The organism is Klebsiella sp. 2-CIP_Kleb. (genome assembly GCF_050378715.1).
Classification (GTDB): domain Bacteria; phylum Pseudomonadota; class Gammaproteobacteria; order Enterobacterales; family Enterobacteriaceae; genus Klebsiella; species Klebsiella quasipneumoniae.
The window spans coordinates 391,932-447,702 of sequence record NZ_JBNRLG010000001.1 but is presented as its reverse complement, the minus strand read 5'-3'; the positions used below and the strand labels follow the sequence as shown (position 1 = coordinate 447,702).

The 55,771-nt window shown below is 58.9% G+C and carries 54 protein-coding genes, 3 pseudogenes and 1 riboswitch (2 of these 58 only partly in view); of the genes and pseudogenes, 27 read left to right on the top strand and 30 right to left on the bottom strand.

From position 1 onward, the window contains the following. The 4 genes in view from ACQUTP_RS02215 to ACQUTP_RS02200 are tightly spaced (at most 24 nt apart) and all read right to left on the bottom strand, a layout consistent with a single transcriptional unit that may run on beyond the window. Positions 1–45: the start of an ABC transporter substrate-binding protein gene (locus ACQUTP_RS02215; protein ID WP_306738499.1), read on the bottom strand. It extends 891 nt beyond the left edge of the window; only the first 45 of its 936 coding nucleotides appear in the window; its start codon is at positions 43–45; its stop codon lies beyond the left edge, outside the window. Between the two features lie 24 nt (positions 46–69). Beyond that, positions 70–810: an ABC transporter permease gene (locus ACQUTP_RS02210; RefSeq protein ID WP_053810354.1), complete on the bottom strand. Its 741-nt coding sequence runs from the start codon at positions 808–810 to the stop codon at positions 70–72. Next, positions 807–1,535 (bottom strand): ABC transporter ATP-binding protein, encoded by a 729-nt coding sequence (locus ACQUTP_RS02205; protein WP_428902340.1) that lies wholly within the window; start codon positions 1,533–1,535, stop codon positions 807–809. Before ACQUTP_RS02205 ends, ACQUTP_RS02210 begins: the two co-directional genes overlap by 4 nt. Beyond that, complete coding sequence (locus ACQUTP_RS02200; protein WP_080846736.1) at positions 1,532–2,227, bottom strand: TenA family protein; 696 nt, start codon at positions 2,225–2,227, stop codon at positions 1,532–1,534. Before ACQUTP_RS02200 ends, ACQUTP_RS02205 begins: the two co-directional genes overlap by 4 nt. Before the next feature lie 68 nt (positions 2,228–2,295). Beyond that, positions 2,296–2,397: riboswitch (TPP riboswitch) on the bottom strand. A 220-nt stretch (positions 2,398–2,617) separates the two neighbouring features. Here ACQUTP_RS02200 and ACQUTP_RS02195 point away from each other — a divergent pair. The 3 genes from ACQUTP_RS02195 (at position 2,618) to ACQUTP_RS02185 (ending at position 5,874) form a co-directional block, all read left to right on the top strand. Continuing rightward, positions 2,618–3,739 carry a BamA/TamA family outer membrane protein gene (locus ACQUTP_RS02195; protein WP_048324287.1) on the top strand — a complete coding sequence of 374 codons (1,122 nt, stop codon included), beginning with the start codon at positions 2,618–2,620 and terminating at the stop codon, positions 3,737–3,739. An 18-nt stretch (positions 3,740–3,757) separates the two neighbouring features. Then, positions 3,758–4,702, top strand: a complete 945-nt coding sequence (locus ACQUTP_RS02190; protein WP_428902339.1) for a hypothetical protein — start codon at positions 3,758–3,760, stop codon at positions 4,700–4,702. Between the two features lie 65 nt (positions 4,703–4,767). Further along, on the top strand, positions 4,768–5,874 hold the full coding sequence (locus tag ACQUTP_RS02185; RefSeq protein WP_004202562.1) for a DUF4056 domain-containing protein: 1,107 nt from the start codon (positions 4,768–4,770) through the stop codon (positions 5,872–5,874). 36 nt (positions 5,875–5,910) lie between these two features. Here ACQUTP_RS02185 and ACQUTP_RS02180 read toward each other — a convergent pair whose 3' ends face one another. The 3 genes from ACQUTP_RS02180 to ACQUTP_RS02170 all read right to left on the bottom strand — a co-directional run bounded on the left by ACQUTP_RS02180 (position 5,911) and on the right by ACQUTP_RS02170 (position 9,251). Continuing rightward, on the bottom strand, positions 5,911–7,083 hold the full coding sequence (locus ACQUTP_RS02180; RefSeq protein ID WP_043519608.1) for a Gfo/Idh/MocA family protein: 1,173 nt from the start codon (positions 7,081–7,083) through the stop codon (positions 5,911–5,913). 13 nt (positions 7,084–7,096) lie between these two features. Then, positions 7,097–8,020 (bottom strand): TIM barrel protein, encoded by a 924-nt coding sequence (locus ACQUTP_RS02175; RefSeq protein ID WP_049003889.1) that lies wholly within the window; start codon positions 8,018–8,020, stop codon positions 7,097–7,099. 190 nt (positions 8,021–8,210) lie between these two features. Continuing rightward, on the bottom strand, positions 8,211–9,251 hold the full coding sequence (locus ACQUTP_RS02170) for a LacI family DNA-binding transcriptional regulator (RefSeq protein WP_285755966.1): 1,041 nt from the start codon (positions 9,249–9,251) through the stop codon (positions 8,211–8,213). A gap of 397 nt (positions 9,252–9,648) precedes the next feature. Here ACQUTP_RS02170 and ACQUTP_RS02165 point away from each other — a divergent pair, with 397 nt between their 5' ends. Together ACQUTP_RS02165 and ACQUTP_RS02160 are read left to right on the top strand one after the other, a co-directional pair. Further along, complete coding sequence (locus tag ACQUTP_RS02165; RefSeq protein ID WP_285755968.1) at positions 9,649–10,899, top strand: sensor domain-containing diguanylate cyclase; 1,251 nt, start codon at positions 9,649–9,651, stop codon at positions 10,897–10,899. 121 nt (positions 10,900–11,020) lie between these two features. Next, positions 11,021–11,962 (top strand): hypothetical protein, encoded by a 942-nt coding sequence (locus tag ACQUTP_RS02160; RefSeq protein ID WP_064149999.1) that lies wholly within the window; start codon positions 11,021–11,023, stop codon positions 11,960–11,962. 130 nt (positions 11,963–12,092) lie between these two features. Here the strand turns inward: ACQUTP_RS02160 and guaD are convergent, their stop codons facing one another. Then, positions 12,093–13,403: a guanine deaminase gene (guaD, locus tag ACQUTP_RS02155; protein ID WP_080935689.1), complete on the bottom strand. Its 1,311-nt coding sequence runs from the start codon at positions 13,401–13,403 to the stop codon at positions 12,093–12,095. Between the two features lie 101 nt (positions 13,404–13,504). Further along, positions 13,505–15,001 (bottom strand): NCS1 family nucleobase:cation symporter-1, encoded by a 1,497-nt coding sequence (locus tag ACQUTP_RS02150; RefSeq protein WP_428902338.1) that lies wholly within the window; start codon positions 14,999–15,001, stop codon positions 13,505–13,507. Between the two features lie 144 nt (positions 15,002–15,145). On the opposite strand from ACQUTP_RS02150, the gene ACQUTP_RS02145 reads away from it, so the two are divergent. The 3 genes and pseudogenes from ACQUTP_RS02145 (at position 15,146) to puuE (ending at position 17,550) form a co-directional block, all read left to right on the top strand. Next, entirely contained in the window at positions 15,146–15,862 is a 717-nt protein-coding gene (locus ACQUTP_RS02145) for a GntR family transcriptional regulator (RefSeq protein WP_002905523.1), read from the top strand. Continuing rightward, positions 15,862–16,733, top strand: a pseudogene (gene hpxA, locus ACQUTP_RS02140) (allantoin racemase). The gene ACQUTP_RS02145 and the pseudogene hpxA overlap by 1 nt, the downstream one beginning before the upstream one ends. Further along, positions 16,651–17,550, top strand: coding sequence for an allantoinase PuuE (gene puuE / locus ACQUTP_RS02135; protein WP_227694713.1), 900 nt, complete (start codon positions 16,651–16,653; stop codon positions 17,548–17,550). The pseudogene hpxA and the gene puuE overlap by 83 nt, the downstream one beginning before the upstream one ends. A gap of 101 nt (positions 17,551–17,651) precedes the next feature. Here puuE and ACQUTP_RS02130 read toward each other — a convergent pair whose 3' ends face one another. Further along, positions 17,652–18,443, bottom strand: a complete 792-nt coding sequence (locus ACQUTP_RS02130; protein ID WP_192079834.1) for a sulfite exporter TauE/SafE family protein — start codon at positions 18,441–18,443, stop codon at positions 17,652–17,654. Between the two features lie 109 nt (positions 18,444–18,552). On the opposite strand from ACQUTP_RS02130, the gene ACQUTP_RS02125 reads away from it, so the two are divergent. From ACQUTP_RS02125 to ACQUTP_RS02110, 4 genes and pseudogenes are all read left to right on the top strand, one after another. Further along, positions 18,553–19,320 (top strand): AraC family transcriptional regulator, encoded by a 768-nt coding sequence (locus ACQUTP_RS02125; protein ID WP_285755971.1) that lies wholly within the window; start codon positions 18,553–18,555, stop codon positions 19,318–19,320. Between the two features lie 193 nt (positions 19,321–19,513). Then, complete coding sequence (locus ACQUTP_RS02120; RefSeq protein ID WP_004202530.1) at positions 19,514–19,738, top strand: hypothetical protein; 225 nt, start codon at positions 19,514–19,516, stop codon at positions 19,736–19,738. Positions 19,739–19,881: 143 nt separating this feature from the next. Next, complete coding sequence (locus ACQUTP_RS02115) at positions 19,882–20,502, top strand: histidine phosphatase family protein (RefSeq protein ID WP_004151880.1); 621 nt, start codon at positions 19,882–19,884, stop codon at positions 20,500–20,502. Then, a pseudogene (locus tag ACQUTP_RS02110) lies at positions 20,496–20,779 on the top strand (LysE family translocator); the annotation flags it as partial. The gene ACQUTP_RS02115 and the pseudogene ACQUTP_RS02110, both read left to right, overlap by 7 nt. A 342-nt stretch (positions 20,780–21,121) precedes the next feature. Here the strand turns inward: ACQUTP_RS02110 and ACQUTP_RS02105 are convergent. The 3 genes from ACQUTP_RS02105 to ACQUTP_RS02095 all read right to left on the bottom strand — a co-directional run bounded on the left by ACQUTP_RS02105 (position 21,122) and on the right by ACQUTP_RS02095 (position 24,636). Continuing rightward, positions 21,122–22,465, bottom strand: coding sequence for an MFS transporter (locus ACQUTP_RS02105; protein WP_004202526.1), 1,344 nt, complete (start codon positions 22,463–22,465; stop codon positions 21,122–21,124). A gap of 85 nt (positions 22,466–22,550) precedes the next feature. Beyond that, a complete protein-coding gene (locus ACQUTP_RS02100) occupies positions 22,551–23,396 on the bottom strand; it encodes a fumarylacetoacetate hydrolase family protein (protein WP_080846730.1) in 846 nt (281 codons plus the stop codon). A 76-nt stretch (positions 23,397–23,472) separates the two neighbouring features. Next, a complete protein-coding gene (locus ACQUTP_RS02095) occupies positions 23,473–24,636 on the bottom strand; it encodes a mandelate racemase/muconate lactonizing enzyme family protein (RefSeq protein ID WP_004202520.1) in 1,164 nt (387 codons plus the stop codon). 182 nt (positions 24,637–24,818) lie between these two features. Between ACQUTP_RS02095 and ACQUTP_RS02090 the strand changes: the two genes are divergently transcribed. Continuing rightward, complete coding sequence (locus ACQUTP_RS02090; protein WP_004202518.1) at positions 24,819–25,745, top strand: LysR family transcriptional regulator; 927 nt, start codon at positions 24,819–24,821, stop codon at positions 25,743–25,745. 214 nt (positions 25,746–25,959) lie between these two features. On the opposite strand, the gene ACQUTP_RS02085 is transcribed toward ACQUTP_RS02090, so the two are convergent. Then, positions 25,960–26,685 (bottom strand): type 1 glutamine amidotransferase, encoded by a 726-nt coding sequence (locus ACQUTP_RS02085; RefSeq protein WP_285755974.1) that lies wholly within the window; start codon positions 26,683–26,685, stop codon positions 25,960–25,962. A 119-nt stretch (positions 26,686–26,804) separates the two neighbouring features. Between ACQUTP_RS02085 and ACQUTP_RS02080 the strand changes: the two genes are divergently transcribed. Continuing rightward, complete coding sequence (locus tag ACQUTP_RS02080) at positions 26,805–27,578, top strand: AraC family transcriptional regulator (protein WP_100051121.1); 774 nt, start codon at positions 26,805–26,807, stop codon at positions 27,576–27,578. A gap of 461 nt (positions 27,579–28,039) precedes the next feature. Here ACQUTP_RS02080 and ACQUTP_RS02075 read toward each other — a convergent pair whose 3' ends face one another. The 3 genes from ACQUTP_RS02075 to ACQUTP_RS02065 all read right to left on the bottom strand — a co-directional run bounded on the left by ACQUTP_RS02075 (position 28,040) and on the right by ACQUTP_RS02065 (position 30,687). Further along, positions 28,040–28,939, bottom strand: a complete 900-nt coding sequence (locus tag ACQUTP_RS02075; RefSeq protein WP_071592580.1) for a hypothetical protein — start codon at positions 28,937–28,939, stop codon at positions 28,040–28,042. A gap of 204 nt (positions 28,940–29,143) precedes the next feature. Beyond that, complete coding sequence (locus tag ACQUTP_RS02070; RefSeq protein WP_165455295.1) at positions 29,144–29,500, bottom strand: ASCH domain-containing protein; 357 nt, start codon at positions 29,498–29,500, stop codon at positions 29,144–29,146. A 251-nt stretch (positions 29,501–29,751) separates the two neighbouring features. After that, complete coding sequence (locus ACQUTP_RS02065; RefSeq protein ID WP_004205807.1) at positions 29,752–30,687, bottom strand: LysR family transcriptional regulator; 936 nt, start codon at positions 30,685–30,687, stop codon at positions 29,752–29,754. Between the two features lie 98 nt (positions 30,688–30,785). Between ACQUTP_RS02065 and ACQUTP_RS02060 the strand changes: the two genes are divergently transcribed. Continuing rightward, entirely contained in the window at positions 30,786–31,220 is a 435-nt protein-coding gene (locus tag ACQUTP_RS02060) for a DMT family transporter (protein WP_065904294.1), read from the top strand. 9 nt (positions 31,221–31,229) lie between these two features. Then, positions 31,230–31,721, top strand: a complete 492-nt coding sequence (locus ACQUTP_RS02055; RefSeq protein WP_094334027.1) for a DMT family transporter — start codon at positions 31,230–31,232, stop codon at positions 31,719–31,721. Positions 31,722–31,724: 3 nt separating this feature from the next. On the opposite strand, the gene fabF is transcribed toward ACQUTP_RS02055, so the two are convergent. From fabF to ACQUTP_RS02035, 4 genes are read right to left on the bottom strand one after another with little or no spacing between them, the layout of a single operon-like run. Beyond that, positions 31,725–32,999 (bottom strand): beta-ketoacyl-ACP synthase II, encoded by a 1,275-nt coding sequence (fabF, locus tag ACQUTP_RS02050; protein ID WP_048324267.1) that lies wholly within the window; start codon positions 32,997–32,999, stop codon positions 31,725–31,727. A 19-nt stretch (positions 33,000–33,018) separates the two neighbouring features. Then, the gene (locus ACQUTP_RS02045) at positions 33,019–34,581 is read right to left on the bottom strand and encodes a DHA2 family efflux MFS transporter permease subunit (RefSeq protein WP_276417143.1); all 1,563 of its coding nucleotides are present in this window, start codon (positions 34,579–34,581) and stop codon (positions 33,019–33,021) included. After that, positions 34,578–35,618, bottom strand: coding sequence for an HlyD family secretion protein (locus ACQUTP_RS02040; RefSeq protein ID WP_004205823.1), 1,041 nt, complete (start codon positions 35,616–35,618; stop codon positions 34,578–34,580). The genes ACQUTP_RS02045 and ACQUTP_RS02040 overlap by 4 nt, the downstream gene beginning before the upstream one ends. Continuing rightward, on the bottom strand, positions 35,602–36,159 hold the full coding sequence (locus tag ACQUTP_RS02035) for a winged helix-turn-helix transcriptional regulator (protein ID WP_032426151.1): 558 nt from the start codon (positions 36,157–36,159) through the stop codon (positions 35,602–35,604). Before ACQUTP_RS02035 ends, ACQUTP_RS02040 begins: the two co-directional genes overlap by 17 nt. Before the next feature lie 307 nt (positions 36,160–36,466). Here ACQUTP_RS02035 and asd point away from each other — a divergent pair, with 307 nt between their 5' ends. Beyond that, positions 36,467–37,585, top strand: coding sequence for an aspartate-semialdehyde dehydrogenase (asd, locus tag ACQUTP_RS02030; protein WP_276417142.1), 1,119 nt, complete (start codon positions 36,467–36,469; stop codon positions 37,583–37,585). A gap of 37 nt (positions 37,586–37,622) precedes the next feature. On the opposite strand, the gene ACQUTP_RS02025 is transcribed toward asd, so the two are convergent. The 5 genes from ACQUTP_RS02025 to hpxW all read right to left on the bottom strand — a co-directional run bounded on the left by ACQUTP_RS02025 (position 37,623) and on the right by hpxW (position 41,691). Beyond that, positions 37,623–38,045, bottom strand: a complete 423-nt coding sequence (locus tag ACQUTP_RS02025; RefSeq protein ID WP_002905423.1) for a GNAT family N-acetyltransferase — start codon at positions 38,043–38,045, stop codon at positions 37,623–37,625. Positions 38,046–38,131: 86 nt separating this feature from the next. Continuing rightward, entirely contained in the window at positions 38,132–38,518 is a 387-nt protein-coding gene (gene hpxZ / locus ACQUTP_RS02020; protein WP_002905421.1) for an oxalurate catabolism protein HpxZ, read from the bottom strand. After that, on the bottom strand, positions 38,515–39,912 hold the full coding sequence (locus tag ACQUTP_RS02015; RefSeq protein ID WP_285755979.1) for an AtzE family amidohydrolase: 1,398 nt from the start codon (positions 39,910–39,912) through the stop codon (positions 38,515–38,517). The genes hpxZ and ACQUTP_RS02015 overlap by 4 nt, the downstream gene beginning before the upstream one ends. Further along, entirely contained in the window at positions 39,909–40,094 is a 186-nt protein-coding gene (gene hpxX, locus ACQUTP_RS02010; RefSeq protein WP_002905357.1) for an oxalurate catabolism protein HpxX, read from the bottom strand. Before hpxX ends, ACQUTP_RS02015 begins: the two co-directional genes overlap by 4 nt. A 10-nt stretch (positions 40,095–40,104) precedes the next feature. Beyond that, positions 40,105–41,691 carry an oxamate amidohydrolase gene (gene hpxW / locus ACQUTP_RS02005; protein ID WP_135712055.1) on the bottom strand — a complete coding sequence of 529 codons (1,587 nt, stop codon included), beginning with the start codon at positions 41,689–41,691 and terminating at the stop codon, positions 40,105–40,107. A 179-nt stretch (positions 41,692–41,870) separates the two neighbouring features. On the opposite strand from hpxW, the gene hpxU reads away from it, so the two are divergent. The 7 genes from hpxU to hpxK all read left to right on the top strand — a co-directional run bounded on the left by hpxU (position 41,871) and on the right by hpxK (position 48,272). Next, complete coding sequence (hpxU, locus tag ACQUTP_RS02000; RefSeq protein ID WP_004176115.1) at positions 41,871–42,710, top strand: MurR/RpiR family transcriptional regulator HpxU; 840 nt, start codon at positions 41,871–41,873, stop codon at positions 42,708–42,710. Positions 42,711–42,924: 214 nt separating this feature from the next. Continuing rightward, entirely contained in the window at positions 42,925–43,710 is a 786-nt protein-coding gene (locus ACQUTP_RS01995; RefSeq protein ID WP_012968181.1) for a transporter substrate-binding domain-containing protein, read from the top strand. A 9-nt stretch (positions 43,711–43,719) separates the two neighbouring features. Beyond that, positions 43,720–44,385, top strand: a complete 666-nt coding sequence (locus ACQUTP_RS01990) for an amino acid ABC transporter permease (RefSeq protein ID WP_002905296.1) — start codon at positions 43,720–43,722, stop codon at positions 44,383–44,385. After that, the gene (locus ACQUTP_RS01985; RefSeq protein ID WP_002905295.1) at positions 44,385–45,041 is read left to right on the top strand and encodes an amino acid ABC transporter permease; all 657 of its coding nucleotides are present in this window, start codon (positions 44,385–44,387) and stop codon (positions 45,039–45,041) included. Before ACQUTP_RS01990 ends, ACQUTP_RS01985 begins: the two co-directional genes overlap by 1 nt. Then, positions 45,022–45,759 carry an amino acid ABC transporter ATP-binding protein gene (locus ACQUTP_RS01980; RefSeq protein WP_002905293.1) on the top strand — a complete coding sequence of 246 codons (738 nt, stop codon included), beginning with the start codon at positions 45,022–45,024 and terminating at the stop codon, positions 45,757–45,759. The genes ACQUTP_RS01985 and ACQUTP_RS01980 overlap by 20 nt, the downstream gene beginning before the upstream one ends. Positions 45,760–45,774: 15 nt before the next feature. Next, positions 45,775–47,016, top strand: coding sequence for a pyridoxal-phosphate-dependent aminotransferase family protein (locus tag ACQUTP_RS01975; protein ID WP_004205834.1), 1,242 nt, complete (start codon positions 45,775–45,777; stop codon positions 47,014–47,016). Then, complete coding sequence (gene hpxK, locus ACQUTP_RS01970) at positions 47,013–48,272, top strand: allantoate amidohydrolase (RefSeq protein WP_004205837.1); 1,260 nt, start codon at positions 47,013–47,015, stop codon at positions 48,270–48,272. The genes ACQUTP_RS01975 and hpxK overlap by 4 nt, the downstream gene beginning before the upstream one ends. A 32-nt stretch (positions 48,273–48,304) precedes the next feature. On the opposite strand, the gene ACQUTP_RS01965 is transcribed toward hpxK, so the two are convergent. Beyond that, positions 48,305–49,282 carry an NAD(P)H-dependent flavin oxidoreductase gene (locus ACQUTP_RS01965; RefSeq protein ID WP_065877637.1) on the bottom strand — a complete coding sequence of 326 codons (978 nt, stop codon included), beginning with the start codon at positions 49,280–49,282 and terminating at the stop codon, positions 48,305–48,307. 174 nt (positions 49,283–49,456) lie between these two features. Here ACQUTP_RS01965 and ACQUTP_RS01960 point away from each other — a divergent pair, with 174 nt between their 5' ends. Together ACQUTP_RS01960 and ACQUTP_RS01955 are read left to right on the top strand one after the other, a co-directional pair. Next, complete coding sequence (locus tag ACQUTP_RS01960) at positions 49,457–50,362, top strand: LysR family transcriptional regulator (RefSeq protein ID WP_072206860.1); 906 nt, start codon at positions 49,457–49,459, stop codon at positions 50,360–50,362. Between the two features lie 88 nt (positions 50,363–50,450). Further along, complete coding sequence (locus ACQUTP_RS01955; protein WP_428902337.1) at positions 50,451–50,939, top strand: E3 ubiquitin--protein ligase; 489 nt, start codon at positions 50,451–50,453, stop codon at positions 50,937–50,939. Between the two features lie 229 nt (positions 50,940–51,168). On the opposite strand, the gene ACQUTP_RS01950 is transcribed toward ACQUTP_RS01955, so the two are convergent. Both ACQUTP_RS01950 and ACQUTP_RS01945 read right to left on the bottom strand, forming a co-directional pair. Next, entirely contained in the window at positions 51,169–52,269 is a 1,101-nt protein-coding gene (locus tag ACQUTP_RS01950; RefSeq protein WP_428902336.1) for an NADH:flavin oxidoreductase/NADH oxidase, read from the bottom strand. Between the two features lie 107 nt (positions 52,270–52,376). Next, positions 52,377–53,984 (bottom strand): FAD-NAD(P)-binding protein, encoded by a 1,608-nt coding sequence (locus ACQUTP_RS01945; protein ID WP_135712052.1) that lies wholly within the window; start codon positions 53,982–53,984, stop codon positions 52,377–52,379. Positions 53,985–54,260: 276 nt separating this feature from the next. On the opposite strand from ACQUTP_RS01945, the gene ACQUTP_RS01940 reads away from it, so the two are divergent. After that, the gene (locus ACQUTP_RS01940) at positions 54,261–55,493 is read left to right on the top strand and encodes an MFS transporter (protein ID WP_004205848.1); all 1,233 of its coding nucleotides are present in this window, start codon (positions 54,261–54,263) and stop codon (positions 55,491–55,493) included. A 39-nt stretch (positions 55,494–55,532) separates the two neighbouring features. On the opposite strand, the pseudogene ACQUTP_RS01935 reads toward ACQUTP_RS01940, so the two are convergent. Then, a pseudogene (locus tag ACQUTP_RS01935) lies at positions 55,533–55,771 on the bottom strand (DMT family transporter) (it continues 675 nt past the right edge of the window).

Sequence of the window (55,771 nt, the reverse complement as noted above, 5' to 3'; positions counted from 1 at the left end):
GAGCAGCGCCGTCAGGGTTGCCCCGACGAAAAGCGACGTTTTCATCTGTTTTCCTTTATTACTTCATGATTATTCCGGCGACCAGTCGATCAGCCGGTGCAGCAGGGTGTCTACCGCCAGCCACAGGAAGAGGGTCAGCAGCACTAAAATAAACAGCGCGGCGAAGCAGATATCGGTTTGCAGCCGCGCGTTGGCATTGAGCATGACGTAGCCCAGTCCCTCGGCGGAGCCGACCCATTCGCCGATAATGGCGCCGATGGGGGCCACCGCCGCCGCCATGCGCAGGCCCGAGCCCAGCGCCGGCAGGGCGGCCATCAGGCGGACATGCCGTAGCTGAGCGCCAAAGGAGGCGTTCATGCTGCGCGCCAGATCGAGATAGTCGTGGTTGACCCGTCGCAAGCCGTCAAAGAAGGCGGAAGTGACGGGAAAGAAAATCACCAGCACCGCCATCGCCACTTTGGCGCTCATGCCAAACCCCAGCCACAGCACCAGCAGCGGGGCGAGGGCAAAGACCGGGATCGCCTGGCTGGTGAGCACCAGCGGCATCAGCCAGCGCTGCAGGCGCGGGGAGAGGATCATGCCCAGCGCCAGCGTGACGCCGAGCGCCACCCCCAGCGCCAGGCCGCTGAGGATCTCGCTGAGGGTAATCAGCGTGTGCCAGCCGAGATAGGCGCGATTGACCCACAGCGCCTCGGCGACCGCCGCCGGGGAGGGTAAAAGAAAGCGCGGAATGCCGCTGCGGCTGGCCAGCCCCCAGAGAAGCATCAGTCCGCAGAACACCATGGCGCCGCGCCAGAGACGTTCGCTCATGAGTGGGCCCTCATCAACTGCTGCAGCAGCGCCGCCTGGGCGTTCAACAGCTCGGGCGCGTCCGGCGCGCGCGGAGGCGCGCCGGTGAGGTGATGGCTGTCGTCGATCTCCCCGTCGGTGACCGAGAGGACCAGCAGACGGTGGCTCAGCCGGCAGGCTTCCAGCGGATCGTGGGTGATCAGCACCACCGTCCGCCCCGCCAGCAGAGTGGCCGCGAGGGTCTGAATGCGCGTGCGGGTGAGGGTGTCCAGCGCCGAGAAAGGCTCATCCATTAGCACGATGGGCCGGTCCTCATACAGGGTGCGGGCCAGCGCGGCGCGCTGACGCATCCCGCCGGAGAGCGTCGCCGGCCGGGCGTCGGCGCACGAGGCGAGCTCCACCTGTTCCAGCAGGGTGGCGACCCGGGCGTGATCCACTTTCTCACCGCGCAGCCGCGCGCCGAGGGCGACGTTCTCCCGAACGCTCAGCCAGGGATAAAGCAGATCTTTCTGCCCCATCCACGCCAGGCGGCCGGGTATCGGCTTGCCGTCGCTGGCGACCACTTCCCCGCAGGTGGCGGGGGCCAGGCCGGCCATGACCCGCAGCAGACTGGTTTTTCCGGCCCCGCTGGCGCCGAGCAGCGACACCCACTGGCCGCCGGGGACCGTCAGCGACAGATTGTCGAACAGGCGGCGGTCGCCGAAATGGAGGCTCAGATTGCGGACCTCGATACCTGGCGCCGTCACGCCCGGGACTCCACCGCGGCGTTGAGCCCCATCTGCCAGAACTGCGCCTCAAGGCGGGTGGCGGTGGTGAAGATGTCGCTCAGTTCAGTGATTCGGGACTCGCTTCCACGCTGTTGCCACACGGTCTCCAGCAGCGCCAGCGCGGCGCTGACGCCCTGCAGATAGCCTTCATCGCCGTAGTTGCGGATCCATGAGGCGTAAGGATTGTCGTCCAGTCGGGTGGTGGGGTGATGCAGCAGGCCCAGACCGATTTCGGCGTAACCCGCTACGCAGGGCATTAGAGCGACCAGCAGATCCAGCGCGTCGCCTGCATGGCCGATATCCAGCACGTAGCGGGTATAGTTGATGGTTTCCGGCGCTTCGGGCTGGGCGGCCATCTCCGGTTCGCTAATGCCCCACTGGGCACAGTAGCCGACGTGCAGCGGCACTTCGTTAAGAATGGCGTTCATGGAGGCGGCCGCGGCGCGCATCTCCGGCAGCGTGCGCAGTTTACTCACCAGCAGCGCGTAGCTGCGGGCGAAATGGATCAGAAACAGATAATCCTGGGTGAGATAGCGACGAAATGCGCTTTCAGCAAGGGTGCCTTCGGCGAGCTGCCGGACGAAAGGGTGCGCCACATAGTGCTGCCAGTCAGCGGCGGCCAGCTGGCGTAAACGGCCATAAAGACCTTGGCTAAACGCGGGAACAATCACAGGACCTCCAGTTGTGCAGGGGAGATCCGGGCGTGCAGGGGTGTGAACAGGCAATGGCGGTAATGCTGGCAAAATTGCCGACCCGTCCCTTCGCTGGCATGACCCAGATCAGGTTCAAAGGGTTCGGCTTGCGCCATCTCAGCCCTCACGGGACACCCCTCGGTAGCGCTATGTTATACGACATTCACCTTATGAATACAATCATCGCGCCGTCCGGCGGAGCGAAGGCGGCTTTCTGTGACGGCCAGCTCTTTTTTATCCAAAAATACCCAAAAAACAGGCCACTGCGCGTTGGTGAGGGTTCTCCGGTTACGTTATATTTTCCTTATTCCGTTGTAATAATCCTGTTCGCCACGCGTGTCGTGCGCGCCCCAACGCCCTGGAGTGAGCATGAAATTCCCGCTGTCCACGCTGGCGCTTCTGTTCCTGTTGTGCCCGCCTGGCGATGCCGCCGATCTCTTCGATGCGGAAGATGGCATGCTCGACATGAGTCAGTATCTGGCGGAAAACCGTTACGGTTTTCTGCCGGTGCCGCTGGCGATAACCGAGCCGGCCATCGGCTATGGTGGCGGACTGTTTGGCCTGTTTTTACACGGCAAAGGTAGCCGGGAGGGCGGGCAGTTTATTCCTCCGCCGCTCACCGCTTTTGGCGGGGCCGCCACGCAGAATGGCACCTGGTTTATTGGCGGCGGTCATCGTCACACCTGGCAGCATGATCGCATTCGTTACCTGGCGGGCGCCGGCTACGCTAACGTCAATCTGGATATCTATTCCGGCGACACCGGCGGCTTCAGCCATGCTAAACCGGTGCAGACGCAGACCAAAGGCGTCGCCGCGCTGCAAAAGCTGCTGTTTCGCCTGGGCGACACGCCGGTGTTCCTCGGGGCCTCCCAGGTGTATGCCCGGGCGGATGTCTCTACCGATAATCCACGGCTCAACCGGGTGTGGCAGCAGGTGCTCGGGCAAAACAGCACCTCTTCGGCGCTGGGGGTGGTGGCGGAATATGACACTACCGATAATATTTTCTATCCTCAGAGTGGGTTAGCGCTGAAGGGTGAATATCGGTTTTTCCGTTCGCTGCTCGGGGGCGATTATCACTACAACACTTTTTCGCTGGACGGAAAGGTGTTTATTCCGCTCAGCCAGACGCTGACCCTGGCGGTCGCGGGCAATTATCAGTCCTTAACCCACCATGATAAGCATCTGATGCCGATGGCGCGTCCTTATATCGCGTTGCGCGGGATTTCGCGCTACCGCTATCAGGGCGACTACGTGGCCACGGCGCAAACCCAGCTGGCCTGGGCGGTTACTCCGCGCTGGATCCTGCAGGGATTCGTTGGCGCCGGGAGCGCCGCTGACGCGGCGGATACGCTATGGGAAGAGTCAGAGGTGGCATGGGGGGCCGGTTTTCGATACCTGATCGCGCGACAGTACGGTTTACGTACCGGGATTGACATGGCGTTCAGCGAGCATGAACAGGCGGTCTATTTCAATGTCGGTTCGGGTTTATAACTACACATGAGAACAAAAATGAGATCATCCGGCGCGGTGTTAACGCTGCTGTTAGCGGCCTGGGGCACGTCGGCTGCGGAGCCGGACCAGAGCGACAGCTATTTTCCGATCTGGGGCGAGGAGGCTCGCGCCAGGGGATATTCCATTCCGTTACCTTACGGCGTCAACCTGAGCTATATGAATATCCGACAGGATATCATGGTCGACAGTATTACCTTTTCCGGGCTTAAGCTCGGCAACCATCCCATTCCCAGCGATATGTTCGCCATCGATGCCGGGCACACCCGCGAGAAGAGCAAAACCGAAAACCTGCGCCTTGATATGTGGGTCTTTCCGTTCCTCAACGTTTACGGACTGGTGGGGCATACCCGCGGGTCGTCCGTCTCCCAGGTCTCAGTGGATTCAGATCCGTCGCAGTTTCGCGGTCTGGACCGGGTCATCGCCGGCGCGGTTCATCAGCTTTATCAGAGCGGAAAGCTGCAGAATATTGATTTTACGCTTGATTTTAAAGGCACCACCTGGGGGACCGGCTTTACGCTCGCCGGCGGCTACGGCAACTGGTTTGGGTTGGTGGATACTAACTACACCCGCACCGACTTCGATATCCTCGACGGCAGCATTTCGGCGGTCGCCGTCTCGCCGCGCGTCGGCTACCGCTTCAGTTTTCAGGGGATCGAGGGGCCGTCCCATCTCAGCCTGTGGGTCGGCAGCATGTATCAGGACGTTCAGCAGGAGTTTAAGGGCGATCTCGCCGACCTGCACATGCCGCCAGAGCTGCAGCCCCTAATTGCCGCGGTCAATAAAGACGGCGAGGGCAAATTCGACGTTAAGCAAAAGCTGACCTCGCCGTGGAATATGCTGATTGGCGCCCAGTATGAAGTCACCAAAAACTTTAACGTGCTGACTGAATTCGGTTTTAACGACCGCAATAGCTTCTTTGTCTCCGGTGAATACCGCTTTTAACTAAACCTGCAGGCGCCGTCTGCCGGTAAGATGCGCGTTCTTTTGTTGCTGTGGAGAGGCTGTTGATGCGTAAAGCCTTATGGCTGTTATTCGCGCTGGCGCTGCCGGCGCTGGCGCAGGACCCGGTATTGCCCGCGGTGACGGCGATCCATCCGGTGCCCACCCTGGGCGAGCTGTCGCCGCCGGAATCGCTGCGGCCATGCTGCGCCTTTGGTTACGACCTGCACGTGCGGGCGGTGGGCATCCCCATCCCGGTGTACCAGATTGGTAACGTGCTGACTCTGGATTCTCTGGGCAAGCACCATTACAACGACAGCGCGCTCGGGGCGGTGAAAAATCTGCTGGGACTGAGCGAGGAGCAAAACGGGCTTATTTATACCCGTCGCGGCGGGTTTATCGATATTGCCCATGTGCGCGACACGGCGGATTACACCTTTTATCTGTTCAATCGCATTTCGCCGACGCTGGGCCAGGCGGGGCGCATATTCTACAGCGAAGAGCTGGGGGTGCGCCGCGTTCAGCTGAATGCCTTTACGCCGCCGCCGGGCGTCAGGCAGCGCTATCAGCTGGCGGCCTGGCTCGCCGGGCATCTGGCCTTCGAAATCGCCCAGTGGCATGAGATCGCCCAGTGGTATGGCTTCCAGTCGGTGCCGGGGTTTTCTGAGGAGATCTCCGCGTTTTCGCCGGAAGATCTCTATTCCAATTTACTGGGCGCCAGGCTGGCGATTAACGTCATCCTTAGCGGCCATGGCGGGTCAGTGGAAGCGTATAATCAGGCCATGGAGGCGGCGCTGAAAAAGGCGCTGACCCGGCTGATGGTGGCCACGCGAGGGGAGACGGAAGCGATGTTCCAGCGGATCGATGGCGACTGGTGGAACAGTCGCCGACGGGTGCCGGATAAGTTTCTGGTGCTGAAGCGTAATTACGACCTGCAGGAAAACCGGCTGCCGACGCCGGTCCCTTTCGAAACCATGCCGCCGTATCGCCTGACCATGCCGTCGCAGGTGGCGGGGTTCCGCTTGCGCGACCTCGGCGAGCTGCAGATCTACCCGGGGCACGATATGCAGGCTCTGCCGGCGCCCGAGCAATACTATGGCGCCGCAGCGTTTCAGGGGCTGGCCGATCGCGCCCGCGAGGCCGATAAAACCCAGCTGGCGCGCATTGAAAAGTAACGTGGAAGGCTCAGGGCGAGGCCCTGAGCCGGCGAGTTAGCGGAAGTCGACCCAGCAGGCGCCGTTGTCGGCCGAGCGCACGCAGTTTTCCACCCAGCGGACGCCGAACGCCCCGGCGCGGGCGTCCGGATACCAGAAGTCGGCCAGCAGCGCTTCGTCGCGCCGGTCCGCGGCGTCCATAGCGATGGCGAAGCGGCGATAGAGATTCGACCAGGCCTCGAACAGCCCCTCCGGGTGACCACCGCCGATGCGATCATCCTGACGCGCCAGCGGATCAAGATAGTCCATGCCTCGCTCCAGAATGCGCGCTGGCTCGCCCTGCACCTCGTAACGCAGCTGGTTGGGCTGTTCATCCCACCATTCGAGACTGGCCTTTTCTCCCACGATGCGCACCTTTTGCCCGTGCATGGAGCCGCAGTTAACGGCGGAGCTCCACAGCGAGCCGATGGCACCGTTGTCATACTCCATCAGCACCTGCGCGTTATCCTCCAGCGGCGCGCGGCTTTTGACGAAGCTTTGTCTGGCGCACATCAGCCGGGCGATCTTCAGCTGCGGGGCCATGGTTTCGACCAGAAACAGCGGGTGGGTGGCTAAATCCCCCAGCACATAGCTGGGGCCGACGAAGCGGGGATCGACCCGCCAGCGGGTACTGGCGTTTTCCTGCTCCACCGGCTGGGCGTGGAAGCCATGAGCAAACTGCATATTGACGATACGGATGTCGCCCAGCAGTCCGTCGGCGATCATCTGCCGGGCCTGGAGGATAAGCTGATGACCGGCATAGCCGTAGGTCACGCCGATGATTTTGTGCTGCCGCTGGCTGAGGGCCACCAGGTCGTCCGCCTCTTCGCTGCTGAAGCACAGCGGCTTTTCGCACACCACGTGCAGCCCGGCCTCCAGCGCCGCCCGGCAGATGGCATAATGGGTGTTATTCGGCGTGGCAATCGACACGGCCTGAATACCGTCCGGGCGGGCAGCCTCGCCGCGAAACAGACTCTGGTAGTCGGCGTAACAGCGATCGGGATCCACCCCCAGCTGTTGGCCGAACTGGCGCCCGCGTTCGGCATCAATATCAAAGGCGCCTGCCAGCAGCGCAAAGGTGTTATCGCGCAGGGCGGCAGAGCGGTGAATATAGCCGATCTGGCTGCCGCCGCCGCCGCCGACCATGCCCCAGCGCAGGGTGCGATCGAGAGGTCTTAAACCGTTAATCATGGGGTGTCTCCTGTCAGAATCCAACGTCGCGCAGATAGCGCAGGCTCTCCGTGACCGCCTGCAGGCTGCCTGCGGCATGGCGCGGATCACGCTCTTGTTCAATGGTTATCCAGCCCTGATAGCCGCGACGGGCAAGGAAATCGTTAATGGCCGGGTAGTCAATGGCGCCGCTGCCGAGCGGGCACATCACCCCTTCGGCGCAGGCGGTGAAAAAGTCGATGCCTTCGGCGATGGCGCGCTGGTAAACCTGCGGATCCACATCCTTGAAGTGCAGATAGTCGAGTCGCGCGTAATAGCGATCCAGCCAGGTGAGCGGATCCATTCCGGCGTAGTAGAGATGCCCGGTGTCCAGACACAACCCCGCCACGTCGTGCGGGATATCGTTGGCCAGCCGCTCGATTTCATCGGCAAATTCGATGCAGCCCCCGGCGTGGGGATGAATAACCGCCCGCACACCGTACTCCCGCCAGGCGAGGGTGCTGAGGGCGGTAATGTGCGCCATCATCCGCTGCCAGTCCTGGTCATTGAGGCGCGGAGCCAGCGCGCTGCGTCCGGCAAATCGCGCCCGCTCGGGGTTGCCGAAGTCGATAATCACCAGATAGGGCGGCTGGAAAGGGTGCCCCGGGATAGGTTCGGCGGCCGGAACCTGAGACAGATTGCGGCATATTTGATGGGTCAGCGCCTCCAGAGTGGGGTAATGGGCCTCGCTCACCAGATCGTCAAAGATCGTCCCGGCGACCAGCGACAGCTGATGCTGGTCCAGCGCCGCGCGCAGGCTGGACGGGTCGGTGGGCAGGTAGCCCCACGGGCCGAGCTCGATGCTGCGATACCCGGCCTGCGCCGCCTCCTTCAGCACGGTAGCCCAGGCGGGAAGGTCAGGGTTTTTCGGGTCATCCACACCCCAGCTGCAGGGGGCGTTGGCGATAGGATGTGTCATGTCGGCTTCCTTTTTTCACAGGGGATGCCGCAGAGTATTGAATGAAAATTTCATAGCCAACAATATTGGAATGATGATTTTATGATGGCCATCATGATTTATATTGAGGTTGTTTTTGATAGTTATTTATCAAAATGAGGCGAGGCGTGGTTCAGGCGTGAGGCAGCCCCGTTGGCGACGGGGCGAGCGTTTACATATTTTCTTTGGTGATGATATCGAAAGGCTGAGGGTGCGAAATCACGTCGCTGGGCGGCCGCGAAACGGCTTCCGTCATGGCGCGCAGGGTGGCGGCGGCCAGGTCATCCAGCCGGTGGTTGAGAATGACATCGATGGTGCCGTCGATCAGCGCCAGTTCACTGCCGCTTAGCGGGCCATGGCAGACCAGGGTGACGGCCTGCTGGCGGCCGCTGTCGCGCAGCGCCCCGACAATTCCTTCGACGCCGCCGCAGGGAGCATAGATCGCCTGCAGGGCCGGGTACTGGCTGAGCAGCTTTTCCGTTACGCTTCTGGCGACATCCGCCCGTTCGTGGCTGCGAACCGGCTCGAGGATCTGCTGCCCTTTACCCTGCTCACGCAGGCAGGAGCGGAAGCTGATCTCACAGCTTTCCTGACAGGTAAAACGATTATCGCCAATGATAATGGCTATTTCGCCTTCGCCACGGCATAAGCGGTCGATAAACCAGGCGGCGGTGCGCCCGGCTTTTTGGTTATCGAGGCCGATATAGCCGCTGCGCTGGGGAACCGACAGATCTGAAAGTAGAGTGAATACGCGAACGCCGCGGGCGGCGGCCCGGCCCACCGCATGGCGAATCAGCGGGTGATCCAGCGCCACCAGGCCGAGCACCTCCACCTCATCGCTGAGCCGGTGAATGGCCTGGGCCATTGCTTCCACCGCATCAATGGCAAAATGCAGGATCGCCGGTGTCTCGCCTGCCGGTAGCCACGGCGCGGCCTCTCTTGCCAGCGCCCTTGCCAGCGGCAGGTAGAAGGAGTGGGTCTCCTGCAGCAGAATAAAGCCCATTCTGACGGTAACCGGCGCTTTGCCGGCGGCCAGGCGATAGCGCGGCTGTTCGAGCGTAAACCCCAGCCGCCGGGCGGCCTCCAGCACGCGGTACGCGGTCGATTCCTTCACCGCCGCGCGCTTGTTGAGTACCCGGTCGACGGTGGCCACGCCGACGTTAGCTTCACGCGCAATGTCGGAAAGCGTGATTTTGCTGGTGGATTTTTTCACTGTGATGACCATTAAAAATGAGCGTTATGATAGAAACTATCACGGTAACCCTGCGCAGAACAGCGACAATCTGCGTGCCACAGGACAAGCCTGCGCTCCTGCCGCGTAAAGTGTGACGGGTATACACAGTCTGTGATCAAAAGCGACTACCTGTTCTGGCATTGCTGCTATGCTATTGAAATAAAATTAATAATAAAGGCAGTGTCGTCTTTGTCGGTTAAACCGTGCGCAAAGTCGCTCCGGATGGGCGTCGCTGGGCCTGTAACCGACTATACTTGCCGCGCACGCGCGTAATGACGTTTACTCGATGACTTTTTGCTATCACTTTGTGCCAGCGTCAGGGCTGCACTGAATAATGTGCCGTTCCGCGCCGGGAGTGGGTCGGTTTGGGGCCTGTATGTTATTAAAAGAGCTGGCTGTTTTTGATGTATTAAGCACGCCGATCTGGGTAGTCCATCCTTTTACAGAGTGTGTGGTCTATGCCAATCAGGCTTCCCGGACGCTGAGCGGCGATATGTCGCTGAAGGAGATGCGCAACGGTATCTATTCCACCTGCCCGGAAACGCAGCTGCAGCATTATCTGCGCTATCTCGACGCGATGACTGAGATATTTGAAGTCTGGACGCTGCAGACCGCCAAAGGGTTGCAGTCGGTATATTGTAAAACTACCCTGGTCGAGACCGAGGACTGCGGCCCCTTACTGTTATTTGAAGCGGTGAAGCTGCTCGCGCAAAATCAGTCGATTCATACCGGCTCCCGCCGCTACCAGCGGCGTAACAATGGTTTTTTTGCCCGTTTTTTTATGACCAATACCGCGCCAATGCTGTTGATCGATCCTCAGAAAGAGGGCCTGATTGTCGATGCCAATATTGCCGCACTGCGCTTTTATCATTATTCCGATGAGGAAATGCGCAATAAACATACCTGGCAAATTAATACCCTGGGCCGGGATGTGATCCCTATTATGAATAACATTGCCAATATGCCCGGCGGGCATAAGCCGCTTAATTTTACTCATATTCTGGCTGACGGCTCGCTGCGCCATGTTCAAACCTATGCCGGGCCGGTGGTGCTATATAATATTCGGCTGATGTTATGCATCATTCACGATATCACCGAAGAAGTGCTTCTGAAAAAAGAGCTGGAATTTTCCGCCGCCCACGATCCCTTAACCGGACTGCTCAATCGCCGCGAATTTTACCGGCTCGTCGATGCGCCGTCGTTTATCGGCCATGGCTTTTGTCTGCTGTTAATCGATATCGATCATTTCAAAAGTATTAATGATATTCACGGTCATCAAAAAGGCGATGAAGTCCTGTTGGTGATCTCCCGCATTCTGGAAACCTCGGTGGACCGCGAAGATAAGATATATCGCTGGGGAGGCGAGGAGTTTCTGCTCTTTTTGCCTCATTCGCCGATCGCCCGCGCGCTGATGGTGGCGGAGGCTATCCGTCAGGCGATCAGCGAATATCAGACGCTGTCGGTCACCGTCAGCATTGGCGTTGCCGAGCATCATGATGGCGAAGCGATTGATCAGCTGTTTTACCGCGTCGATAAAGCGCTGTATGCGGCGAAAAATGACGGGCGCAACCGGGTAACGCGCTTGCCGTCGGAAAACGTAGCGGCCCATTCCGGGCGGTCAGAATAGAGGTGGCGCTATTTATCGCCGTCTGATGCGCAGGCAGACTCGCCGGCTATACTCAGGGGAGTCCTGCCTGCTGATTTGGGCGGTAATCTTGTTTGCCTGCGGCTGAGGTGGCATGCGACTCATGGTGCGTTTTCTCGTTGTCCTGTCGGTAGTTTTTCTTTCTGCGCCGGCGACGCTGGCGGCGAACGGTCACGCCATCAAGCAGCGTGCCGATGCTGTCCTGACCCTGATGAGCTATACCGTGGTCCCCGACGTGACCGCCAGCGATCTCAATATTGGCTCCGGGAGCAACGACAAACACAACCTGGCCATTACTCAGTTTGGCGGCGGGGCGACCCTGAGCGAGTCGTTTCCTCTCTATCTCGAAGGAACGATGGGCTACAGCCGTTACGACCCGCGTTTTGTGGTCAGCAATGGCGAACAGACGCGGAATGTGCCCACCAAGTGGAACAGCCTGACCACCACCGGCGGCGTCGGCTGGGATTTTTCGCTGCACCGGGATCGCTTTGGCGGCAACCTGGTGCTGCGGCCGATCGTCAATGTGATGCTCGGCACCCTGGCCAGCGATGCGCGCCTCGGCAGCTGGGTAATTGAGCGAAAAACCAACGCCGATCTGCAGTTCCTCGACGGCGGTCGGTTCAATGCATGGGGGCTCGGCGGGGCGCTGATGCTGGATTATGAACGCTTCTCCGCCACCCAGGATATTGATGCCGAGCTGCGTTACTCCTATATGCAACTGCAAAGTTTCGGCAGCAGCGCCGAGGTGGTGCAGGGGGAGGCCAGCGCGGAGAATCTCGGTCTGTATCTGCGCCGCCGCGCGCCGATCGCTGACTGGACGCTGCTGGGCAATCCGCTGCGCTACGTGCTGGAGGGGGCGCATACTGCATATCTGGGCGAACAGCGAGGGGCGCTGGGCTTCTCCGGTTTAACGTCGCTGGGGATTGGCCTCGAGCTGGACAGCAGTAAATACCCGGTCTTTATCACCCGCACCCGGCTGGTGGCGCGCTATATGTTCGGCAATAACACCACGGGCTATGGCGTTGGACTGGCGATGAGTTTTTGAAGGCCATTAACCCAGCTGCCGCCGGCCAGCGCCTTCTTACCCCCGGGAGAGACCAGGGCGAAGGGGGTCCATAACCGTCCCCGCAGCCAGACGGTTTCCTCTCCCCCCAGTGTGAGGGCCAGGGTGAGGGTTAATCCTGACACCACACCCGCTCGCCGTTCACCCACGTCTCGCTGATATTACGCTCATCACCCAGGGTCATCAGTACGAACAGCTGCTCATAAATATCATGGCAGCGGCCCATCCGCAGACGCTGCAGCGGAGTGACCGCCGGGTCAATCACCACAAAGTCGGCCTCTTTGCCCGGCTGAAAATTGCCAATCTTCTCTTCCAGCCGCAGGGCGCGCGCGCCTCCGAGGGTGGCGTGATAGAAGGCCTCGCTGGCGCGCAGGCGATAGCTCTGCAATTGTCCTACCTTGTAGGCCTCGCCCAGCGTCCGCAGCATGCTGAAGGTGGTCCCGGCCCCGACGTCGCTGCCGATACCCATCCGCACCTGGTGCTGCCAGCAGGCGGGCAGGCGAAACAACCCGCTGCCGAGAAACAGATTCGAGGTCGGACAGAAGGCGACTGCGGAACCGGTGTCATGCAGGCACTGCCACTCGGCATCATCAAGATGGATCCCGTGAGCAAATACGCTGCGTTCGCCGGTGAGCTGATAGTGATGATAGACATCCAGATAGTGCGCATGCTCCGGCCACAGCTGTTTAACCCAGGCGATCTCCTCGCGGTTTTCACTGAGATGCGTCTGCAGCCAGGTATCGGGAAACTCGGCCCGCAGGCGCTGCACCGCCTCCAGCAACGCCGGCGTCGAGGTGGGAGCAAAGCGCGGGGTGATGGCATATCCCAGCCTGCCGCGCTGATGCCAGCGGCGGATCAGCGCCCGGGTCTGCTCGTAGCTCTCTCCGGCAGTTTCGCACAGATAGTCGGGCACATGGCGATCCATCATCACTTTCCCGGCGATCAGGCGCATATTGAGGCGCAGCGCTTCGCTGAATAACGCCTCCACCGAGGCCGGATGCAGGGTACAAAACACCAGCGCGGTGGTGGTTCCATGGCTTATCAATTGATTTACAAAAAACTGCGCTATCTCCTGGGCATACTCCGCATTGGCAAACTGGCTCTCCACCGGGAAGGTGTAAGTGGTAAGCCACTCCAGTAGCTGTTCGCCAAAGGCGCCGATCATCTCGGTCTGCGGATAGTGGACGTGGGCATCGACGAACCCCGGCAACAGCAGCTTGCCCCGCAGGTCGACATAGCCCTTCAGCGGATGCAGAAAGGCTTCACCCTCCCGCCATGGCAGGAGCGCGACAATTTTCCCGTCCTGTAAGAACAACAGGCCATCATCGAGATAGCGGGCGTGGGCGGCCACCTCATCCGGGGTCTCCGCCACGCCGGCGATATCAAAAAATGCACCGCGCACCGCGGTCTGGTAATCCATCATCGAACCTGCCTTCTCTTAACGCTCTGGGAATAGTGATAAACAGCAAGATTGGTGCCAGTTTGCAGCCTGCCGCGGCCAGACGCCGCGGCAGAAGGGGAAGGTTACTCTTTTTGCGCCACCGCGCCGGAGCGGAAGGCGGCTTTCGCCTGCACTTCGCGCTCGTAGCGAGCCAGCCAGCGGTAGGTGGTCGCGCCGAGGAAGACGCCGATAAACCAGCTGAAGTTCGCCACTTCATGCAGGGCCGGAATAAAGCTGATAATCAGCCCCAGGCCCACCGATGGCAGCAGGGCGGCAATGGCTTTCGGGTTAAAGCCGTTGCGGTACCAGTATTTACCCTTCGGCGTATCGTCAAACAGGTCGTCCACCGACACCCGGCCGCGTTTGATCAGATAGAAGTCGGCGATCAGGATGCCAAACAGCGGGCCAATAAAGGCGCCCAGCACGTCGAGGGTATAGTGGATCAGCTCCGGTGAGTTAAACAGGTTCCACGGCGTCAGGAGTATCGAGCCCACCGCGGCGATCATCCCGCCGGCGCGGAAGCTGATTTTCTGCGGCGCGCAGTTGGAAAAATCGAAGGCTGGCGAGACGAAGTTAGCCACGATATTGATGCCGATAGTGGCGGTGATCATGGTCAGCAGGCCGATGGCCACCGCCAGATCGTTGCCCACGCGGCTGACGGTTTCAATTGGGTCGGTGATCATTTTGCCGAACAGCGACTGGGTGCCGGAGACTATCACCACGGTGACCACCGAGAACAGCAGGAAGTTGAACGGCAGCCCCCAGCGGTTGCCGCGGCGGATCTCGCCCATGCTTTTGCCGTAGCGGGAAAAGTCGCCGAAGTTAAGCAGCGGCCCGGAGAAGTAAGAGACGACCAGCGCCGTGGCGGTGATCATCTGCCAGGTCTGCTCGCCGGCGCTGAGGGATTTGCTGGCGAGGGTAAAGGAGATCCCATCCAGACCGGTCTTGCATACAATCCAGCCGGCCAGGGCCAGCATCACCACATACACCGCCGGACCGGCGATATCGATAAAACGCTTGATGGCGTTCATGCCGTGCCAGAACACCATCGCCTGCAGCAGCCACATGGTGGCGAAGCAGAGCCAGCCGAGCGTCGACAGCCCGAGGAAACTGCTGCTGGTCAGCGCGGCAAGGGAGGGCCAGAACTTGAGCAGGACCAGCATCAGGGCGTTCGCCGCCAGATAGGTTTGAATACCGTACCAGGCGAAGGCGATTAGCCCGCGGATCACCGCGGGGATATTGGCGCCGAAGACACCGAACGCCTGACGACAGATCACCGCGTAAGGCACCCCGGCCATCTGGCTGGGCTTCGCCACCAGGTTAGCGCACAGCTGCACAATACAGATGCCCACCAGCAGGCAGAGCAAAACCTGCCAGCTGGCCAGCCCAAGCGTAAAAAAGCTTGCCGCCACCACGTAGCCGCCCATGCTGTGCACGTCCGACATCCAGAATGAAAAGATATTGTACCAGCTCCAGTTCTGGTCGCGGGTGGGCGCCAGATCGTCATTACATAGCCGCGGACTGTAGCTGGCGGCCGCCTCGTGAGTCTTCGTCTGCTGCGTGTGGGATGAATGTGGCATGAAACCTGCTCCTCTGAATGAAAACCCTTTGATATGGATTGCTGAGGCTATTGCAGGATCCAGGCCAGAATGATGAATCTTGTATACAAAAAATAAATTTTATGTATACGATCTGCTATCGATAAGTGAAACCGGAGTGGGTTAATGAATAATGAACATCGTCTCCAGGCCGCGCCAGCGCTGCAGGATAAGGACGAAAGCATTTACCAGGCGCTGATGACGGCTATCGTCGAACATCAGCTGCCGCCGGGCAGCAAACTGCCGGAAGAGGCGCTGGCGGAAGTGTTCGCCGTGAGCCGCACCGGCATCAGAAAAGTGCTGCAACGACTCGCCGCTGTGCAACTGGTCACATTAACGCCCAAACGTGGTGCACACGTCACCAGCCCGAGCGTGGAAGAGTCCCAGGCGATCTTTCGCACCCGGGCGCTGCTTGAGGTCGCGAATCTGCCCGATGTGATCGCGCGCTGTCAGCCGCCGCATCTGGCGGCGCTGGAGAACATTATTCAGCGTGAGCAGCAGGCTCATGAGGCGCACGACGGCCCGGCGGCCATCCGCCACTCCGCTGACTTTCACATTCAGCTGCAGGCTATCTCCGGCAACCCGGTGCTCACTGAGATGGTGACCCGCCTCAGCCAGCGCTCCTCGTTAGTGATTGCCGCCTGGGGCGCACCCTGGCGCCAGGGCTGTCGCTGCGACGATCACCAGCAGCTGGTCGGTTTGCTGCGGGATAAAGCCCTGCAGCCGCTCAGCGAGGCGCTGATGCACCATTTTGATCATATTGTCGCCAGCCTGTGCTTCGAGCGCGATGGCGTCAGCCTGCCCGATTTTTCCCGGCTGTTCGCCGGTCACAAGGAGTCGTGATGTCTTCTGTTTGTATACAAGTGATAAACCCCAACACCAGCCTGGCGATGACCGAAACGATAGGCGCCGCCGCGCGCGCGGTCGCCGCGCCGGGCACCGAGATCCTTGCGGTCTGTCCCCGCGCCGGCGTGCCGTCAATTGAGGGCCATTTTGACGAAGCCATCGCAGCGGTCGGTGTGCTGGAGCAGATCAGGGCCGGACGCGAGCAGGGGGTGGATGGACATGTGATCGCCTGCTTCGGCGACCCGGGGCTGCTGGCAGCGCGCGAACTGGCCCAGGGGCCGGTGATCGGCATTGCGGAAGCGGCGATGCATATGGCGACGATGGTCGCCACCCGTTTCTCCATTGTGACCACGCTGCCGCGCACGCTGATCATCGCCCGTCATTTACTGCACCAGTACGGATTTCATCAACACTGCGCGGCGCTGCACGCCATTGATTTGCCGGTGCTTGCGCTGGAAGACGGCAGTGGCCTGGCGCAGGAGAAAGTGCGCGAGCGCTGCATTCGCGCGCTGAAAGAGGATGGCAGCGGGGCGATAGTCCTTGGCTGCGGCGGGATGGCGACCCTGGCGCAGGAGCTGACCCGCGAGCTGCGGGTGCCGGTGATCGATGGCGTCAGCGCGGCGGTGAAGATGGTGGAGTCGCTGGTCGCGCTGGGCCTGGCGACCAGCAAGCACGGGGACTTAGCGTTCCCGGAGAAAAAGGCGTTAAGCGGGCAGTTTCAGTCGTTAAATCCATTTTAAAAGGGGCAGAAGATGGTTGAGAACCAGGAACACTATCCTCGCGATCTGCGAGGTTATGCAGGGCAGCCGCCGCACGCGCGCTGGCCGGGCGGGGCGCGGATCGCGGTGCAGTTCGTCCTCAACTATGAGGAAGGCGCTGAGAATCACGTCCTGCACGGCGATGCGGGTTCGGAACAGTTCCTGTCCGATATCATCGGCGCCGCCAGCTATCCGGCGCGTCATATGTCGATGGACTCGCTCTATGAGTACGGCAGTCGGGCCGGGTTCTGGCGCATCCATCGCGAATTCAGCCAGCGAGGGCTGCCGCTGACGGTTTTCGGCGTGGCGATGGCGCTGGCGCGCCATCCGGAGATTGTGGCGGCAATCAAGGCCGCGGATTACGATGTGGTCAGCCACGGCTGGCGCTGGATCCACTATCAGCACATGGATATCGCCGAGGAGCGCGAGCATCTGCACAAAGCGGTGCAGGTGCTGACCGACCTGTTCGGCAAGCCGCCCACCGGCTGGTATACCGGCCGCGACAGTCCCAACACCCGCCAGCTGGTGGTGGAGCACGGCGGCTTTGACTATGACAGTGATTATTACGGTGATGATTTACCCTTCTGGAGCGAAGTGGCCTGCAGCGACGGCAGCCAGCGGCCGCACCTGATCGTGCCTTATACTCTTGACGCCAACGACATGCGCTTTGCCACCGCCCAGGGGTTCAATACCGCGGAGCAGTTTTATACCTATCTGAAAGACAGCTTTGACGTACTGTACGCCGAGGGAGACACTGCGCCGAAGATGATGTCCGTGGGGATGCACTGCCGGCTGCTTGGGCGTCCGGGGCGTTTCCGCGCGCTGCAGCGATTCCTCGACTATATCCAGCAGCACGACAAGGTGTGGGTCTGCACCCGGCAGCAAATCGCCGACCACTGGCGCGAGGTTCATCCGTATCGCGGGTAGCTTGCTGCCCCCTTATCCTGGCCCTCTCCCCGGGGAGAGGGCATCGCCCGATCGCGACTCTTGCACCGATAAACCCTGAAAGACGCCGTGATGAATCGTGATTATTGAATCAGCATGGCGAGGAGTACCAGGAACAGTAGCAGGACATAGATGCGTGCATACCATACATCCGGTACCGCAGGGATAGCCCGGCGGCTAAACGCTATCCCGGCCCAGCCGGTCAGGACGAGCAGGCCTAGAATTTTCAGGCTGATAAAACCCAGAAATCCGCTCAACGGAATGGTGTGCCAGCCAATGATGGCATAGGTCACAGCGCCGCATAGCGCCACGGGCAAAGAAAGCGGGTTGGATGCGCTAACGCACTCCTGCATCGCATACCCGTGTCGCCGTAGCAGGGGCACCGTCATGACGCTGCCGCCCACGCCCAGCAATGCGGCAATCGTACCGATAACCACACCGCCGCCGGTGACCATTGGCAGTGACAGCCGACGCCGAGCGCTGCCCGTGAAAAATCCCTTGCGCAACAAACAATCGCTGATGGTTGCCAGCATATAGAGAATAAACAGCGCGCGAACGATATTCTCGCTAAATATCCCCGCCAGACAGGAGCCCACTACTGCCCCAATGGCAATAAACCATATCAACGGAAACAGCGTCTGTGCGGCAAGCTTGCCCGCCCGCCAGTTACGATAGCTGATCCAGCCGGCGTTAAATATCATCACCGCCGTTGAGGTAGCCACCGCGACGTGCATAGCGTTTTCCGTGAGTTCCGGCTGGCGGAGCATCAGTTGATAGACAAAGGGCACCACCACAAAGCCGCCCCCGAAGCCGAACAGCACCGTGGTAATACCGGTAGTAAAGCCTGCCATTGCAATAATAACGATATCATTCAACAGAATATCCCCGCCCTGAAAATGAGCGAGCAGCTTATACCGGTCGCGTACAGCTTCCCATTTGCACAGCGCTCAATTACCTTTGTAAATCGGTCAAAGGGAGACAGGTGTGCGCAACGTAAAAATTGACGAGGTCGATCGGCTCGATCGCGAAGTGGTGGCGTTAGGCAATGACTATGCGCAAGGGTATATTCTGCCCTTGCACCAGCATCGTCGCGCACAGCTGCTGTACGGCGCGACCGGACTGATGTATGTCACTACGCAGGACGGAGAATGGGTGGTTCCTCCGCAACATGCTGTCTGGATCCCCCCTGAAACCGTGCACGCCGTCAGATTTGCGGGGGTGACCACGCGCAGCTTGTATATTGAGCCAGATTGTGTGGCCGCTTGCATTAAACACCGGCGTTGCGAAGTGATCAGCGTCTCGCCGCTGTTGCGCCAGCTACTGCTGGAGGCTGTAGATTTACCACCGTTGTACGACAGCCCACGCGATCGCATGCTGATACAGTTGATGTTGCTGGAACTGGCCGCCATGCCGGTCCGCGAATTTGATATTCCGTTGCCGCAGCATCCGGCGCTGCTGGCGCTTTGTCAGGCTTTTTTGCTTAACCCCACTATCCATGATCCTGCGGCGCGCTGGGCCGGGGCGCTGTTTATGAGTCCCAGTACCTTTCGTCGCCATTTCCTGAAGCAGCTGGGCCTGTCATTTTCCGCCTGGCGACAGCGAGCCTGCGTGGTGAGCGCCCTGGCATGGTTGATAGCAGGGAAACCGGTGAACGAAGTGGCCTTATCCCTTGGATACGACAATGCGTCCTCTTTCGCCACCATGTTCCGCCGCGTGACCGGGCAACCGCCGTCGTTTTATCATCCAGCCTGATGCTCAGGGGAAGGGGGCTCCCGGCAGCATGTGTCGGCAATGAATGTCACTTTCATGGCGTTGCTATGCATTAACGCAGCCATAAGACAGACACCTGGCTTGCGTCTTCAGGTACCCCAACATTTAGTGGTGGCTACCTCGATGCGGTTTATCTATTCTGCCTGTAACCATGAGAAGACCGGAATCTCTCTTTGTGAACCATCTAATCTTTGAAAAAGTCATCATCATCTTCATTCTCGTCCTGTGGGTATTCGATACATTCAGAACCAGGAAAAGAAAACGTTTTGATCCTGCCATTGAAGCGGCTGATGCCAGAGAACGTTATCAATGGCGTTATTTCAGATGGGGTTTTCGGATCATACAAGTGGTAGCGGGAGTGTATATCTTCGTACAGCTGATTCAGGTTTTACTGAGATAGAGGCCGCCGGCAGGGGCTACTGAACATAATCCGTGTAAGCGACACGTGTTCCTGTTTTTCGTTGAGAGCTGAGAACTTGCCAGCATATAAACGGGGTGTTTTTAGTTTGTAACATTTTAAACAACAGCATATGTGACCCTTCAATGATGCAAGTAATACTGGTTCGACACGCGGAAACAGAGTGGAATGTAAAAGGTATTATTCAGGGACACAGTGATAGCGCCTTGACGCTTCGTGGGGAGCGTCAAACAGCAGCCTTGCTGGCAGCGTTTGTAGCGAGTGATTACCGGGTAGAATGTGTTTACGCTTCTCCGCTTGGCCGGGCCTGGCAAATGGGACAGCGCCTGGCGGAGAGTTTTCATTGTTCACTGATAGCTGAACCAGCTCTGAAAGAACAGGCTTTTGGTCAGTTTGAAGGTATGACAACCATAGAGCTCCTGCAGAATAATCCAGACGCCGCAGAAGCGTTATTCAACCTTGATGCAGAGTATTGTCCGCCAGAGGGTGAGTCTCTCTCACATGCTTCGCAGCGAATTATGCATTTTTTAACCAATCTGGAAAAAAAACGTCATCATCGAACAATATGTATTGTGTCTCACGGACAGGTCATTCAGGGTGTGCTTGCGATGCTAAAAAGTGGTGCTGTGGATGATTTTCACCGGTATGCACAACCCAACGCGAGTTACTCCGTGTTCGAACTGATTAATGGAAGATGTACCGCCCTAAAATGGGGGATCGCGACGCATTTACGTCACCTGGATTAAACAGTCTGACTTACCCCAGATTCCTGCTGTTCATGTTTGCTGTTCTTCCTCAGTTTGTCGTTCCCGTCGCGGGTCCTGTCTGGTTGCAATTGCTTGTTCTGGGGAGTATTCAAAAGCGGGCTGGAATGGTTTCCCTGGGTTCAGTCGCATTGGCATCAAGGACGTTTGGAAACGGCTCTTAACACCCGGGCGATATCAAATGGCAGGAACGGTGTACAGGCGTTGTCATCCGCATGATGTTTAGCGGGCCGGCATATTATCGACATCAGCCCGTTAAGGTATACACAACCTGTAAACCCGCTGTCCGCTTTCCGCTCCGACTGGCTCTTAACCTCAGTTGGTTCATCCGCTCTGTGCCAGAAGCGGACGTTGCATAACATCAGTTATACCCAGGGTATCAGGCACACTCTATTACCGGAATGGATTCAATCTTGCGTAAAGTTCATTCATTATGCGTAATTGATTCTGATCTGCTCTTCCCGCCTGAGTACGAGCCCGGCGCCTGTATATGCCGCCAGAGATTCTCTGATATATAACCTCACATCGCACTCCTGATTAATAAACGTCAGTGATTATAAAAATGTCTGCCTGCCCCATAGGCAGGGGCAGGTTCTGCATTCTATTCCCGCGCGGAAATCGTCCTGCGGGAAGTAACCCGGAATGCCTGCCTGATGTCCCAGACGCTTTCCTCACGTCCCACGGCCAGGGCAAACAGTACTCCCCCCACGATTGAGAACAGACCCAGTACGCTCCATGCGAGCGTCATGTCAGTACCGCCCCCCAGGTGCTTCAGGTAGCCGGCAACAAGCGGTCCGCCAAACTGACCAATAAAGTTGCTGCATGCACCTACAAATGCCACCGCAGGGACCGCTTTCTTTGTCGGGAGGATTTCCGTCAACCGGACGTAAACCAACGGCACAAGCATCTTCATTGTCAGGCCGACAAACATGAACAGGGCTATCTGCACCCAGTAGTAAGACAGCGGAACAAAAGCCGCGGCTGACAACGCGATACCGCACAACACGGTGGGAATAGCGGCATGCAGCCGCCGTTCCTGGTTGTATTTATCTGACCGCCGGGTGATATACCAGATGCCCACCATGGTCATCAGGAAAGGCATTCCGCTGATTAGACCGACTATGAATTCACTGAGCGTTCCATACCCCTTAAGTGCCGTCGGCAGCCAGAGCGTAAAGCCGTATGCCAGCATGCTGTGCAGGGAATAGCCGATTAACATCAGCCAGAGTGCCGGTATTTTGATAATGGTCCACCAGGGGTCAGATTTCTCCTTCACATAGTTTGACTGCTCAGCCGCAAGGTCTTTCTGGATATGATCCCGGTCCTCGGCGCTGAGCCAGCTCGCAGCCTGAATACTTTTAGGTACCAGATAAAACCAGATGATGCAGAACAGCCACGCGGGTGCCCCCTCAATGACCATCATCATGCGCCAGTCATGATGTGCCAGGATCCAGCCCGATATTGGACCGGCCAGAAACGCACCGGCCCCCAGGCTGAGGTTCCAGATACCAAATGCGCGTCCCCTTTCTGGCTTCATAAACCATTGTGCCAGAAACATCGCCGTTGCTGCCTGAATCGGCCCTTCAGCAAGTCCCAAGAAGAAACGGATGGCAACCAGTTCACCAAAGTTACGCGTCAGACCCGTGAGCATGGCGCAGGCACCAAAAAGAAACAGGCTGACGCCAATTATTCTTCGCGATCCAAAGCGAAGCGCCAGCCAGCCAGCGGTAAACTGCGTCGCCACGTAGCCCCATGCAAATGCACCGCCAAGCCAGCCAGCTTCTACCGGGCTGAGCCCCATCTCGGCCGTAATATGGGGCAGCGCCATGCCTATATTCACCCGGTCGAAGAAAGAAATGGTATACATGATAAACACTGCAGGGAGTATTATTGTCCAGCGTTTTTTCCCGATAAGCGCATTACCTTTAAGAGCATTATCACTCATGATAACTTCCTCATTTAGAGCAGATGTAGGGGAGGAAATGCTGATTTCAGGTCCTTTTAAATATCAGTCAGATAAAATATTTTTATTATTTTGAAGCAGCAACGACGTAATTAGTCAGGCGACCAACTGACTCAATTTCGACTTCAATAACATCGCCGTCATTAAGAAATACCTGCGGATTACGTGAACGACCAACACCGCCTGGTGAGCCCGTCAAAATAACATCACCCGGGGATAGCTGTGTAAAGGTACTCATATAACTGATAATTTTGCTTATTGGATGAACCATATTAGCTGTACTGTCCTGCTGAACAATTTCACCATTAAGCCAGGTTTTTAGCTGAAGCTTTTGCGGATCGGGGACCTCATCACACGTAACCAGCCAGGGACCGAACCCACCTGTTTTGCTCCAATTTTTGCCGGCAGTGAACCAGGTATGCTGCCAGTCACGCACGGAGCCATCCATATAGCAGGAATAGCCCGCTATGTATTCTGCAGCGTCCTGCTCAGCGATGTTTATGCCGGATTTTCCGATTATGATTACAAGCTCACCCTCATAATCGAGCTGATCGCTCAGCGCAGGCTTCACGATGTTGCCCAGATGAGCGGTCTGAGAATCTGAGAACCGGATGAATATGGTAGGCGCATCCGAAGTAATACTAAACTCAGTGCGTTTGGCCTGATAATTCATGCCGACGCAAAGTATTTTGCCCGGATTATCAATAACAGGAAGGAAGGTAATATCAGAAAGCTGATAATCCGGCTCATAGCTGATATATCCGTCAGCTGCTGCGATCCCTTTTTCTCTGATAAAAATTTTCAAATCGGGAGTATCAATATCTGTCCGGCTTCTCAGGTCAATAACTCCCTCACCCTGTAAAATACCGTAACTTTTATATCCATCAGGCGTCAGATAACTTAAAAGCTTCATACATTTTTCCCGCTACGCCCTTCCGCATCGCAGAAGGGCGTTATTAAATTAAGCAAGACGAGATGTCAGCAGAGACTTATACAGCCAGCGCGCGCATTTCTTTGATAAGGTCTGATTTACCCTCAAAACCGATACCCGGCAGTTCCGGCATGATGATATGGCCATCTTCCACCTTCACCGAGTCAGGGAAACCGCCGTAAGGCTGGAACAGATCGGGATAGCTTTCATTGCCACCAAGGCCAAGGCCTGCGGCAATGTTCAGGGACATCTGGTGACCCCCATGAGGGACGCAGCGTGACGGTGACCAGCCAAATTGCTCAAGCACATCAAGCGTGCGCAGATATTCAACCAGACCATAAGAGAGTGCGCAGTCAAACTGCAGATAGTCTCGATCCGGGCGCATGCCGCCATAGCGCAGCAGATTTCGCGCATCCTGATGGGAGAAAAGGTTTTCACCCGTGGCCATTGAGCCGGGATAGAACTCTGACAGCGCGGCCTGCAGGGAGTAATCCAGTGGGTCACCGACCTCTTCGTACCAGAACAGCGGGTAGTCACGCAGCATTTTCGCATAGGCAATACCGGTTTCCAGATCGAAGCGGCCATTGGCGTCAACGGCGAGACGCGCTTCGCTGCCAATTTCCTCCAGGACGGCCTCAATACGGCGACGGTCCTCTTCCAGAGACGCTCCACCGATTTTCATCTTCACAACGTTATAGCCGCGATTAAGATAACCGCGCATCTCCTGACGCAGCGCGCTCAGATCTTTACCCGGGTAATAGTAACCGCCCGCCGCGTAGACAAAAACACGCGGGTTAGCCTCAACGCCCTTCATTTCTGCCAGCAGGCGGAACAGCGGCTTGTTAGCAATTTTTGCGGTTGCATCCCAGATGGCCATGTCCAGCGTACCTACCGCAACTGAACGTTCGCCGTGACCGCCCGGTTTTTCGTTGCTCATCATGACGTCCCAGATCTTATGCGGATCCAGATTGTCGCCTTTGGCATTCAGCAGGCTTTCTGGTTCGGCTTCGAGGATACGGTTGCGGAAGCGTTCACGGATCAGGCCGCCCTGACCGTAACGGCCGTTAGAGTTGAAGCCGTATCCCACTACGCGACGTCCGTCTACCTCAACGTCTGTCACAACGGCAACCAGGCTGGCCGTCATCTTGCTGAAATCGATGTAAGCATTACGGATAGGGGAAGCAATAGGCTTGGTAATTTCTACAACGTCAAGGATACGCATGTTCTCTCCGGCAGTTTCCAGTCAAATACGATCTAACTAAATTACCTACGCTATATTTTATGTCATGCCGTATATTTATCGGCATAATGCACTAACGTAGTGTTCAGGGACCTTGTTGTCCTGTCTGATACCATCCTAAGCAGTTAACAAATTTCGTTCTAATGCCAAAGAGGCAGGCTGTAATGCAAAATCGGCATCACTTGGAGTTAACTTGGCTTGAGGACTGTGTTGCGCTGGCACAGTCCCTGAATTTCTCCCGTGCGGCAGCTTCACGATATGTGACGCAGCCAGCATTCAGCCGGAGGATTGTCTCGCTGGAAGAGTGGCTTGGAACGCCGCTTTTTGAAAGAAATCGTCGGGGCGTCAGCCTGACGCGCGCCGGGGAAGTATTCGTTACGCAGATCCCTGAACTTATTCGCGCACTTTATACCTTGAGAAGTGAATCTATAGAGGCCGCAGGAGAAACCAGACCGGATGTTATTTTTTCCGCCACGCACTCTCTGTCATTTTCTTTTTTCCCGGCACTGATGCGTAATAACGAAAAAATCGCCCGCTTCGGTTCTTTTCGCCTGTTATCTGACACACTGAGTGCCTGTGAACGCATGATCGACAAAGGTGACGCGCAGTTTTTGCTTTGTTACTACCACCCTCATATGCGCATCAATCTTGAACAGTCGAAATACTTCAGTGTTCGGCTCGGGCGGGAAACATTATTGCCTTATTCCAGATGCGATCCGGCAACCCGCGAGCCAATGTGGTATGCATCGGGCGGCAAAAAGTTTCCTTTTCTGTCCTATTCGGCTGAATCCGGCCTTGGCCGGATCCTTTCCAACACCTCGCAGGTCAACCGTGCCAGACGCGGAATGGAAATCGCATTCACTGCCGATCTGGCTGCAACATTACTGGCCATGGTCAGGGCCGGTGACGGCATCGCATGGTTGCCGGAAACGCTGGCAGCGCCGGATGTTGATGCCGGTTCCATTGCCGTTGCGGCGAAGAAAGAGAGCGCGCTCTGGGTACCCATAGACATCAGGCTTTTCCGCCCAGCAGCAAAGATGTCCCGCGCTGTAGAAGAGTTGTGGGAAATTTTCGTAGAGGACCAGATCTGACAATCGGAAAATATTCACGCATTTCTTACTGCACCATCATAAGAAAAAAGTGAGAGAACATGAAGCCCATAAGACGTGGCATTGCATGCAGAGCTAGCACTATCCGATGGCCGCTTTTCGCTCATAGCGGACCTTCAACTCAGGTAGCTTGTCTGCTCTGTGCCAGGAGCGGAGACTAAAATCAAAACCGATGACAAACTTACCGAGCATGACATTATGCTTGCGCTGCTTTGTAACGTGCTTCCAGCTTATTCAAAAAGCCAAAAAGTACTTGATTCATTTTACTGTAATCGTGCGCCCGGAGCGCTTCAGGCGTGTCAACGAAACGATATTCTGCTGCACGGCTCAGGTCTTTCTCAGAATGAGCGATCAGCCGCTCTACAACGTCCCATGTGAGCTCCATGTGGCACTGGAAACCAAAGACGCGGTCTGAATAGGCAACGATCTGCCGCGGACAGCCTTCGCTGTAAGCAATAATTTTGGCCTCTGGCGTCAAACCCGGCATATCGTTATGCCAGTGACCCACTGCCAGTGTTTTCCCAAAGTGAGAGAACATCTCATCCTTCCTGCCGTCTTCGGTCAATGTAATCGGGAATTTACCAATCTCTTTTTCCGGGCTATGAGAGAAGGGCGCGCCCAGCGCTTCACCGATTAGCTGTGAACCCAGGCAAATACCGATCACCGCCTTACCGGTTTTAACCGCGGAAGCAATCAGCGCCTGTTCCGCTTTAGCATTAAAGTGCGGGCACGCTTCAAGCGTTGTGTTCGGATCTTGCGGACCGCCCATAACGATAAGAAAATCGATGCCTACGGCGTCAGCAGGTAGCCGATCGCCTGCATAGACGCGTGAGTAAGTTACATCATGACCCTGGTTTATTGCCCAGGTTTCATATGCGCCCGGGGATTCAAAACTTTCATGTACGATAAAGTGTACACGCATGAGGTTAAGCTCCTGTAATATCTTTGATGATCAGAATGATAAGTCACGCACCCATTGCCTAAGGCTCTTCTACGGGTGGTTCCAGTTTCGATATGATAATGGCAGGGGCTAAATCTGAAATGCCAGGTAGTATAGATAAAGCGCCAAGACATGATGAGGCCACAGGCTGGTCCAGTACTGCGATAAGCTATCAGCGCGGCGAGGCAGATCCTCCCCATCATCATGTTGAGGGGCAGCTACTCTTCGCCACCAGAGGGGTTATGCTGGTGCAAACAGAGAGCGACCGTTGGGTGATCCCTCCTCAGCGGGCATTATGGCTACCGCCTTTGCATATCCATAGTTATCATCTGATTTCACAAACCGATCTGAGGGCGATCTATTTCAGCAGTAGCCTTATCGCAGAATGTACGAGCTTTACGAAGAGTCAGCAGGTGCATGTGATCACGGCTACGCCGTTAGTCAAAGAACTTATCGCTGGGCTGTTCAGTGAGGACTACGCCAGACCGAGTCAACGGAAGATAGCTTTGTTGCTTCTGGAAATTCTCAGCGAGGCTCCACCTTTAACGATGGCGCTTCCCATGCCGAATGATGAGCGATTATTTAGCGCGGCCAGATCGCTACTGGTCAATCAGCGCTGGGAGGCATCGCTGAGCGAGCTGGCTTTTATGTCGGCCATGTCGGAACGGACCTTTTCCCGCTTGTTTATGAAGGATACAGGCTTTAGTTTTCGAACATGGAAGCAGAGAGCCAGAATTTGCGCTTCGTTGGATCTTCTCGCGAACGGCGTTCCAATCAAACAGGTCGCTTACCAGCTTGGTTTCTCATGCCCGGCGGCCTTTACCGCTGCTTTTCGCTGCATTCTGGGGGCAACGCCACGCGATTATGTGCCTTAAACCGGGAAACCCTCAAAGCGGTTTTTGAGACTGTCATGGGCATATTACCAGACGCAGAAACCCTGCGAGGGTAGGCGTATCCCGCCTTTGCTGTTGAGAAAGGTAGTTTAATTTGCACCCGACACACTCTCATTGATTAAAGCACGGAGTGGAGATTACTGCGGTCCACAGTTCTGACAAACCGTGAAAGAGAAGGCCTGCGTGAAGAAAAAAGGTGTCGCGATACGTTATGAAATTACCTTATGACAGACCTTGCGGTGATTTACGGCACCGGGTGGATTCCGGACGCTGTGAGCCGACTCATTGCTACGAAGCCTGATTCTGCTGTACCTCAGGCCATATGATAGCCTGCACAACAATCACATACCGCCCATTAATGCGTCCAGGGGAGTACTCCCGGGCCCTGGACGTCCCCTGTGTGCCAAAAGCGGAAGTAGGCTGAAGATAAATTAGCATTGCTGTTAGTCGTGGGTTCTGCAGATGGGTAGAAATTGATAACTTAGGATGCAAGTTCGTCCCGCTCTTTCTGCAGTTTTCATCGAGGGGATATTCTCCGGAATAATTGTGCCCATATACAAAGATAGTTCAGAATCGGAATGAGTTAATAATCGGTACAGCAGGCGTTGCGCTCGGGCTGACAATGATCGACCACGAAAAGCAGGAAGTATTACTTTGTCAGTAATACGATATCCTCTCAGAAAAGCGATGTTTCCTTTCTGGCATATTAGCAACCCGGCGCGAACGTCGTTTTCATAGATAATATATACTTCTCTCTCAGAAATATGGTCACACAACTCTTTGTCATCAACTGCTACCAAATTGTTTGCAGAAAGTTCGCGAACTGTCTGCCATGTATGCTTATAGGCATCGCCTAGAGCCTGACAACACCAGTCAAAATCTTCGTATGTCGCCACTTGCAAAGTAAGAGATTTATCATTGAATTCAGGGGGTTCAGAAAAAGAGGTGGCGTATATATACTGGTCGGGAATACCCTGTGGGAAGGACTGGCCGGGTACAAGAATGCGGACATACTGAGCTCTGAGTTGTGACCATTCCTTACTAATGAGTTCTAATGCAGTATGATTTAGGTCAGAATCCATACCTACAATATCAATAAAAGGTTTGTTAATATTTCCGCCCTGATAACGGGGGCCAGTAAGAAATTGCTTTCCATCAATTTTGAGTTTTCGTTGTAAAAAATATTCCTGACATAATCCAGTTTCTCTCCAGGGAAATCGCGCCGAGAAACTTCTGTCTGTACACCTCGATTCCTGCTCTGACAACCATTGTTTTAGCCACGAACGTAGGGTAAATTCAGGCACAGGTAGCCTGGCATATTGAGATAGCATGTAAGATAGCATAAAAAATATTTCGCCCTTGGATGTAAAAATGTTCTTTATAAACAAATCAGAATAGCTCTACTCTCATTTTATTACCAATTATAGCTGGCACGTCCGCTCCTTGCTCAATGCGGACCTTTAGCTCGATAGCTTGTCCGCTCCGCGCCAGAAGCGAACAGTGTTATCAGTGGCGATTGATAAAAACGTCAGCCCGTTGACCTTGTCTCACAGCACCTCAACCACTTCAAATTCTTCTGCGATCAACTCCATATCCTTAGAAAAATGACCTTCGGAGCTGAAAAATCTCTGGTGCTCTTTCTTCCAGTATTCAAGGCTTAAATCGCCTTCACCTTCTTTGCGGGCGAATGCTTCAGTCACATCACAAAAACGAACCAGCTGCATCGAAACCAGTCTGATCACGCAAACTGGAACATTCTGGCCATCAAGAATAATGTTATAACTCCCTATCCTCGGGGCAGCTTTTTCCTGCTGGTAAGAGGCAAAAGATCCGCAAGAGGCCGTTTTGATCCCTTTTTTGATCAGGTCAGCAAGCTCGTTAGCCAGCTCCGGACTGTCACCCATTTGCCAGGCATCTGCGCCGGGATACTTCTTTTTTATTTCCTCAACCTCAACCATGAAAATCCCTTCGTTATCGTCAATGAAAAGAAATGGCATACCTTTTTAACATGAGCGGTCCCAACATTATCAGCGATATCTTTCTTTAGATAGTGTGGTCCGTTTTTCGCTCAAAACGGACCTTAAGGGCATTGAACGCGTTTGCTCTGTGCCAGAAACGGCAGTTAACTTCAAGACGAGCCATAAAGTCGCCTGTCTTATTCAGACTGCCAGTAAAGCGGTGAACCGAACGCGTCGATGTAATAATCGATAATCGCCCGCACGTTCAGCGGAGGGTGGCGGGCATTCGGATAGATTGCCGCGATATGCTGTGGCTCCGTTTTTATGGACCTATCCAGCTCCGGCAGCAGTTCGACAAGTTCGCCGCTCTTTAGCCGGTCTCCAATCAGCCAGTCAGGAAACAGCACAATCCCCATCCCTCCGAGTGCGGCAATCAGCAGGGTTTCAGCATTATTCGATGACATCAGGGGCGAGACGGGGTAGTGCACCCATTCCTCTCCGTGCCGGCGCAGCAGCCATTGGTTTGGTCCTGACGAACCGCGGTAGACCAGGCATTTATGCCGTGCAAGCTCTTCGGGCGATCGCAGCATGCCGTGCCGGCGGATATAATCCGGTGACGCGGCAAGATGATAGCACTGCTGGCCAAACACGCGCGCATGAAATGCGGAATCCGTCAGCACGCCAATCCGGAAAATCACGTCAGCCGGCTCCCGGTGCGGATCGATGTAATCATCAGTCAGCGTAAGCTCAATGCTGAGCTTCGGATATCGCTCCGTCAGGCCCGGTAACGCGGGTGCGACATGGCGCTGTCCAAAGAACACCGGGGCGTTTATGCGGACCATTCCGGAAGGCTCAAGCGTTCTCTCGTTGAGTTCCCGCCGCGCCTCCTCCATGCTGCCAGTCATCGCTCGCGCATAGCGGATAAAAAGATGGCCGCTTTCCGTCGGGATTATCGCCCGGGTATTGCGGTAAAAAAGCTGCTGGCCGAGCACATCCTCCATCTGATGGATGACGCGTGATACCTGAGAGGCCGATATCCCTTCCCGCCGGGCCACCACAGAGAAATTCTGCGTCTCATAGACGTCTATAAAAATCAGCAGGGCGCGAATACTGATGTTCCCAAGCTCATTCATTAATGCATATCCTGCACAGGTGTTTATCTCATTATGGCATTTTTCTCATCCATATTAAGCCGTAATCTCCTCCGCCTGGACTACTGGAGATGATTGCTATGCAGCTAATATTGATTTTTATCGTCATTGCCGGAGGCATGGGACTGTCCATAGAGGCAGGATTGCTCGGACCATTGGGTGGGGAGGTCGGAGACCTCTGGGCGACCTTCAGCATATTCGGCGTGGGCGCGGCGCTGACCTTTCTGCTGATGCTTTTTTTCAGCCCGCGCAACAGCCCGTCGTTATTTGCGCAACCAGCGTGGCAGCTGCTTGGCGGCGTGCTTGGCCCGATTTACGTCATCATTCTGACCGTGGTAACGCCGGCAATCGGCATTGCCATGACGATGATCGGCATCCTGGCAGGCCAGGTGTTCAAGAGCCTGATTATTGATCACTTCGGCCTGCTCGGTACGTCGCGCCGAAAAATTGACAGTAAACGTATCATTGCGCTGATTTTCATCATTGCAGCGCTGGTTATGGTTGCACAGGGGTAAAGTAACATTATGACTATTATCATGATTCTGCTCGCCGTCGCCGGTGGCGCCATGCTGAGTATCCAGGCGGCTATCAATGGCCAGCTGGGCAGCAAGGTCGGCGTATTTAAAAGCGCGTTCCTGACATTTTCTGTCGGCGCCCTGGTGACGGGGCTGCTGATCTTCTTCTTCGAACCCAAACACCCCCTGACGCTGATGGACGTGCCTAAATGGCAGCTGCTGGGCGCAATGTTTGGCGTACCGTATATCGTCATTATGGTACTGGCCGTCCAGCGTATTGGCGCGGCAGTGGCTACGGTCGCTGTCATTTTTGGCCAGTTAACCATGAGCATGCTGATCGATAACTTCGGCTGGCTGGGCAATGCGTCGATTCCATTCTCGCTGAGCCGAATCGGCGCCATTGTCTGCCTGGGTATCGCGCTGTTCTTCATTTACTCCAGCAGCAGGGCAAAAGCTGCCACGGCGAAAATCCCCCGCCAGCCATCGCCGGGGGGGAGCTGACGCTTATTCCCAGCGTTTCAGCAGCAGACTTGCATTAACCCCGCCGAAGCCAAAACCGTTCGACAGCGCATAGCGCATCTTCTGCGGGCGGGCCTGCAGCGCCACCAGGTTCATGCCTGCCGCCTCTTCATCGGGGTGATGCAGGTTCAGCGTCGGCGGCACCACCTGATCACGCAGCGCCTGAATGGTGAAGATGGCCTCAATCCCGCCGGCCGCGCCTAACAGATGGCCGGTGGCGGATTTCGTCGAGGTAATGGCGACCGGATGCGCGCCAAACAGCGTTTTAATCGCTGCCAGCTCGCCTTTATCACCAACCTGCGTCGAGGTGGCGTGGGCGTTGATATGGTCAATCTCGTCGACGGTCACCCCGGCCTGGCGAATAGCGGTCTCCATGGCCCGACGCGCGCCGTTCCCGTCTTCCGGGCCTGCGGTCAGGTGATAAGCATCTGCGCTGGTGCCGTAGCCGACCAGCTCGGCCAGCGGCGTGGCGCCGCGCGCCAGCGCGTGCTCCAGTGACTCGATCACGATAAGCCCCGCGCCTTCTCCCATCACAAATCCATCGCGGTCGCGGTCAAAGGGGCGGGAAGCGGCTTCCGGCTGGTCGTTGGAGGCGCTGGAGAGCGCCCTTGCCGCGGCAAACCCGGCCAGGCTAACGCGATGAATTGCCGCTTCCGCGCCGCCGCAGAGGGCAATATCCGCCTCGCCGCTGCGGATCATCCGCGCCGCATCGCCAATGGCCTGGGCACCCGCTGCGCAGGCGGTGACCGGCGCGCCGATGGGGCCCCGGAAGCCGTGAGCGATAGACACATGCCCGGCGGCCAGGTTGGCCAGAAAAGAGGGGATAGTGAACGGCGAGAGGCGACGCGGCCCGCGTTCATCGGTGGTATGTACCGCATTGGCGATCTCGCTGAAGCCGCCGATCCCGGTGGCGATCACCGTGGCGGTACGTTCCTGTTCGGCCGCAGATGCTGGCGACCAGCCGGCCTGGGTCAGCGCTTCACGGGCGGCGACCAGCGCAAACTCGATAAAGCGATCCATCTTTTTGCGCTCTTTCGCCGGGATGGTCGCCAGCGGGTCGAAGCCGTGCAGCGGATCGCTTTCAATGGACGGCACCTGGCCGGCCACTTTGCAGGGAATATCCGCGACCAGCTGCTCGCTGAGTCTGGTGATCCCTGACTTTCCTGCCAGCAGCGACTGCCAGACGTGCTGTACGCCGCAGCCCAGCGGGCTGACAATCCCCATCCCGGTGACGACAATGCGTTTAACGGAAACGCCCATAGTTTACTCTCCTGTAGTATCAGTGTGCCGGCGGCTTTTTCATCAAGGGAACCAGCAGCGCGGCAAGCAAAAAACCCATCATGATGAGGTAGAAAGCATCGGAAAAGGCCTGGGTTCGCGCCTCCCGCAGCGCCAGCGCGGAAAGATTTTTCAGCGCCGCCGTCTGCGCGGCATCCGGCGAGATCCCCTGGACGGTGAAGTTTGCCGCGCTGCGCTGAACAAAATCGCTCATCGCCAGGTTGGCGTTATTCAGATGGTCCGCCAGGCGGTTGTAGTGCAAATTGGTTCTGTCGTTAAGCACCGTGCCGCACAGGGCGATGCCGATAGCGCCCCCGAGGTTGCGCATCAGATTAAACAGCCCGGAGGCCAGCTTCAGGCGCGCGGGCGGCAGGCTGCCCAGCGTCAGGGTCACCGTTGGCGCGACGGCAAACTGCTGCGCCAGTCCGCGAAACGCCTGCGGGAGCAGCAACTGGTCCGCCCCCCAGTCATGGGTTATCGGGACGAAGCTGTACATCGACACCGCAAAACCGATCAGCCCGGCCATCAGCAGCCAGCGCAGGTCAACGCGGTTGGCGAGCCACGAATAAAACGGAATAGACATGACCTGGAACAAGCCGGTGGAAAATACCGCCAGGCCGATCTCCAGCGCGCTGAAACCGCGCACGCTACCGAGATACATCGGAGTTAAATAGATGGTGGCGAAGATGCCGACGCCGGCCATAAACGAGAAATAGCAGCCGAGGCTGAAAGTTCGGTCCTGCAGGGCCCGCAGATCCATCACCGGCTGCGGATGGCGGAGGGTGCGGATAACAAAAGCCACGCCGCAGAGCAGGGCGACCCAGGCGGTGGTCGTCAGGGTCGCGTCATCAAACCAGCCCCAGCGAGGACCTTCTTCGAGGGTATATTCCAGGCAGCCGAGGGACACGGCCAGCAGCAGAATACTGAGATAGTCGGCGCCGCGCAGCAGAGTGGGGTCGGCGCTGTCTACTTTCACCAGCAGCGGCACTGCCACCGCGATGTAAATCCCCGGAACAACGTTGATAAAGAACAGCCAGTGCCAGTTGTAGTTTTCGGTGATCCAGCCGCCCACCGTCGGGCCCAGCGTCGGGGCGAGGGAGGCCAGGCCGCCGATTGTCGCCGCGGCAATGACCCGCTGTTTGCCCTGAAAAAAGGCGAAAGCGGTGGTGAACACCAGGGGGATCATCGACCCGCCCGCCAGCCCCTGCAGGGCGCGGAAGGCGATCATACTCTGGATGTTCCACGCCCAGCCGCACAGCAGGCTCATCAGTGTGAAGCCCGCCGCGGAGGCGGCAAACAGCCAGCGGGTCGACATGACCCGGGCCAGCCAGCCGGAAAGCGGGATAATAATGATCTCGGCGATCAGGTAGCTGGTTTGTACCCAGACGGTCTCATCGTCGCCCGCCGACAGGCCACCGCCGATATCCCGCAGCGAGGCGGAGACAATCTGGATGTCGATAAGGGCGATAAACATCCCCACGCACATGCTGGCGAAGGCAAAGATTTTCTTCGCCGTCGGCATCGACAGACTTTGCGGGGCGGACAGCGCCTGAGCGGTGCTCATCGAGGGCTCTTTTCGTTCACGGTGACGATCACCGACAGTCCCGGGCGCAGGACGTCAAGCTTTGCCCCGTCACCTTCCAGCGCAATGCGGACCGGCACCCGCTGCACGATTTTAGTGAAATTCCCGGTCGCGTTCTCCGCCGGCAGAATGCTGAAGCGTGAGCCGGTCGCCGGCGCCAGGCTGGCGACATGGCCCTTAAAGGTATGGTTCGGCAGCACATCGGCGACGATGGTCACCGCCTGGCCGGCGCGCATATGCGCCAGCTGGTTTTCCTTAAAGTTGGCGTCAATCCACAGGCCGTGCGCGGGCACCAGGGAGAGCAGCTGCGTGCCGCTGCTGACGAAGGAGCCGGACCACGCGCGGCGGTTGCCAATCACCCCATCGAACGGCGCGCGAATGTCGGTATAGCTGAGGTTCAGCCTCGCCATCTCGAGGTTAGCCTGGGCCTGCGCCAGGGCAGCCAGGGTTTGCTGCTGGCGAGCATCCAGCACCGTCAGCTGACGTTCGGCCACGGTTTTATCCGCTTTGGCTTTCTCCTGCTCGGCATGCGCCCGGCGATAATCGGCGGAGGCGTTATCGCGGATCTGTGCGGAAATCGCGCTCGACGCGGCCAGGGCGTTATAGCGTCGGTTGTCGTTAGCCAGTTTTTCGGTTGCCGCCGTGGCGGCCAGTAACGAGGCCGTAGAGCCGGCAATGGTCGCCTGCTGTAGCTGGCGGGTAGCCTGAATATCGGCCAGCGCGGCCTGCTGCGCCGCCACTTCTCCGGCGGCTTTCGCGAGGGCGGCGCGGTAATCGCGGTCGTCAATGCGGATCAACAGGTCACCTTTTTTCACCGCCATATTGTCCTGCACCGCCAGCTGCTGGATATAGCCGGAGACTTTGCTGGAGATGGCGCTAATGTCGCCGCCAACATAGGCGTCATCGGTGGTCTGCAGAAAACGTCCGGTTTGCCACCAGTACGCGCCGTAGCTCGCTGCCGCCAGAACGGCGGAGAGGGCCGCCAGGACGAGGACGCTTTTCTTACTGGCCAGCTTCATGGTTGGCATCTCTGTAGGGTTCAGGCTGGAATTTTTGCCCGCTATCGCCTTCGCGTTTGCGCAGCAGATATTCATGACGATATTGCATCAGCGGCGAGGCTGCGGGGCCCGGCACCATGGCGTATTTACCCGGGATAATCTCTTCCCCGGTCGCTTTATCCACCATGACTGGCTCCACGCGGCGCTGGGTGGCGGTTTCCACCAGCTGCATCTGACGGCCTTCGGGAGCGAAGTGGCGGTTACCCCATTCCGCCAGCGCCAGCAATACCATGCGAAAATCGCGGCCCCGCGGGGTGAGGTGGTATTCGTAGCGCGGCGGGGTGCTGCTGTAGCAAACCTTCTCCAGCAGCCCGTCGTCGACCAGCGCCTTCAGGCGGCGCGACAGAATATTGGGCGCGACGTTGCTGCTCTTCTGGAACTCGTCAAAGCGGGTAAAGCCCGCGAACGCGTCGCGCAGGATCATGATGCTCCAGCTGTCACCGATGCGTCCCAGGCTACGGGCGATGGGGCAGGGAGCGTGGCAAAGCGGTTCATTTTTCATGGGCTGTCCAGTAACAAGGTGGCTTTTGCCAGCAAATTGACATGGTCACTATCAAAATGCAAGTGACTATTTATGGCAGCCAGGGGAGAAGCCACTGCCGTTCCGCTACGTCGTTTCTCCCTTTGAACAGTCTCCGCCGCCTTATATCTGCCTGACCGTAATAAGAGATAACTATCGCTGATGGCAGATGAAACATTTTAATAATGATAAAAATCGATGTGCTGGGTAATGACCTTTATTGGGGGATACGATATAAGGTATGGCGACACTCAAATTAACATTCTCATAACTTTTTAAGGTTAAATAAATGAAGCAGGTGGGTATTGTTGGCTGGCGGGGCATGGTTGGCTCAGTATTGTTGCAGCGCATGATCGAAGAAAATGATTTCGACGATATTTCAGCGCATTTTTTTAGTGCCTCCAGTGCGGGTGCCGCTGGCCCGGTTATTAATGGTAAAAGCGACAAACTGAAAGATGCGAATTCCCTTAGCGCCCTCGCCGAAATGGATATTATTATAACCTGTCAGGGCGGGGATTATACCAAAGCCATCTATCCTGCGTTAATTAACTCTGGCTGGCAAGGGTACTGGATTGACGCCGCTTCGGCGCTGCGGATGGATGACAACGCCTGCATTATTCTCGACCCGGTCAACCGCGATAATATCGATCGCGCGGTAAGAGCGGGAATGAAACTGTTTGTCGGCGGCAACTGCTCCATCACGCTGAGCCTGATGGGGCTGGCCGGGCTGATCAAGGCTGACCTGATTGAATGGATGAGCGTGATGACCTATCAGTCTGCCTCCGGGGCGGGCGCCAAACAGGTGCGGGAATTCATCGCGCAAAGCGCGTATATCAGTCAGCATTTATCTGCGGATGAACTGACGGCATCAGGTTCCGTGCTGCCTTTAGTCAATAAAGTGAGTGAGTTGATTAATAGCGCCGGCATGCCGGTGGAGAATTTTGGCGTCCCGCTGATGGGCAGCATCATTCCGTGGATCGACAGCGATCTTGGCGATGGAAACAGCCGCGAAGAATGGAAGGGCGAGTCGGAAACCAATAAAATTCTTGGCCTTGCGCCCGGCACCATTCCGGTCAATGGCTTATGTATTCGGGTCGGCGTAATCCGCTGCCACAGCGCTGCCATTACCCTTAAACTGAAACGTGAGGTCAGCGAAGCGGAATTTGCTGAGTTAGTGACCCATTCCCATCCGTGGGTAAACTATATCCCCAATAATAAGCAAGAGAGTGTCAGTAAATTGACCCCGGCTGCTATTAGCGGCTCGCTGCAGGTGGGTATTGGTCGCTACAAGAAAATGTCGCTAAATAATGAACCGATTTATTCAGTATTGACGGTGGGCGATCAGCTGTTATGGGGCGCGGCGGAACCTTTACGCCGCATGTTAAATATCCTGCTGGGCAAAATATAGTTACGGTCATCCGGGGAAAGCCCTCGCGCGCAGGCGGTTAAGACAAATGTTTAACGAAGCGTTTGCGAACCTCCTTGTAGCCGTTATTTTCATAAAATTGATGCGCTCTGATTCTTTTTTCACTGCTTGAAAGCTCAATATGAGCGCATTGTTTATCGCGGGCGAGGCGCTCTGCGGCATGGAGAAGCTGCTGGCCTATCCCTGAACCCCGTGACGATTCCTCTATCACCAGCGCGGAAATTAATGCCCACAATCGGTTTTCATGTACCGGTAAGATAAAATTGATAACGACCACGCCACACACGGTGTTTTCTGCTTCAGCCACCAGCGTATGCATCATACTTTGGGGTTCAGTGATGCGTTGCGCTAAGATCGCCGTCTCCGTCTGATAGCCCAGCTGCAGAAATAGCGTTTTCAGCGCGGGGATATCTTTTGATTCAGCAGCCCTGATTAACACCATGACCATCGTCTCCTCACGTATTGATACCGGGCGGGTGCGGGCCGGTGGATAGCCACATTCCCCCGGCCCGCGTCAGTGTATGCCTCTCAGTCCATCAGACTGACCTGGGCGGCGACAATCCGCCAGCCGTAGGGAAAGCGCACCCACGTTTGCTGCTGACGCCCAAGGCGCGCGCTGCCTTCGCGGGTAAACTCGGTGCTGCAGACCGCCATGTCCGCGCCAAAGGTGGTGATGGTGGTATGGCGCAGGTCGCGGGCCAGACCGGCGGCGGGGCGGGCGGCGCGAAAGGCGCGGATCGCCTCAATGCCATACAGATTTTCGCCTGCCCCCAGCCGCACGGTGCGCGGGTCATGCCAGAACAACGCGTCCAGCGCCTCGATGTTATTGCTGACCAGCGCCTCTTCATACTGATAAAACGCCGCCGTCACCTCGGCGAGGATCGCCGGGCGGTCTACATTGTCCAGATTGATCATGCTGCACTCTCCGCCACTCGGGCATCGGTAATGCCCATCGCTTCCAGCGCCCGCGCGGCGCGAAGACAGGCTTGTTCGTTAAACGGCGCGGCTATCAGCTGCAGGCCAATCGGCTTGCCGCTGGCGGTACGCAGGGGCACGGTCACCACCGGCAGCCCGAGGAAGGAGATCGGCTGGGTCAGCATGCCCATGCTGGCGCGCACCGGCAGCGGCTGGCCGTTAATCACCATCTCCTCGGCGCCTATCGACGTGGCGCTGCATGGGGTGGCCGGGGCAATCAGCACGTCGGCCTGACTGAACAGGGATTTGATCGCCAGACGGGCATGACGGCGGAAGCGCTGGGCCTGCAGATACCACGCCGAGGGGATCATCGCCCCGGCCAGCAGCCGCTCGCGGGAGTGGGGTTCAAAGCGCTCGGGCGACTGGCGAAGATCCGGCAGATATTGATTGCCGCCTTCGCTGGCGCTGATGATAAAAGCCGCCGAGCGTGCCAGGGCGGCATCCGCGAACTGCAGCTCGCTGTCGGCGCCCAGCGCGTGGGCGACCCGATCCACGGCCGCCCGGGCGTCGTCATCGCACCAGGTGGTGAAATAGCCCCCCAGCCGCGCGCAGCGCAGCCCCTCCAGTCCGCGCTCCAGCAGGTTGCCGGTGCGCTCGCTGGCTTTATCGGCCTGAAAGTCATCGGCCGGGTCGCGCCCCTGCAGGGCGTCATACACCGCGGCGAGGTCGGCCACCCGGCGGGCAAAGGGACCAATATGATCCAGACTGGCGACAAACGGATGGCTGCCGGAGCGGGAGAGGCGGCCGAAGGTGGGTTTCAGGCCAAAGATCCCGCACAGCGACGCGGGGACGCGAATCGAGCCGTTGGTGTCGCTGCCGAGGCTGAAATGGACCAGTCCGGCGGCCACCGCTGCGGCCGAACCGCCGGAGGAACCGCCGGCGATCCGCGTCAGATCGTGCGGGTTACGCGTCGCGCCATAGTGGCTGTTTTCGGTGGTGAAGCCGTAGGCGTAGGCATCCATATTGAGCATCCCGCTGAGCAGGGCGCCGGCGCTGTGCAGCTGGCGCACCGCCCAGCTGTCGCTGGCGGCCGGCGGCCGGTCGCTCAGCAGCTCCGCCCCGGCGAGGGTGGTGTGCCCGGCGACATCAAACAGATTTTTCACCGCATAGGGAATGCCAGCCAGCGGCGGCAAGGGGCGCTTTTCCCGGCGCAGGGCGTCGATGCTGTCGGCCTCCGCCAGCATGCGCTGGGCGGTGACCTCGGTCCAGGCGTTGATCTGCGGATTAACGCGGGCGATATCGTCCAGCGTCTGGCAGGCGATCTCCCGGGCGCTCAGTTCGCCATCGTGCAGCGCACGCTGGATCTCGGCGATGGTGAAATGGTGAAGTGTCATGCTTTATACACCCCCGCAATGTCGTCGCGCGGCCCGAGGGGATAGTCCATCAGCGGCTGCGCCATGGCGGCGATGCGGGAAAACTGGCGCTCCAGCTCCTCACGGCGCGGCGCCTCCAGCTCCAGGCGTAACAGGTGGGTCATCTGCGTCAGATACTCGCTCCAGTCTGGCTGTGTGGTCATGGTCTGCTCCTTAGTATCCGGCGGCGGCGCCGTTGCTGCGTGGATCGGTAGCCCCTTCAAGCAGGCCGTTGGGATGGCGGACAATGGCCCCGGCGTGGCCCATCGCTTCGCTGAAATCGGCCAGCACTTCCACCTCGTGCCCCAGATCGCGCAGACGCGCGATGCAGGCGGGGGCAAAGCGTCCCTCCAGCTTCAGTGAATCCGAGGACTGGCCCCAGGTGCGGCCCAGCAGCCAGCGCGGACGGGAGATGCTCTCCTGCAGCGGCGCCCCCTGCAGGATATAGCGGGTAAACAGCGCGGCCTGGGTCTGCGGCTGACCGTCGCCGCCCATCGAGCCATAGACCATCACCCGGCCATCGTTCAGGCGCGCCGCGGCGGGGTTGAGGGTATGGAACGGCTGTTTGCCAGGGGCCAGCGCCAGGAGATGCTGCGGATCGAGGCTGAAGGCCGCCCCGCGGTTTTGCCAGACGATCCCGGTGTCCGGGATCACCACGCCGCTGCCAAACTCGTGATAGATGCTCTGAATGAATGACACCGCCAGCCCGCTGTTATCCACGACGCCCATCCAGACGGTATCGCCCGGGCCTTTGCCGCCGCCCCAGGGGGAAGCGCTGGCGTCGTCGATGCTGTCGGCCAGCGGCTGCAGGGCTTCCGGGGTGAGCAACTGCTGCACATCCACATCCAGATGGCGCGGATCGGTGATATGCGCATCGCGCAGGGCAAACGCCCGCTTGGTGGCTTCGACGATGCGGTGCACCGTTTGCGCGTCGTCGGCATCCGCCATCTTCAGACGGTCGGTAATGCCAAGGATCGCCAGCGATACCAGCCCCTGCGTGGGTGGGGCAAGATTCCACAGCGTTCCCTGCTGGTGCTGGAGCGTCAGCGGCGCCGGACGCCGGGCGCGGTGGGCCTGCAGGTCGCCGAGGGTGACAGGCATCCCCAGCGCGGCCATACCCTGCGCCAGACGCTCGGCCAGCGGCCCGCGATAAAAGCTGTCGAGACCGTCGCTGGCCAGCATGCGCAGCGTTCCGGCGAGGGCGGGCTGGCGGAAGCGGCTGCCGGTCCGGGGGGGCTCGCCCGCCATCAGCCAGGTTTCGCTGAAGCCCGGCTGATGGCGCAGCTCTTCCAGTTTGCTGGCGGTGGCGTGGGCCTGCGAGGCGGTGACCGGAATGCCGTCTTCGGCATAACCGATCGCATCGGCCAGCAGGCGCGCCACCGGCAGCGCGCGGCCGGTTAAGTCCCGAGAAATACGCAGCGCCTCGTCCCAGCCGCTAACGGTGCCGGCGACGGTCAGCGCGGCCTGCGGCCCCCGGTGGGGGATATGCCGCTGACCGGCATAGGCCGCGAGGGTCGCCAGCGACCCGGCGGCCCCGCTGGCGTCAATGGCGATGGGGTCTCCCTCAGGCGGCACGATCAGCCAGAAACCATCCCCACCCAGGCCATTCATATGAGGATAGACGACGGCGATGGCCGCCGCGGCAGCCACCATCGCTTCAATGGCGCTGCCGCCCTCGCGCAAGATGGCCAGCGCGCTCTGGCTGGCGAGGTGGTGGGGAGCGACCGCCATGCCGTGGGTCGAAACGTTGCTACTGTGCATAAATTATCCTTTCTGAACGAATCACCCGCAGAACACTGCAAAAGCTGTTCCAGCTCTGAACGTTTCGTTTCATTGATAAAAACAATGACCGGAATTTTCCCGCTGGCACGCTATGTGTAAGGCATAGCAGATACAGTATGATGAGGGATGGATGATGAAACGAAAGTTACAGGGGCGCTATGCAACAACTCGATGAACGACTGAAAGGGCAATACGCCTCGCTGTCGCCGCAGGAACAGCGGGTGGCGGATTTCATCTTTGACCACTTTGATGACCTGATAAGCTACAACAGCGCCGAGCTGGCGCAGCTGAGCGGCGTATCGAAAGCCACCGTCAGCCGGCTGTTCAAGCGCCTGGGCTATGACAAATATAAGGACATGCGCGATGAACTGCGCACCCTGCGCCAGAGCGGGATGCCGTTGACTGACCAGCGCGACGCGGTGCAGGGTAACACGCTGCTGGCGCGTCATTATAAGCAGGAGATGGCGAACCTCACCCAATGGGTCAACGCCCTTGACGCGCGCCAGTTCGCCGAGGCGCTGACGGCGATGGTGGCCGCGCGCCGCATTGTGGTGATTGGTATGCGCAATGCCTATCCGGCGGCGCTGCACCTGCGCCAGCAGCTGCTGCAGGCCCGCGGTCAGGTGCTGGTGCTGCCCCAGCCTGGGCAGAGCCTCAGCGAAGAGCTGGTCGATCTGACCGCCGATGATCTGGTGGTGATGATGGCATTTCGCCGGCGGCCGCGGATCGTCCGCCCGCTCCTGCAGCAGCTGCAGCGAGATGGTGTGCCGGTCCTGTTAATGTGCGAGCCGCAGGCCCACAGTCTGTTCCCGCTCTCCCGCTGGCAGCTCTGCGCGCCGCTGGACAGCGTCTCGGCTTACGACAGCTATGCCTCGGTCAACAGCCTGATCAATCTGCTGGCCAATGCCTTTCTGCACGAAACGCTCGATAGCGGTCGTCCGCGCATCCACGATATCGCTACGCTTTACCAGCAGCTGGACGAGCTGGAACAACGGTGATGGGGCGCCAGCGTGGTGCTGTGCATCAATATGGTGCATATTGTTCCGCGTTCTGGCGCCGTTGTTTTTTGTTCTTCGGCTCCTTACTGCCTGTCCTTTCTCACTTTTAGCTTAAATTCCTCGCCAACCCGCGCATCGACCGTATCTGGCACATTAGTTGCAAAAACAGATTCAAAGAATCTTTTGTTTCATGCTAACGTAACGGGTAAACATCATGAAGAAACTGTTGATCGCACTGGCCGGGGCCGCTTGTCTCCTTTCGTCTGTTTCTGCTGCGCAGGCTGACCAGCTCCAGGATATTGAAAAACGCGGCGTCATCCGCATTGCCGTGCCCCAGGATTTTCCGCCGTTCGGCTCGGTGGGGACTGACCTGCAGCCGCAGGGGTATGACATCGATATGGCGCGCTATCTGGCGAAGTCGATGAAGCTCAAGCTGCAGCTGGTCCCGGTGACCAGCGCCAACCGCGTGCCGTATCTGCAGACCGATAAGGTGGACCTGGTGATCTCCAGCCTCGGCAAGAACGCCGAGCGCGAGAAAGTGATCGACTTCAGCCGCGCCTACGCCCCGTTCTTCCTCGGGGTGTTTGGCCCGAAAGGGGCGGAGCTGAAGGACGCGGCCGCGCTGAGCGGTAAAAGCATCGGCGTGACCCGTGGGGCGGTGGAAGATATGGTGCTGACCAGCGTGGCGCCGCAGGCGGCGCAGATTAAGCGCTACGAGGACAATAACACCACGCTGTCGGCCTATCTGTCGGGCCAGGTGCAGTATGTCGCCACCGGTAACCTGGTGGTGGCGGCCATCTCCCGGCAGAACGCTGACAAAGCGCCGGTGCCGAGCTTTATGCTGAAGGACTCGCCGTGCTTTATCGGGCTGAAAAAGAACGAACCGGCGCTGAAGGAGAAAGTGGATACCCTGATCGAGCAGGGCATTAAGGACGGCACCCTCAACGGTTTGTCTGAGAAGTGGCTGAAAGCGCCGCTGCCTGCCAGCCTCGGCGCGTAAGGTCTGTGGATGACGGAGCAACTTCATTTTTCTGAGCTCTGGCCGCACTGGCCGGAGCTGCTGGCCGGTCTGTGGGTGACGGTGCAGCTGACGGTGCTGGCGACGATCGGCGGACTGGCGATTGGGATCCTCGGGGCGGCGATCCGCAGCGGCCGCCCGGGCGTCCTCAGCCGGATCTGGGGCGGATATGTGGAAATCATCCGTAACACGCCGTTCGTGGTGCAGCTCTTTTTTATCGTTTTTGGTTTACCGAACCTGGGTCTGAAGATGACCGCCGGCGAAGCGGCGCTGCTGGCGATGGTGGTTAATCTTGGGGCTTACAGCACCGAGATCGTGCGCGCCGGCATCCAGGTGACGCCGAAAGGCCAGTGGGAGGCCGGACGCGTGCTCGGGCTCAGCCGGACGCAAACTTTCGTTCGCGTGGTACTGCCCCCGGCGCTGCAGCGGATTTATCCGGCGCTGGTTAGCCAGTGCATCATCGTGATGCTCGGCTCGTCGGTGGTGTCGCAGGTCTCCTATGAGGAGCTGACCTTCGCCGCCAACCTGATCCAGTCGCGGACGTTTTTGAGCTTTGAGGTCTATCTGGTGACCACCGGGATCTACTTAGCGTTATCGATAGCGATGCGCCAGCTGCTGATGGCGGCGGGGCGTAAATGGCTGGGGGTGCAGGCATGATGACCACCTTTACCGACTGGGACATTATCCGCAACCTGCTGCTGGCCGGTCGCTGGACGGTGCTGCTGTCGCTGGTCGCGTTCACCGGCGGGGCGCTGGTGACCTTACCGCTGCTGCTGCTGCGCCTGACCGGCGGACGGCAGGTGAAACGGCTGATCCGCGGCTACGTCGAACTGTTTCAGGGGACGCCGCTGCTGATGCAGCTGTTTCTGGCATTTTTCGGCGTAGCGCTGTTCGGCATCGACGTCTCGGCATGGACCGCGGCGTCGGTGGCTCTGACGCTTTATACCAGCGCCTTTCTGCTGGATATCTGGTTCGGCAGCATTCGCGCGCTGCCGAAAGGCCAGTGGGAAGCCTCGCGCTGTCTCGGGCTGAGCTTCGGCCAGACCCTGTACCGGGTGGTGGCGCCGCAGGCGCTGCGCATCGCCATCGCGCCGACGGTGGGGTTCGCCGTGCAGGTGATCAAAGGCACGGCGCTGGCATCGATTATTGGCTTTGTGGAGCTGACCAAGGCAGGAACCATGCTGACCAACGTCACTTACCAGCCGTTTAAAGTGTTTGCCCTGGTGGCGCTGGGCTATTTCATTCTGTGCTATCCGCTGTCCCGCTACAGCCGTTATCTGGAGAACAAATTCAATGCCTCTCATCACCATTAATCAGATGCAGAAGTACTACGGCGACAACCATGTGCTGAAGGGCGTCGATCTGGATATCGACATGGGGGAAGTAATCTCGATCATCGGCCGCAGCGGCTCGGGCAAAAGCACCCTGCTGCGCTGCATCAATGGTCTGGAGGGGTACCAGGAGGGGAGCATCAAGCTCGGGGGCATGACCATAACCGACCGCGATTCCCAGGCCCGGGAGATCAGCCGCTCCATCGGCATGGTGTTTCAGAACTTCAATCTCTTTCCGCACATGACGGCGCTGGAGAACGTCATGCTGGCCCCGCGGCGGGTGCTGAAGAAGTCTCAGGCCGAATGTCGCGAGCTGGCGCAGCGGATGCTGGAGAAGGTCGGTCTTGGCGATCGTCTGGATTACTATCCGGCCAACCTCTCCGGCGGCCAGCAGCAGCGCGTGGCCATCGCCCGGGCGCTGGCCATGTCGCCAAAAGTTTTACTCTGTGACGAAATCACTTCGGCGCTTGACCCGGAACTGGTGGGCGAAGTGCTGAAGGTGCTGGAGCAGCTGGCGGCGGAAGGCATGACGCTGATCCTCGTCACCCATGAAATGAATTTTGCCCGCGAAGTGGGCGACCGCGTGGTGTTTATGCATCAGGGGCGCGTCTGGGAGCAGGGCGACAGCAAAACGCTGTTCGCCAGTCCGCAGACAACCGAACTGAAACAGTTTATCTCCTCGGTGCGCGGTCTTAACTAACGTAAGGAATGGCAGATGGATATCACTCAGTTTTCGCAAATTAACCCGCCGCAGCGCCTGCTGATGGGCCCGGGGCCGATCAACGCCGACCCGCGCGTGCTGCGCGCCATGGCGAGCCAGCTGGTGGGTCAGTACGATCCGGCGATGACCCACTACATGAATGAAGTGATGGCGCTGTACCGCGGCGTATTTCGCACCGAAAACCGCTGGACGATGCTGGTGGACGGCACCTCCCGCGCCGGTATCGAAGCGATTCTGGTGTCGGCGATCCGGCCGGGTGACAAGGTGCTGGTGCCGGTGTTCGGCCGGTTTGGTCATCTGCTGTGCGAGATTGCGCGCCGCTGCCGGGCAGAAGTACACACCATCGAGGTGCCGTGGGGGGAAGTCTTTACCCCGGACCAGGTTGAAGACGCGATCAAGCGCGTGCGCCCGCGCCTGCTGCTCACCGTGCAGGGCGATACTTCGACCACCATGCTGCAGCCGCTGGCGGAGCTGGGAGAGATTTGTCGTCGCCACGACGTGCTGTTCTATACCGACGCCACCGCGTCGCTCGGCGGCAACCCGCTGGAAACCGACGCCTGGCAGCTGGACGCGGTGTCCGCCGGGATGCAGAAGTGCCTGGGCGGCCCCTCCGGCACCTCGCCCATCACCCTCAGCCCACGGATGGAAGAGGTCATCCGCCGCCGCCGCTGCATTGAGCAGGGGATCCGCACCGATGCCCACCACGATGGCGTCGACGAGATGATCTACTCCAACTATTTCGATCTCGGCATGGTGATGGATTACTGGGGGCCGGAGCGCCTGAACCACCATACCGAAGCGACCTCAGCGCTGTTCGCCGCCCGGGAGTGCGCGCGCCTGATCCTTCAGGAGGGACTCGACAACGGCATCGCCCGCCACAAGCTGCACGGCGATGCGCTGCTGAAAGGGATCCAGGCGATGGGGCTCGAGACCTTTGGCGACCTGCGGCACAAAATGAATAACGTGCTGGGGGTGGTGATCCCCAACGGGATCAACGGCGATCAGGTGCGTAAGCTGATGCTGGAAGATTTCGGCATTGAGATTGGCACCTCGTTCGGCCCGCTGCACGGTAAAGTCTGGCGCATTGGCACCATGGGCTATAACGCGCGTAAAGACTGTGTGATGCAGACCCTCAGCGCGCTGGAGGCGGTCCTGAACTACCTCAAGTTCACCACCACCCAGGGCGCGGCGATGCAGGCGGCCTGGGATCACTACCGCACCGAGGCCACCCTATGAGTGATACCGTCCGCCAGCAGGCGGAGAGAGAGGCGGCCGCCAGCCGGGTGATGGCGCGCGCCGACCAGCTGGCCGCCCTCAGCGAAACCGCCGACGCCCTGACCCGGGTCTATCTGTCGCCGGAGCATCTGCAGGCCAACCAGCTGGTGGGCCAGTGGATGCAGGCCGCCGGCATGATGGTGTGGCAGGACAGCGTCGGTAATATCTGCGGTCGCTATGAAGGCGTGCAGGAGGGCGCGCCGGCGGTGCTGCTGGGCTCTCATCTCGACACCGTGCGCAACGCCGGGCGCTACGACGGCATGCTCGGCGTACTGGCGGCGATTGAGGTGGTTCAGCGTCTGCACCAGCAGGGGCGACGGCTGGCGAAGGCTATCGAGATCGTCGGCTTTGGCGATGAAGAGGGTACCCGCTTCGGCATCACCCTGTTGGGTAGCCGCGGCGTCACCGGCACCTGGCCCGAAAGCTGGCTGTCGCAGTGCGATGCCGACGGGGTGAGCGTCGCCCAGGCGCTGGTGAATGCCGGACTCGATCCGGCGCGGATCGCCCATGCCGCCCGCAACCCGCAGGATATCGCCGCCTATCTCGAACTGCATATCGAGCAGGGGCCGTGCCTGGAGCAGGCGGGTCTGGCGCTCGGCGTGGTGGAGGCGATTAACGGCGCCCGCCGCCTGACCTGCCGCTTTACCGGCGAAGCCGGCCATGCCGGCACGGTGCCGATGCTCCATCGTAAGGACGCGCTCGCCGCGGCGGCGGAATGGATGGTGCAGGTGGAAAGCCTGACCCGGCAGCGCGGCGGCAACCTGGTGGCGACGGTCGGCACCCTGCGCTGTGCGCCGGGCGCGGTGAATGTGATTCCGGGCGAGGTGCAGCTGACGCTGGATATTCGCGGCCCGCAGGATGCACCGCTGGCGGCGCTGCTGGAAGAGCTGCTGGCGCAGGCGCAGGCCATTGCCGGGCGCCGCCAGCTGAGCTTCACCGCCGAGGAGTATTACCGTATCGCCGCCACCGCCTGCGACAGTCAACTGCAGGCGGTTCTGAGCGAGGCGGTGACGGCGGTGCAGGGGCGTTCACTGACGCTGCCGAGCGGCGCAGGGCATGACGCCATCGCCATCGCCGAGCGCTGGCCATCGGCCATGCTGTTTGTGCGCTGCCTGGGGGGCGTCAGCCATCACCCGGCGGAGTCGGTCACCGCCGCCGACGTCGGGCTGGCTATCGACGCGTTCTCCCGGGCGGTAGAGAAGGTAGCTGACGCCTGATCGCGCCGGTTGCCGAGCCCCGGCTGGCGGTTTCACACCGCCAGCTGGTTGACTACCTCGGCGACGGAGGCGATGGCATGGATGTTGCCGATCCCCGCCCCCAGCGAGATATACCCCTCATCGGTATTCCCCTCCAGCATGCCCAGCCGCATTCCGCGCAGACCGCCCATCGCCTGGGCCAGCTCGGCCTTTGAGGCTCCGGCCCGGTCCATGGCCACCAGCTTGTCGCTCAGTTTGCCAGGCAGGGCGCGGTAGTAGTCCGGCAGCGTACGAAACAGCCGCAGATCCAGGCCGTTGGCGGCGAGAATTTTCGCTTTCACCGAGTCGGGAACGCGACTTTCGACGGTGCTGATGAATACCGAACCGGCGAAGACGCCTTCCGCGCCGAGGGCGTGAGCAGCGCGCGCTCCCCGGGCGTCGGTGATGCCCCCCGCGCCCATCACCGGAACCCGCTGAACAGCGTCAACGATCAGCGGGACGATAGTGAAGGTCCCCATTGCGGTAGCCGGCAGCGTGCCGCCTTCGTCAAAGCCGGTGGCGACGATGATGTCCGCTCCGGCCTGCTCCGCGCGACGGCTGTTCTCCGGCGTCGGGTTAATATCGCGGTAGATAATGGTGATCCCGGCGGTTTTCAGCTCATCGAACAGCGCCGGTTTTAACGAACCGTCTCCGTAGCCGGTGTAGACCACCACCTTAACACCTTCCTCTTTGATCACCGGCAGGATCGCCGGCGTCCAGATGTCGTTTTCCGCCGTCGGGATCAGGTTGACGCCAAAGGGTTTCTCAGTCAGCTGTTTGGTTTTGCGGATCTCTTCGCGCATTTTCTCTGCCGTCGCCTCCGGCGTGGAGACGGCGGTTGCCGCCGTCAGGCCGGCGTTCGGGCCCAGCACCCCGAGACCACCGGCGTTGCCGACGGCCGCCACCAGACGAGCATCGGTCAGCCAGGAGAGCGGGCCCTGGACTACCGGTTTTTCAATACCCAAAATGCGGGCCACACGGTTAGTTTGCATGATATTTTTCCTTGTACGTTAATGAGTTATCAATTTCTTCGCCCCAGCGATGCGGCAATGAGGGCAGTGTAGGCGCCTTTATTGTTTTAAAAAATGAGCAAAAACTTTCATCACTGTTATTAAATTGGTAATAATTGAGGCAGGCGAAGAGACGGGGAGCGAGCCGTTATGCAGATGAATCTGTTTGAAAATATTAAAATCTTTATTGAAATCGTCGACGCCGGTAGCTTTGCCCAGGCGGCGGAAAATTTGCAGATCCACCGGCCGGCGGTGACCAAAGCGCTGCAGCAGCTGGAGCGGGAGAGCGGTGTCAGGTTGCTGCAGCGCACTACCCGCCGCCTGTATCTCACGCCGGAAGGAGAAGAGTTTTATCGGCGCAGTAAACCGCTGCTCTCCCAGGCCGACGATCTGCTGGAGTCGTTCGCGCCGGACCGGCCGATCCGCGGCCAGCTACGCGTCGATATGCCAATCGCTTTTGCGCGGCTGCTGGTGATCCCGCATCTGGCGGATTTTTATCAGGCCCATCCGGAAGTGGAAATTGTCCTCAGTAGCTCCGATGTGCGCCGGGATATGCTGCGCGATGGCCTGGATTGTCTGCTGCGGGTGGGGGATCTGGAGGATGGCGACTATGTGGCGCGCTCGCTGGGGGAGGTGGCGTTAACCACCTGCGCGAGTCCTGCGTATCTGGCTCGCTATGGAGCGCCCGCCACGCTGGAGGAACTGCAGTCGCACCTGGCGGTGAACTGGGTAAACAGCAGCAGCCGACAGATTATGCCCTGGCGATTCCAGACCCCGGAGGGCATCAGGCAGATCGCCATCCCCGGTAAACTGGTGCTGGACAACTCAGAAGTTTTTACCGCCGCCGGGCTGGCAGGGCTGGGCATGCTGCAGGGAATGCGATTCTTTCTACAACCCTATATCGACAGTGGGGAGCTGGTAGAAATTCTGCCGGACTTCCCGGCGCCGCGTCGGCCACTGTCGCTGCTCTATCCGCACCGGCATCTCTCGCATAAGGTGCGGGTGTTTGCCGAGTGGCTGCAGGGGCTGGTGGCGACGCTGGATCGACCGGTGTCGCCTTGACTCTGGTGGCTGAGCGTTTATATATAAAATGTGAATGCTATTAAGGCAATAAATCACAAGGCTGGATAATGACTCAACCTGTAAGGGAATGCTGATGAAACTCTGGAATAAAACACTGCTTGCTTCCGCCCTTTGCCTGACCCTGTTTGGCTGCGACGATGCGTCGAAAGTGGATAACAAACTGGATAAGGCCAAAGATAATGCGGAGCAGATAAAGGATGCCGCGGCGGACAAAGCCCAGGCGATTAAGCAGGATGCGGATAAGCAAATTGATACGCTGAAAAGCCAGGCCGACGCCGAGGCCGATCGTCTGAAGGATCAGGCCAGCGCCATCAAGGCGGAGGCGGACAAGAAAGCGGATGCCATCGCCCAGCAGGCGAAAGCCCAGGCCGATGCGGTGAAGCAGAACGCAAAGCAGGAAAGTGACCGCATAGTCAAAGAGGCGGGTCAGATTAAAGACAACGCCATCGGTGACGCCAATCAGCTTTCGGCGGAAGCGGCGAGCAAAACCAAAGCCATTCAGGACAGTATCGCGAAGGATAAACAGAACACCACGCCACCGCCCGCCCAGCAGTAACTCGCGGTGTTTGCCGGGCCGTCGCCCGGAAATATAGGGAGCGGAGCCTGATAGATTGCCCGGCGGCGCTGCGCTTGCGCGGGCCTACGCAGGGGGCCGGTTGGCTGCGCAATGACCGGGCATCACCCTTTTGTAGGCCGGGCAAGACGACGCCGCCCGGCATATGGACCGCAATAACATCCTGCTGAGGGGTATCTTACGATACCCCTTTTTTATGCCCGCCGCGGGTTCAACGGTTTGGCAGCAGGGTGCCTTTCAGGCCGTGTGGCTCGGAGCGCAGATATTGCGAAGGAACGCGAACCTGGGCGCCGAGGCTGGCGGCAGCGTGCCATGGCCAGTGCGGATCGTAGAGCACCGCGCGGGCGAGGGCGATCAGGTCGGCATCGCCATTCTCCAGCGCCGCTTCCGCCTGCTGCGGGTCGGTGATCAGCCCTACGCCAATCACCGGGATGGCTACCTGCTCGCGAATGTCGCGGGCGAAAGGCAACTGGTAGCCCGGACCGACGGTGATGGCCTGCTGCGGCGACAAACCGCCGCTGGAGACATGGATATAGTCGCTGCCCAGCGCTTCCAGCTGCTGGCTGAACTGAATGGACTGCTCGCCGTCCCAGCCGCCTTCAACCCAGTCGGTCGCCGACAACCTGACGCCCACCGCCATGGCGTTGCCCACCGCCTCGCGGATTGCCTTAAACACTTCCAGCGGATAGCGCATTCGGTTTTCCAGCGAACCGCCATACTCGTCACGGCGCTGATTGCTGAGCGGTGAAAGAAACTGGTGCAGCAGATAGCCGTGAGCGGCGTGCAGCTCAATCAGCTCAAAGCCCAGGCGTTGGGCGCGCAACGCGCTGGCGACAAAGGCCGCTTTGATGCGTGCCAGATCGGCATGGCTCAGCTCGGCCGGGGCGCGGTCGCCGTCGTGAAACGCCACCGCGGAGGGGGCGACGGTCTGCCAGCCGCCCTGGTTGAGCGCCAGCTGATGGCCACCCTGCCAGGGGGCCGCGCAGGAGGCCTTGCGCCCGGCATGCCCCAGCTGGATCCCCAGAGGGATCGGTGACCAGGCCCGGATATCCTCCACCACGGCACGCAGGGCGTTTTCGGTTTCATCATCCCACAGCCCCAGATCCCTAGGCGAGATACATCCCGCCGGCTCTACTGCCGTGGCTTCCAGAATTAACAGGCCGGCGCCGGAGAACGCCAGCTGCCCGAGGTGGATCCGGTGCCAGGAGGTTGCCTTCCCCTCGTCGGCAGAATACTGACACATGGGGGCGATAACGATACGGTTATCCAGCGTCAACTGACCAATACGCGTCGCGCTAAAAAGATGACTCATGAGTACCTCGTAAATGTTAGACGTGGTCTTGCACGGGGGCGAACAGCCACTGTTTATAGCACGCCTGCTGGCCCCCCTTTATTCGGATATTGCGTTTAAACGTCCTGCTATTCGATAAACCAGAGACGACGCCGCCGGCCAGTTGCCTGCTGGGAGACCGCGCGGGCCATTGCGCTGCCAATCTCGGCGCTGGCCGTCAGCCCCTGGACAAAGGGGCGATCGTGCATCAGCCAGGGAAGAGCGCCGAAGGCGACCCGGCCGCGCACGGCCTCCGGCGCCTGCAGCGTGTAGTCATCGCCAACGTCAGGAATAGCGTCGCCGCAGGCCAGCAGCTGCTGGCGCAGTGAAGGAAAGGGCAGATCCCGGGTTTTCAATGCTTTCTGTCCGCGGGCATCGATAAAGACATCGAATTCACAGCGCTGCTGATGATGGACAATCAGCGTCCGGTCAGACTCGCGCTGCAGCTCGTAATTCTCACCCAGCGCCACAGTTCGCAGAATGCCCGCCCGGTGCAGAGCCAGCAGCCGGCGAATGGACTCCGGCGGGATCGCAGCGTAGTTATCAATAAACACGCGGGCGAGCCCCTGGCGGAAGCGACGGCTGTCCTCGTCGTTGAGCTGCGGCACCACGGTTTCAATCGCCTCGTGCAGGCGGAGAATGGCATAGCGCCAGGGCACCGTGTGGCGCTCACGCTTATTGCGCTCCACCTCCTGCAGATTGTGCTGCGCCCACTGGAACGGGTCATGGGTGAGACGGTCAGCAAACCAGGCGTCGGCGATGCTGTCAGGCGTCAGCTGGCGCAGCCCCGTCGCCTCGCACCAGGCCGGGGCGGCATATTCCAGCTCATGGACGATCAGCTGGAACACCCGATCCAGCAGGCCGTCGCTGCCCTCAGCGACGGCCGCCTCAAGGGCGGCGGGGGTGGCGATCTCCAGCGGCTCCCACGGGATCGGGCAGTAAAAATCGGCCTCCGGCAGCACGCCGTTACGTGACATCAGCGTGATCTCCAGCGCGTCGCTGCCGGGATGCAGGGAAAAATGGGTGGTTTTGTCGTGCTCAGTATGGAAAACGCCGTGGCGGGCCACCACCGCCACGGCGGCATCAATCGCGCTTAAGGAGGTCCCGAGGATCCCGACCCGACAGGGGGCGATGCGGGCCTCCATCAGGCCGGTCCACGGACTGGGGAAGTACTGCCGGCTGGCACGTTCTTCTTCAGGCCACAAATGGCCGGTGGCAATCACCACCAGATCGACCATTACCGGCTGTGCCGCGCCGTCGGTGTGGATGGCGATCCCGACGGGCTGCACCGCAATATCTGTGACCTCACAGGACTCGCAGACGCTCACCACGAAGCCGGCGTCTCTGGCCCGTTGCACAAGATATAGAAAGCGGTCGCGGTAGTACTCGCCGAGGATCACCCGCGGCAGAAACTGGCGCTCATGCAGAGCCTGCCGTTCAAGACCGCGCGCCGCCAGCCAGTCGTCGCTCTGCTGCTGCAGCCATTGCAGATAGGTCAGGTCAATAGGGGGGATCTCAATGCTGGCAATATTGGCCAGCATCTGCGCCGCGGTATTATCGTCGCTATAGGGCATACCCACCCCGGCCTGCGCCTCTTTTTCAAACAGCGCGATCGATAGCGGCTCACCACGCTTCACCAGTTCATACAAGGTGTAAATCCCCGTCGGCCCGGCGCCGACGATGGCGATTCTCTTCATGATTCTCTCCCTTCCTGTGGGTGGATGCGGCATCTGGGGCAGTGCACTGAAGCCAGCCTGTCCTTAATTCTGGTCGAAAATTAGCGAACCGGTGGGCCGTCGCACGCAATTTGAAACAAATTAGCGTGCTAATAAACTTGCCGACGGCTGGAAAAGGGGTGTAATTAACAAAAGAGCAACTTTCTATACAAACAATTTACACAAGCGGTGGCACCAGCCTGCTCTGCCGGACGCCGCGCAAGCTCCCGGCAACGCCGTCGGGATAGGGATGACAAGATGCACGGCTGGACTTCACGACAGCGCAACGCGGCGATCGCCAGTTTTTTAAGCTGGACGCTCGATGCTTTCGACTTTTTCCTGTTGGTTTTTTTACTGAGCGATATCGCCCACTCGTTTCACGTCGACCTTGAAGAGGTCACCCTGGCGATTCTGCTGACCCTTGCCGTGCGGCCTGTCGGCGCGCTGATCTTCGGCAGGGCGGCGGAAAAGTTTGGCCGCAAACCGATCCTGATGCTCAACATCGTTTTCTTCTCCGCCTTTGAGCTGCTCTCCGCCGCGGCGCCGTCGTTGATGCTGTTTTTTCTGCTGCGGGTGCTGTACGGCGTGGCGATGGGCGGGATCTGGGGCGTGGCTTCGTCGCTGGCGATGGAGACGATCCCTGACCGCTCGCGCGGCCTGATGTCCGGTCTGTTCCAGGCGGGGTATCCCTTCGGCTATCTGCTGGCGGCCGTGGCCTACGGGCTGTTGTTTACTCAGCTCGGCTGGCGCGGGATGTTTGTCATTGGCGCCGCCCCGGTGCTGCTGTTGCCGTTTATCTATTTCTGCGTCGAGGAGTCCCCGGTCTGGCTGGCGGCACGGCAGAGTAAAGCGAGCACGGCTCTGCTGCCGGTGTTGCGTAGCCACTGGAAGCTGTGCCTGTACCTGGTGGTGCTGATGGCGGCCTTTAACTTCTTCTCCCACGGGACGCAGGATCTCTACCCTGTCTTTTTGAAAGTCCAGCACGGCTTCGAGCCTAAAACGGTCAGCATTATCGCGGTGTGCTACAACATCGCCTCGATCATCGGCGGGGTTTTCTTCGGCTCGCTGTCGGAGAAGATTGGCCGGCGCAAAGCGATTATGAGCGCCGCCCTGCTGGCGCTGCCGGTGATCCCGCTGTGGGCTTTCGCCAGCGGCTCGCTGGCGCTGGGGGCCGGGGCGTTTCTGATGCAGTTTATGGTGCAGGGCGCCTGGGGGGTGATCCCTACCTGGCTCAACGAACTGGTTCCGGCCAACACCCGGGCAGTGCTGCCCGGCTTCGTCTATCAGTTGGGGAATCTGCTGGCCTCGGTGAATGCCACCCTGCAGGCCTCCATTGCCCAGCACCACGGGCATAACTACGGCCTGGCGATGGCCCTGGTGGCCGGGACGGTGGCGATCGTCATTACCATTCTGACCTTCTTTGGCCGTGAGGGCCGGATGACGCAACCCGCCGGGACGGCGCCTCACCAGCCGCTCTCCACCAGCCGTTAAGTGCTGACGCCGGGCGTTGTCAGACGCCCGGCAGACAAGCTAACCGCGAAGGCGAACCGTCGCCGCCTGGCGTTTCTCCAGCGAGCAGATGCCAATCCCCAGCATAATGAACAGCGCGCTGAACAGGTGCCAGGCATGCGGCTGGGTATGCAGGAAGAGGATGCTCAACACCCCGCCGGAGAGCGGGATGATATGGGTGTAAATCTCCCCCCGCGTGGCGCCAATCGTAGCGATACCTTTATTCCAGAAAAGATAGGCCAGCCACGACGGGAAAATCA

Coding starts and splice junctions, on each gene's coding strand:
- ACQUTP_RS02210 (WP_053810354.1), bottom strand. CDS start 810: ATGAGCGAACGTCTCTGGCGCGGCGCCATGGTGTTCTGCGGACTGATG.
- ACQUTP_RS02195 (WP_048324287.1), top strand. CDS start 2,618: ATGAAATTCCCGCTGTCCACGCTGGCGCTTCTGTTCCTGTTGTGCCCG.
- ACQUTP_RS02190 (WP_428902339.1), top strand. CDS start 3,758: ATGAGATCATCCGGCGCGGTGTTAACGCTGCTGTTAGCGGCCTGGGGC.
- ACQUTP_RS02185 (WP_004202562.1), top strand. CDS start 4,768: ATGCGTAAAGCCTTATGGCTGTTATTCGCGCTGGCGCTGCCGGCGCTG.
- ACQUTP_RS02180 (WP_043519608.1), bottom strand. CDS start 7,083: ATGATTAACGGTTTAAGACCTCTCGATCGCACCCTGCGCTGGGGCATG.
- ACQUTP_RS02175 (WP_049003889.1), bottom strand. CDS start 8,020: ATGACACATCCTATCGCCAACGCCCCCTGCAGCTGGGGTGTGGATGAC.
- ACQUTP_RS02165 (WP_285755968.1), top strand. CDS start 9,649: ATGTTATTAAAAGAGCTGGCTGTTTTTGATGTATTAAGCACGCCGATC.
- ACQUTP_RS02160 (WP_064149999.1), top strand. CDS start 11,021: ATGGTGCGTTTTCTCGTTGTCCTGTCGGTAGTTTTTCTTTCTGCGCCG.
- guaD (WP_080935689.1), bottom strand. CDS start 13,403: ATGATGGATTACCAGACCGCGGTGCGCGGTGCATTTTTTGATATCGCC.
- ACQUTP_RS02150 (WP_428902338.1), bottom strand. CDS start 15,001: ATGCCACATTCATCCCACACGCAGCAGACGAAGACTCACGAGGCGGCC.
- ACQUTP_RS02145 (WP_002905523.1), top strand. CDS start 15,146: ATGAATAATGAACATCGTCTCCAGGCCGCGCCAGCGCTGCAGGATAAG.
- ACQUTP_RS02115 (WP_004151880.1), top strand. CDS start 19,882: ATGATGCAAGTAATACTGGTTCGACACGCGGAAACAGAGTGGAATGTA.
- ACQUTP_RS02105 (WP_004202526.1), bottom strand. CDS start 22,465: ATGAGTGATAATGCTCTTAAAGGTAATGCGCTTATCGGGAAAAAACGC.
- ACQUTP_RS02100 (WP_080846730.1), bottom strand. CDS start 23,396: ATGAAGCTTTTAAGTTATCTGACGCCTGATGGATATAAAAGTTACGGT.
- ACQUTP_RS02095 (WP_004202520.1), bottom strand. CDS start 24,636: ATGCGTATCCTTGACGTTGTAGAAATTACCAAGCCTATTGCTTCCCCT.
- ACQUTP_RS02090 (WP_004202518.1), top strand. CDS start 24,819: ATGCAAAATCGGCATCACTTGGAGTTAACTTGGCTTGAGGACTGTGTT.
- ACQUTP_RS02085 (WP_285755974.1), bottom strand. CDS start 26,685: ATGCGTGTACACTTTATCGTACATGAAAGTTTTGAATCCCCGGGCGCA.
- ACQUTP_RS02080 (WP_100051121.1), top strand. CDS start 26,805: ATGCCAGGTAGTATAGATAAAGCGCCAAGACATGATGAGGCCACAGGC.
- ACQUTP_RS02075 (WP_071592580.1), bottom strand. CDS start 28,939: ATGCTATCTTACATGCTATCTCAATATGCCAGGCTACCTGTGCCTGAA.
- ACQUTP_RS02070 (WP_165455295.1), bottom strand. CDS start 29,500: ATGGGTGACAGTCCGGAGCTGGCTAACGAGCTTGCTGACCTGATCAAA.
- ACQUTP_RS02065 (WP_004205807.1), bottom strand. CDS start 30,687: ATGAATGAGCTTGGGAACATCAGTATTCGCGCCCTGCTGATTTTTATA.
- ACQUTP_RS02060 (WP_065904294.1), top strand. CDS start 30,786: ATGCAGCTAATATTGATTTTTATCGTCATTGCCGGAGGCATGGGACTG.
- ACQUTP_RS02055 (WP_094334027.1), top strand. CDS start 31,230: ATGACTATTATCATGATTCTGCTCGCCGTCGCCGGTGGCGCCATGCTG.
- fabF (WP_048324267.1), bottom strand. CDS start 32,999: ATGGGCGTTTCCGTTAAACGCATTGTCGTCACCGGGATGGGGATTGTC.
- ACQUTP_RS02045 (WP_276417143.1), bottom strand. CDS start 34,581: ATGAGCACCGCTCAGGCGCTGTCCGCCCCGCAAAGTCTGTCGATGCCG.
- ACQUTP_RS02040 (WP_004205823.1), bottom strand. CDS start 35,618: ATGAAGCTGGCCAGTAAGAAAAGCGTCCTCGTCCTGGCGGCCCTCTCC.
- ACQUTP_RS02035 (WP_032426151.1), bottom strand. CDS start 36,159: ATGAAAAATGAACCGCTTTGCCACGCTCCCTGCCCCATCGCCCGTAGC.
- asd (WP_276417142.1), top strand. CDS start 36,467: ATGAAGCAGGTGGGTATTGTTGGCTGGCGGGGCATGGTTGGCTCAGTA.
- ACQUTP_RS02025 (WP_002905423.1), bottom strand. CDS start 38,045: ATGGTGTTAATCAGGGCTGCTGAATCAAAAGATATCCCCGCGCTGAAA.
- hpxZ (WP_002905421.1), bottom strand. CDS start 38,518: ATGATCAATCTGGACAATGTAGACCGCCCGGCGATCCTCGCCGAGGTG.
- ACQUTP_RS02015 (WP_285755979.1), bottom strand. CDS start 39,912: ATGACACTTCACCATTTCACCATCGCCGAGATCCAGCGTGCGCTGCAC.
- hpxX (WP_002905357.1), bottom strand. CDS start 40,094: ATGACCACACAGCCAGACTGGAGCGAGTATCTGACGCAGATGACCCAC.
- hpxW (WP_135712055.1), bottom strand. CDS start 41,691: ATGCACAGTAGCAACGTTTCGACCCACGGCATGGCGGTCGCTCCCCAC.
- hpxU (WP_004176115.1), top strand. CDS start 41,871: ATGCAACAACTCGATGAACGACTGAAAGGGCAATACGCCTCGCTGTCG.
- ACQUTP_RS01995 (WP_012968181.1), top strand. CDS start 42,925: ATGAAGAAACTGTTGATCGCACTGGCCGGGGCCGCTTGTCTCCTTTCG.
- ACQUTP_RS01990 (WP_002905296.1), top strand. CDS start 43,720: ATGACGGAGCAACTTCATTTTTCTGAGCTCTGGCCGCACTGGCCGGAG.
- ACQUTP_RS01985 (WP_002905295.1), top strand. CDS start 44,385: ATGACCACCTTTACCGACTGGGACATTATCCGCAACCTGCTGCTGGCC.
- ACQUTP_RS01980 (WP_002905293.1), top strand. CDS start 45,022: ATGCCTCTCATCACCATTAATCAGATGCAGAAGTACTACGGCGACAAC.
- ACQUTP_RS01975 (WP_004205834.1), top strand. CDS start 45,775: ATGGATATCACTCAGTTTTCGCAAATTAACCCGCCGCAGCGCCTGCTG.
- hpxK (WP_004205837.1), top strand. CDS start 47,013: ATGAGTGATACCGTCCGCCAGCAGGCGGAGAGAGAGGCGGCCGCCAGC.
- ACQUTP_RS01965 (WP_065877637.1), bottom strand. CDS start 49,282: ATGCAAACTAACCGTGTGGCCCGCATTTTGGGTATTGAAAAACCGGTA.
- ACQUTP_RS01960 (WP_072206860.1), top strand. CDS start 49,457: ATGAATCTGTTTGAAAATATTAAAATCTTTATTGAAATCGTCGACGCC.
- ACQUTP_RS01955 (WP_428902337.1), top strand. CDS start 50,451: ATGCTGATGAAACTCTGGAATAAAACACTGCTTGCTTCCGCCCTTTGC.
- ACQUTP_RS01950 (WP_428902336.1), bottom strand. CDS start 52,269: ATGAGTCATCTTTTTAGCGCGACGCGTATTGGTCAGTTGACGCTGGAT.
- ACQUTP_RS01945 (WP_135712052.1), bottom strand. CDS start 53,984: ATGAAGAGAATCGCCATCGTCGGCGCCGGGCCGACGGGGATTTACACC.
- ACQUTP_RS01940 (WP_004205848.1), top strand. CDS start 54,261: ATGCACGGCTGGACTTCACGACAGCGCAACGCGGCGATCGCCAGTTTT.